The organism is Halorubrum sp. 48-1-W (assembly GCF_003287355.1).
Taxonomy (GTDB): domain Archaea; phylum Halobacteriota; class Halobacteria; order Halobacteriales; family Haloferacaceae; genus Halorubrum.
In genome coordinates, this window is sequence record NZ_QMIM01000014.1 from 1 (window position 1) to 54,617 (window position 54,617).

Annotated in this window: 44 protein-coding genes, 1 tRNA gene and 5 pseudogenes; 17 read left to right on the forward strand and 33 right to left on the reverse strand. The window is 67.5% G+C overall.

From position 1 onward, the window contains the following. The 5 genes and pseudogenes from DQW50_RS18440 to DQW50_RS07405 form a co-directional block, all read right to left on the reverse strand. A pseudogene (locus DQW50_RS18440) lies at nucleotides 1-78 on the reverse strand (DUF5795 family protein); the annotation flags it as partial. 84 nt (nucleotides 79-162) lie between these two features. After that, nucleotides 163-1,134 (reverse strand): dockerin type I domain-containing protein, encoded by a 972-nt coding sequence (locus tag DQW50_RS07390; RefSeq protein ID WP_112078656.1) that lies wholly within the window; start codon nucleotides 1,132-1,134, stop codon nucleotides 163-165. Continuing rightward, nucleotides 1,131-3,599 (reverse strand): FG-GAP repeat protein, encoded by a 2,469-nt coding sequence (locus DQW50_RS07395; protein WP_112078657.1) that lies wholly within the window; start codon nucleotides 3,597-3,599, stop codon nucleotides 1,131-1,133. Before DQW50_RS07395 ends, DQW50_RS07390 begins: the two co-directional genes overlap by 4 nt. Nucleotides 3,600-3,796: 197 nt before the next feature. Further along, a complete protein-coding gene (locus DQW50_RS07400) occupies nucleotides 3,797-4,024 on the reverse strand; it encodes a DUF5795 family protein (RefSeq protein WP_112078658.1) in 228 nt (75 codons plus the stop codon). A gap of 99 nt (nucleotides 4,025-4,123) precedes the next feature. Continuing rightward, nucleotides 4,124-5,128, reverse strand: a complete 1,005-nt coding sequence (locus DQW50_RS07405) for a DUF5794 domain-containing protein (protein WP_112078659.1) — start codon at nucleotides 5,126-5,128, stop codon at nucleotides 4,124-4,126. A gap of 540 nt (nucleotides 5,129-5,668) precedes the next feature. Here DQW50_RS07405 and guaB point away from each other — a divergent pair. From guaB to DQW50_RS07435, 5 genes and pseudogenes are all read left to right on the forward strand, one after another. Further along, complete coding sequence (guaB, locus tag DQW50_RS07415; protein WP_112078661.1) at nucleotides 5,669-7,156, forward strand: IMP dehydrogenase; 1,488 nt, start codon at nucleotides 5,669-5,671, stop codon at nucleotides 7,154-7,156. A 140-nt stretch (nucleotides 7,157-7,296) separates the two neighbouring features. Then, a pseudogene (locus DQW50_RS18845) lies at nucleotides 7,297-7,512 on the forward strand (helix-turn-helix domain-containing protein); the annotation flags it as partial. A 157-nt stretch (nucleotides 7,513-7,669) separates the two neighbouring features. Then, nucleotides 7,670-7,948 (forward strand): TrmB family transcriptional regulator sugar-binding domain-containing protein, encoded by a 279-nt coding sequence (locus tag DQW50_RS17855; protein WP_157964853.1) that lies wholly within the window; start codon nucleotides 7,670-7,672, stop codon nucleotides 7,946-7,948. A gap of 132 nt (nucleotides 7,949-8,080) precedes the next feature. Beyond that, the gene (locus DQW50_RS07430; protein WP_112078663.1) at nucleotides 8,081-8,665 is read left to right on the forward strand and encodes a HalX domain-containing protein; all 585 of its coding nucleotides are present in this window, start codon (nucleotides 8,081-8,083) and stop codon (nucleotides 8,663-8,665) included. 71 nt (nucleotides 8,666-8,736) lie between these two features. Next, nucleotides 8,737-10,710, forward strand: coding sequence for a DEAD/DEAH box helicase (locus DQW50_RS07435; protein ID WP_112078664.1), 1,974 nt, complete (start codon nucleotides 8,737-8,739; stop codon nucleotides 10,708-10,710). A gap of 49 nt (nucleotides 10,711-10,759) precedes the next feature. Here the strand turns inward: DQW50_RS07435 and DQW50_RS07440 are convergent, their stop codons facing one another. From DQW50_RS07440 to DQW50_RS07450, 3 genes are all read right to left on the reverse strand, one after another. Continuing rightward, complete coding sequence (locus DQW50_RS07440) at nucleotides 10,760-11,827, reverse strand: phytoene/squalene synthase family protein (protein ID WP_112078665.1); 1,068 nt, start codon at nucleotides 11,825-11,827, stop codon at nucleotides 10,760-10,762. A gap of 128 nt (nucleotides 11,828-11,955) precedes the next feature. Further along, nucleotides 11,956-13,773, reverse strand: a complete 1,818-nt coding sequence (locus DQW50_RS07445; RefSeq protein WP_112078666.1) for a PH domain-containing protein — start codon at nucleotides 13,771-13,773, stop codon at nucleotides 11,956-11,958. Continuing rightward, nucleotides 13,770-14,234, reverse strand: coding sequence for a PH domain-containing protein (locus DQW50_RS07450; protein ID WP_112078667.1), 465 nt, complete (start codon nucleotides 14,232-14,234; stop codon nucleotides 13,770-13,772). Before DQW50_RS07450 ends, DQW50_RS07445 begins: the two co-directional genes overlap by 4 nt. A 211-nt stretch (nucleotides 14,235-14,445) precedes the next feature. Here DQW50_RS07450 and DQW50_RS07455 point away from each other — a divergent pair, with 211 nt between their 5' ends. Then, entirely contained in the window at nucleotides 14,446-15,738 is a 1,293-nt protein-coding gene (locus tag DQW50_RS07455; RefSeq protein ID WP_112078668.1) for a Glu/Leu/Phe/Val dehydrogenase, read from the forward strand. A 36-nt stretch (nucleotides 15,739-15,774) separates the two neighbouring features. Here DQW50_RS07455 and DQW50_RS07460 read toward each other — a convergent pair whose 3' ends face one another. Together DQW50_RS07460 and DQW50_RS07465 are read right to left on the reverse strand one after the other, a co-directional pair. After that, nucleotides 15,775-16,458, reverse strand: a complete 684-nt coding sequence (locus DQW50_RS07460; protein WP_112078669.1) for a YqjF family protein — start codon at nucleotides 16,456-16,458, stop codon at nucleotides 15,775-15,777. Nucleotides 16,459-16,585: 127 nt separating this feature from the next. Next, nucleotides 16,586-17,512 carry a cation diffusion facilitator family transporter gene (locus DQW50_RS07465; RefSeq protein WP_112078670.1) on the reverse strand — a complete coding sequence of 309 codons (927 nt, stop codon included), beginning with the start codon at nucleotides 17,510-17,512 and terminating at the stop codon, nucleotides 16,586-16,588. A gap of 156 nt (nucleotides 17,513-17,668) precedes the next feature. On the opposite strand from DQW50_RS07465, the gene DQW50_RS07470 reads away from it, so the two are divergent. Continuing rightward, entirely contained in the window at nucleotides 17,669-19,075 is a 1,407-nt protein-coding gene (locus DQW50_RS07470) for an archaellin/type IV pilin N-terminal domain-containing protein (RefSeq protein WP_112078671.1), read from the forward strand. Nucleotides 19,076-19,123: 48 nt separating this feature from the next. Here DQW50_RS07470 and DQW50_RS07475 read toward each other — a convergent pair whose 3' ends face one another. The 7 genes from DQW50_RS07475 to DQW50_RS07505 are packed head-to-tail and all read right to left on the reverse strand — an operon-like array spanning nucleotide 19,124 to nucleotide 28,380. Beyond that, nucleotides 19,124-19,933, reverse strand: coding sequence for a hypothetical protein (locus tag DQW50_RS07475; protein ID WP_112078672.1), 810 nt, complete (start codon nucleotides 19,931-19,933; stop codon nucleotides 19,124-19,126). Beyond that, nucleotides 19,930-20,460, reverse strand: a complete 531-nt coding sequence (locus DQW50_RS07480; RefSeq protein ID WP_241964371.1) for a hypothetical protein — start codon at nucleotides 20,458-20,460, stop codon at nucleotides 19,930-19,932. The genes DQW50_RS07475 and DQW50_RS07480 overlap by 4 nt, the downstream gene beginning before the upstream one ends. Then, on the reverse strand, nucleotides 20,453-21,463 hold the full coding sequence (locus DQW50_RS07485) for a hypothetical protein (RefSeq protein ID WP_112078673.1): 1,011 nt from the start codon (nucleotides 21,461-21,463) through the stop codon (nucleotides 20,453-20,455). Before DQW50_RS07485 ends, DQW50_RS07480 begins: the two co-directional genes overlap by 8 nt. Further along, nucleotides 21,451-22,098 (reverse strand): hypothetical protein, encoded by a 648-nt coding sequence (locus tag DQW50_RS07490; RefSeq protein WP_112078674.1) that lies wholly within the window; start codon nucleotides 22,096-22,098, stop codon nucleotides 21,451-21,453. The genes DQW50_RS07485 and DQW50_RS07490 overlap by 13 nt, the downstream gene beginning before the upstream one ends. Nucleotides 22,099-22,100: 2 nt before the next feature. Further along, entirely contained in the window at nucleotides 22,101-22,733 is a 633-nt protein-coding gene (locus tag DQW50_RS07495; RefSeq protein WP_241964372.1) for a hypothetical protein, read from the reverse strand. Then, the gene (locus DQW50_RS07500) at nucleotides 22,723-24,768 is read right to left on the reverse strand and encodes a type II secretion system F family protein (RefSeq protein ID WP_112078675.1); all 2,046 of its coding nucleotides are present in this window, start codon (nucleotides 24,766-24,768) and stop codon (nucleotides 22,723-22,725) included. The genes DQW50_RS07495 and DQW50_RS07500 overlap by 11 nt, the downstream gene beginning before the upstream one ends. Nucleotides 24,769-24,795: 27 nt before the next feature. Further along, on the reverse strand, nucleotides 24,796-28,380 hold the full coding sequence (locus DQW50_RS07505; RefSeq protein ID WP_112078676.1) for a type II/IV secretion system ATPase subunit: 3,585 nt from the start codon (nucleotides 28,378-28,380) through the stop codon (nucleotides 24,796-24,798). A 125-nt stretch (nucleotides 28,381-28,505) separates the two neighbouring features. Here DQW50_RS07505 and DQW50_RS07510 point away from each other — a divergent pair, with 125 nt between their 5' ends. After that, nucleotides 28,506-29,183: a DUF1405 domain-containing protein gene (locus tag DQW50_RS07510; RefSeq protein ID WP_112078677.1), complete on the forward strand. Its 678-nt coding sequence runs from the start codon at nucleotides 28,506-28,508 to the stop codon at nucleotides 29,181-29,183. A gap of 182 nt (nucleotides 29,184-29,365) precedes the next feature. Here DQW50_RS07510 and DQW50_RS07515 read toward each other — a convergent pair. Next, a tRNA-Arg gene (locus DQW50_RS07515) sits at nucleotides 29,366-29,438 on the reverse strand. Nucleotides 29,439-29,487: 49 nt separating this feature from the next. Next, complete coding sequence (locus tag DQW50_RS07520) at nucleotides 29,488-29,787, reverse strand: twin-arginine translocase TatA/TatE family subunit (protein ID WP_112078678.1); 300 nt, start codon at nucleotides 29,785-29,787, stop codon at nucleotides 29,488-29,490. Between the two features lie 205 nt (nucleotides 29,788-29,992). Here DQW50_RS07520 and DQW50_RS07525 point away from each other — a divergent pair, with 205 nt between their 5' ends. Further along, nucleotides 29,993-30,463 (forward strand): redoxin domain-containing protein, encoded by a 471-nt coding sequence (locus DQW50_RS07525; protein ID WP_112078679.1) that lies wholly within the window; start codon nucleotides 29,993-29,995, stop codon nucleotides 30,461-30,463. A 65-nt stretch (nucleotides 30,464-30,528) separates the two neighbouring features. Here the strand turns inward: DQW50_RS07525 and DQW50_RS07530 are convergent, their stop codons facing one another. The 5 genes and pseudogenes from DQW50_RS07530 to DQW50_RS18725 form a co-directional block, all read right to left on the reverse strand. Beyond that, nucleotides 30,529-32,559, reverse strand: coding sequence for an AMP-binding protein (locus tag DQW50_RS07530; RefSeq protein ID WP_112078680.1), 2,031 nt, complete (start codon nucleotides 32,557-32,559; stop codon nucleotides 30,529-30,531). An 81-nt stretch (nucleotides 32,560-32,640) separates the two neighbouring features. Beyond that, on the reverse strand, nucleotides 32,641-35,181 hold the full coding sequence (gyrA, locus tag DQW50_RS07535; RefSeq protein WP_112078681.1) for a DNA gyrase subunit A: 2,541 nt from the start codon (nucleotides 35,179-35,181) through the stop codon (nucleotides 32,641-32,643). Next, a pseudogene (locus DQW50_RS18715) lies at nucleotides 35,178-35,597 on the reverse strand (DNA topoisomerase IV subunit B); the annotation flags it as partial. The gene gyrA and the pseudogene DQW50_RS18715, both read right to left, overlap by 4 nt. A 6-nt stretch (nucleotides 35,598-35,603) precedes the next feature. Beyond that, a pseudogene (locus DQW50_RS18720) lies at nucleotides 35,604-37,292 on the reverse strand (LAGLIDADG family homing endonuclease); the annotation flags it as partial. Beyond that, nucleotides 37,278-38,786, reverse strand: a pseudogene (locus tag DQW50_RS18725) (DNA gyrase subunit B); the annotation flags it as partial. The pseudogenes DQW50_RS18725 and DQW50_RS18720, both read right to left, overlap by 15 nt. Before the next feature lie 245 nt (nucleotides 38,787-39,031). On the opposite strand from DQW50_RS18725, the gene DQW50_RS07545 reads away from it, so the two are divergent. Next, entirely contained in the window at nucleotides 39,032-39,865 is an 834-nt protein-coding gene (locus DQW50_RS07545; protein WP_112078683.1) for a ZIP family metal transporter, read from the forward strand. 45 nt (nucleotides 39,866-39,910) lie between these two features. Beyond that, nucleotides 39,911-40,120: a hypothetical protein gene (locus DQW50_RS07550; protein WP_112078684.1), complete on the forward strand. Its 210-nt coding sequence runs from the start codon at nucleotides 39,911-39,913 to the stop codon at nucleotides 40,118-40,120. A gap of 54 nt (nucleotides 40,121-40,174) precedes the next feature. On the opposite strand, the gene DQW50_RS07555 is transcribed toward DQW50_RS07550, so the two are convergent. Together DQW50_RS07555 and aroC are read right to left on the reverse strand one after the other, a co-directional pair. Further along, a complete protein-coding gene (locus DQW50_RS07555) occupies nucleotides 40,175-41,641 on the reverse strand; it encodes a PAS domain-containing sensor histidine kinase (protein ID WP_112078685.1) in 1,467 nt (488 codons plus the stop codon). Between the two features lie 86 nt (nucleotides 41,642-41,727). After that, nucleotides 41,728-42,915 (reverse strand): chorismate synthase, encoded by a 1,188-nt coding sequence (gene aroC, locus DQW50_RS07560; RefSeq protein ID WP_112078686.1) that lies wholly within the window; start codon nucleotides 42,913-42,915, stop codon nucleotides 41,728-41,730. 122 nt (nucleotides 42,916-43,037) lie between these two features. Here aroC and DQW50_RS07565 point away from each other — a divergent pair, with 122 nt between their 5' ends. The 5 genes from DQW50_RS07565 (at nucleotide 43,038) to DQW50_RS07585 (ending at nucleotide 48,091) form a co-directional block, all read left to right on the forward strand. Next, entirely contained in the window at nucleotides 43,038-44,447 is a 1,410-nt protein-coding gene (locus DQW50_RS07565; RefSeq protein ID WP_112078687.1) for an NADH:flavin oxidoreductase, read from the forward strand. 39 nt (nucleotides 44,448-44,486) lie between these two features. Next, the gene (locus DQW50_RS07570) at nucleotides 44,487-44,708 is read left to right on the forward strand and encodes a hypothetical protein (protein WP_112078688.1); all 222 of its coding nucleotides are present in this window, start codon (nucleotides 44,487-44,489) and stop codon (nucleotides 44,706-44,708) included. 102 nt (nucleotides 44,709-44,810) lie between these two features. Continuing rightward, entirely contained in the window at nucleotides 44,811-45,380 is a 570-nt protein-coding gene (gene hpt / locus DQW50_RS07575; protein WP_112078689.1) for a hypoxanthine/guanine phosphoribosyltransferase, read from the forward strand. Between the two features lie 76 nt (nucleotides 45,381-45,456). Continuing rightward, entirely contained in the window at nucleotides 45,457-47,361 is a 1,905-nt protein-coding gene (locus DQW50_RS07580; protein ID WP_112078690.1) for an ABC transporter ATP-binding protein, read from the forward strand. A 52-nt stretch (nucleotides 47,362-47,413) separates the two neighbouring features. After that, complete coding sequence (locus tag DQW50_RS07585) at nucleotides 47,414-48,091, forward strand: type 1 glutamine amidotransferase domain-containing protein (protein ID WP_112078691.1); 678 nt, start codon at nucleotides 47,414-47,416, stop codon at nucleotides 48,089-48,091. A gap of 19 nt (nucleotides 48,092-48,110) precedes the next feature. Here the strand turns inward: DQW50_RS07585 and DQW50_RS07590 are convergent, their stop codons facing one another. Next, nucleotides 48,111-48,386: a transcriptional regulator gene (locus tag DQW50_RS07590; protein ID WP_112078692.1), complete on the reverse strand. Its 276-nt coding sequence runs from the start codon at nucleotides 48,384-48,386 to the stop codon at nucleotides 48,111-48,113. Between the two features lie 98 nt (nucleotides 48,387-48,484). On the opposite strand from DQW50_RS07590, the gene DQW50_RS07595 reads away from it, so the two are divergent. After that, nucleotides 48,485-49,459: a sugar phosphate nucleotidyltransferase gene (locus tag DQW50_RS07595; protein ID WP_112078693.1), complete on the forward strand. Its 975-nt coding sequence runs from the start codon at nucleotides 48,485-48,487 to the stop codon at nucleotides 49,457-49,459. Nucleotides 49,460-49,472: 13 nt separating this feature from the next. Here DQW50_RS07595 and DQW50_RS07600 read toward each other — a convergent pair whose 3' ends face one another. The 6 genes from DQW50_RS07600 to DQW50_RS07625 form a co-directional block, all read right to left on the reverse strand. Then, nucleotides 49,473-49,967, reverse strand: coding sequence for a macro domain-containing protein (locus DQW50_RS07600; RefSeq protein ID WP_394338578.1), 495 nt, complete (start codon nucleotides 49,965-49,967; stop codon nucleotides 49,473-49,475). Continuing rightward, nucleotides 49,874-50,134: a hypothetical protein gene (locus DQW50_RS07605; RefSeq protein WP_241964373.1), complete on the reverse strand. Its 261-nt coding sequence runs from the start codon at nucleotides 50,132-50,134 to the stop codon at nucleotides 49,874-49,876. Before DQW50_RS07605 ends, DQW50_RS07600 begins: the two co-directional genes overlap by 94 nt. A gap of 78 nt (nucleotides 50,135-50,212) precedes the next feature. Beyond that, complete coding sequence (locus tag DQW50_RS07610; protein WP_112078695.1) at nucleotides 50,213-51,427, reverse strand: AGE family epimerase/isomerase; 1,215 nt, start codon at nucleotides 51,425-51,427, stop codon at nucleotides 50,213-50,215. Nucleotides 51,428-51,490: 63 nt separating this feature from the next. Next, a complete protein-coding gene (locus DQW50_RS07615; protein ID WP_112078696.1) occupies nucleotides 51,491-53,458 on the reverse strand; it encodes a class I adenylate-forming enzyme family protein in 1,968 nt (655 codons plus the stop codon). A gap of 30 nt (nucleotides 53,459-53,488) precedes the next feature. Continuing rightward, nucleotides 53,489-53,923 carry a universal stress protein gene (locus DQW50_RS07620; protein ID WP_112078697.1) on the reverse strand — a complete coding sequence of 145 codons (435 nt, stop codon included), beginning with the start codon at nucleotides 53,921-53,923 and terminating at the stop codon, nucleotides 53,489-53,491. Between the two features lie 107 nt (nucleotides 53,924-54,030). Next, on the reverse strand, nucleotides 54,031-54,617 hold a 587-nt coding region (locus DQW50_RS07625), incomplete at its 5' end, for a transcription initiation factor IIB family protein (protein ID WP_394338577.1).

The window sequence follows — 54,617 nt, forward strand, 5'->3', positions numbered from 1 at the left end:
CCAGGAGCACTCCTGGCATTTGTACCCGGTGACGAACTCCGTGACGCTCGGCATGTACCCGACGTTGATGACGTCGCCGCTAGCCCCTGCCACTGGTTGCCCGAGAGACAAAGAGTGTATCCTGAGTCAGTCAACGATAGGGTTTGGTTGAGGGGGGCGATTTCAGAGTTGAGTAAATAGCTGTTGGACGTCAACAATGTCAACACTGCCATCACCGTTAAAATCGAAGGCCTCTGGATTGTTCTGGATAGTTTCATCATCGAGATTGGCAAATAGCGCTTGGACGTCAACGAGATCGAACCTGCCGTCACCGTTGATGTCCTCGTACAGACCGTCTCCGTCGGGGTCGGTTGGCGAATTTTCGAAGTTACCGATAGGTGAGAGACGCTCTTCTTGAACCGTGAGGACGACTGTGGCGAGATCCGTTCCTGCGTTGTCCGAATGGACTCGCAGATCGACTGACTGACTGCCGGATCCGTCTCCGACGACGTGGAGGCTGAATTCAACTTTTTCAGAAGCACCCAGCGCGCCAATCGTGTGGCTCTCAGTATCAGGAGTAATCCCATTGGTAGATCCGATCCGTATATCAACACCATCGGCGGTCGCCTCACCCACATTTGTGACCGTCGTCCTGATTGCGGTCTCTTCATCTACAGAGATCGATCGTCGATCGACTGAATCGACAGTAAGACGCACTGACGGCGGGATTTCGGATGTGTCAATCACTTTTTGCGTTGAGGAAGTCTTTTCTACAAGTCGCTTTTCTGCGTCCAACAATTCGTCAATAAGGGCCTGTGCGACATCAGTCACCGCCACAAGTCTCTCTTCAGCTACTAGCTCTTCATGTGTTTCGACTACCGTAGTTACCACTGTTAGCAATAGCGCCCGAAGGAACTGTGTACCACCGCCCAGCCCAGAAAACTCGTTCAGCTTTGAGGCCTCCTCTAACGATACACCCTCCTGTTTGACAGCAAGATACAGCGCCCGTGACTGCTGGATCCGTACGACCTCGTCTCCACGACGAGTTCGATATTTCTCCTCTAGCTCTGTCGCCGTCGAACGAGCCGATTCAAACTCTCCGTTCGACAACTCGGAAGAAAGTGTTTCTAGAAGGGTCTCGGGCGAGGTACTCATGCGAACTCACCCCATCGATCCTCTGTCGGATCAAGACCTTCCAGTACGCTATCAATATCTGGTACGAGAGTATCGATATCCGCAAGCGATATCGGATCTCCGCGTTGGATGCCAGCAATTCCCCAGGCGTGAGTCGTCATCATGAGACGGATCGAGAACTCTCCAACATATTTTCCGATGATCTGAACTGTAGTTATAGCCAAGGACGCTTTTGGCAAGAGACCCAGCGAGACGAGGGTCACGGCATCCACCGTTGAAATGGCATCGCCATTGAGGATTCCATCAATGAGATCGAATACGTTCTCGAGAATTCCAGGAATGTCTATTCTTTCGTTCAGCTCAAAAAGGAACGTATCCGCCGTGGAGGCTATTTGATCAAGTAGCTCCTCGGCGTCGTCGTGTGCGTCCATCATCCCCTGTTTCGTTCCGTCGAGGCCCTGATTAACGAGGGATTCGGCTTTCAGCTCCTTGTTAAGGTAGTCCAAGCTACTTTCGACGTTAGCAAACGAATCAATGAGGGTAAACTCGGGTCCACTGCGGGGGACGAATCCACCTCCCGTTTCAATGGTTTGCATGATGGTGAGGTTTGCTACAGTCGCCGAAACGCTATCCGAGATGAAGACAAAAAAGCTCTCGAAATCGTCGAATTCAGCATCGAGGATCCTGTCGTATCCCTCCTGAACGATAGAGTTGATCTCCGAGAGAGCTTCGCATTGCATCGCCTGGGAAAACGTGTAGCCAATCAGTTCCCCGATCGCCGTATCCAGTTTCTGACGAAGCATATCTGCGTTCGGAATGAGGTAGCCGAATCGGGAGTCCGCGACGACGTCGACGAGTGCGAGTTGGCTCAACGCTAGCGAAACTCCCAGATCGATCGAGAACCGTGTCGTATCGACGGCGATATTCGCCTCTTCTACGCCCTCTATCGCCGTCTCGTCGCTGGTGTTGATCAACAGATTGTGTGAGATCTCTTCGCCAAGCCTGAGTCGTGTGGTGGCATCTTCTGCGACCTCATTGTGGATCTCACCGTCGTAGAGCGACTCCCTGTGTCCCGAAATGACCGATTTCACGTCTTCCAGCTCTGAGAGGTAGATAGCCACCTCATCGATATCCTCTGCCACACCGAGTTTCGACTTCACGGCTGTTTCAAACTCAGTGAAACCCCTGTCAAACACGTATGTCGAACCCACCTCCTCACCACTCGAGTCCGAGTCATCCGGAACCCCTACATAGGCAGCCTTCCCGTCAAGCGCAACCCAAGTGCTTGTCCTTTCGAGATCATCGCTATTGTCGACAACGAGTTTCGCTTGCTGTGTCCAGGTGTCATCTATCCGCCTAAAAACGTACGCTGCGCCCATTGCCTCGCCTCCAATACAGACACTGTCTCCATCCAGCGCAACCGACGCTCCGAATTGGTCACCGGTTACTAAATCGTCGTCGACGAGTTCTGCCTGCTGAGTCCACGTACCGTCTGACCGTCTGAACACGTACGCCGAGCCTGCTTCCGAGTTATACCCCGCGGACCCTACCAGCGCAGTCCCATCGTCAAGAGCGACGGAGCTACCGAAACGGTCAAACCTCCTGTCGAGATAAGCCTCGTCGGTGACGAGTCTTTCCTGCTGTGTCCACACGCCGTCTGCCCGTCTGAATACGTACGCCGAGCCCACTTCGGAATCGTACTCAACCGGAGCTCCGATAAGAGCGGTCTCACCATCTACTGCGACTGAGGTTCCGAACCATTCGGACTGAAAACCCTCTTCGTCGGAGACAAGCTTTGCCTGCCGTGTCCACGTACCATTCGATCGCTCAAACACGTACGCCGACCCCAATTCAGTATCACCCGAAACCGTGTCACGAGACGCTCCTATCAGAGCGATCTCACTATCCAGCGAGACCGAGGTACCAAACTCGTCACCCTCATCACCGTCATCGGCGGTGAGCTTTGTCTGCCGTGTCCAGGTGTCATCCGATCGTCTGAACACATACGCTGAGCCTGTTCCAGCCGGATCTCCAATAAGAGCAAATTCACCGTCCAGTGAGACCGACTCGCCGAACTGGGTACTACCATCGCCGTCGTCACCAATAAGTTTCGCCTGCTGTGTCCAGACGCCATCTGAGCGTCTGAACACGTACGCTGAACCCTCTCCTGGTGCCCCTATCAAAACAGAGTCGGCCGTCAGTGCGACCGACTTTCCGAAAGAGTCACCGCTCTCACCATCATCGGCAAACAGCTTCGTCTGTTGTCTCCAGTCGCTCGTCGTCTGGGATATGATCGACTGCTGTGTGGTGGCTGAGTTCCCGGTTTGGCTAGCTGTACCACCCACACCCTGTGCTGTCGATCCAACTGCACCGATCGTTCCCAGTATTTGGAGAAGGCTACGACGTTGTAGCGCTTCAGACGATGCCCCCGTACTATCCGTTCGTACTTTCCCTGTGTTGATCCCCGAGTTGTCCTGCTCGCTCATACGGAAATTCCGTATCTTTATTCTGTGGATCCTATATTGTTATACGGTCAACATTTTATCAGGACCATCAATATGTGTGTTTAATGATATTATACCAGCCGGTGGGAGCTATTATCATAACTCGGAGTTCGAAGCTAGGTCCGCGTGTAGTACTGTGTTCGCACCAGCAGAGAGCCCAAACCTGTCGGTATGAGGCCCTATTCGTCCCGGTCTGTAGTTTTCCAGGAGCACTCCTGGCATTTGTACCCGGTGACGAACTCCGTGACGCTCGGCATGTACCCGACGCTGATGACGTCGCCGCCGCAGTCGGGACACTCGCGGTCGGCATCGGCGATGTCCTCGGCTTCGAGGACCGACTCCCCTTCGACCAGTTCCGCGAGCGTTTCCGGCGTCACCATCCGACCCTGCACGACGCGATTTGACATACCCGACCTATGCGACGGAGCTACCTAAAACCCGTCAAGCCGGTCGGGACCGCGCGGACGGATCGTGGCGAGACGAACTGCCCGGTGACGCGATCCGTGTCACAGCCACGGCGCGCGGGAGTCGTCCTCGGTGAACGGGGTCGACGGCTCCTCGCCGTCCCCGTCGTCGCCGGTCGCGGTCACCGCCACGTCGTCGACGGGACCCCCGGGAGCGTCCGGCACGTCCAACGGCGGATCGGTCGGTTCCGGCTCCGTCGGATCGACGGCGTCCGCTCCGGAGCCGTCGTCGGGAGTACCCCCGTCGTCGACGTCCGCCGGATCGTCGCCCTCGTCGGTGTCGTCCGACGCGTCCGGAGCCCCGACGCCGTCGGCGTTCGGGTCGTACGCGAACAGCGCGGTGACGCCGAGCACCGCCAGCGCGATGGGCACCTCCGTCTGCATCAGGCCGAACGGCCGCAACAGGATGGGAAGCGCGAGCACGCCGAGCGCGACGGCCGACCCGAACCGGAACCGGTCGATGTCGACGCGGCCGCGCAGGTGCGGGGACATCAGTGCGACCGAGAGCGCGAAGCCGACGCCGATGACAGCGGCGGCGGTGCCGTTCACGACGTACTCCGTCGACGTCTCGATCGCGAAGCCGGTCGGGTCGAAGCTCGCGACGAGCCCCAAGCCGATGATGACCGCGGGGCTCGGGAGGTACTTGCCGAACTCGGCACTGGCGGTCTTCGCGGCGATGGACAGGATGACGAGCCCGGCGAACCGCTCGAAGATGGCGAGTTCCAGGAACCCGCGGAGGGTGGGCGCGAACGCCGCTTCGATGGCTGCGACCGGGACGATCACCGCGCCGATGAGCAGGATCGAGACCACCATCTCCCGGCGGGTGCCGTCCATCTCCGCGAGGATCACGGCGATCATCGCGGAGCCGCCGAAGATGAGGATCCCGGTCTCGACGACGCCCGCCGCCGATCCGAGCACGCCGGCGACGACGAGCGCAGGGAAGATGCCGTCGACGAGCGGCAACGCCATTACCGTCGCGAGTAGCTTCGTCGCGCCACCCACCTGCTGCTCTAAGCGGAGCGCGACGGGGTGACGTGAGACGCTCATTCAGGGATGATGCCCGTGACCGTGGGGCACACGGCGGGAAGCGGGCGACCTCCGATGACCGATCCAGCCATCGGAGTCGGAGCCGACCTCGGTCCGACGAGTCCGTGTAAAGACGGTGTGCGTATTGCCGGCTGTAAAGGGCGTGCCGAGTTCGAGCGTCGGCTGGCCGGCGATACGCACGTTCACGGGACTGTCGGAGTCCATACCCGTAGTACGTGTTGCGCGTGGGTTAAACGTTGTGTGAGGAACGATCGCACGACCCGGTCGTTTTGAAATCTATATTTATATATCCGGGTGAAGGATCGTAGGTGATCTCTCGTACTATTCGAAGATACGCCGGTAAACAGATACTATGAGGAGCGATCCAGATCACGATTATCCGAACGCGGTCATCGACTCCACGGCGACCGCCGGTCGCCACCGGTGTCGCCGAACCGGATCCATCCACGATCCTGATCAACCAGACGCGATCGAATGTGAATTCACAGCACATCCGTGCTGACTCGCAACGTTTTTGATTCCGCTCTCACGACGGTTTACATGGCGACAGATTCCGACCGGTTCTCGGCGAAACTCGACGTACCGGAAGCACTGACGTTCGACGACGTACTGCTCCGTCCCATGGAGAGCCGCGTCGAACCCGACGACGCGGACCTCTCCTCCCGCGTCTCGAAGAACGTCGAACTGAACCTCCCGGTCCTCTCGGCGGCGATGGACACGGTCACCGAGAGCGACCTCGCGATCGCGATGGCCCGCGAGGGCGGTCTCGGCGTGCTCCACCGGAACATGACCGTCGAGGAGACGGCCGCGGAGGTCGAACGCGTCAAACGCGCCCACGAGCTCGTCATCCGCCGCGAGAACGTCGTCACGGTGTCGCCGGACGACACGGTACGGGAGGCCGACCGGCTGATGGAACACGAGGGCGTCTCCGGCGCGCCCGTCGTCGACGACGACGACGTCGTCCTCGGCATCATCTCCGGAACGGACATCCGCCCGTACCTCGAGGTCGGCGAGGAGGACGCGGTCAGGGAGGCGATGACCGACGAGGTGATCACCGCCCCCGAGTCCGTCGACGCCCGCGAGGCGCTCGAGTTGATGTACGACCACAAGATCGAGCGCGTCCCCGTCGTGGACGGCGGCGACCACCTGGTCGGGCTGGTGACGATGCAGGGCGTGCTACAGCGGCGCGAGCACGAACAGGCCACCCGCGACGAGGACGGTCGCCTGCTCGTCGGCGTGGCCGTCGGCCCCTTCGAGGAGGAGCGCGCCGTCGCCGCCGACGAGGCCGAGGCCGACGTGGTCTTCATCGACTGTGCGCACGCACACAACCTCAACGTGCTCGAATCCGCCGAGGCGATACAGGGGACCGTCGAGGCCGACGTCGTCGTCGGAAACGTCGGCACGCGGGAGGCCGCCGAGGCGGCCGTCGACTTCGCGGACGGGCTCAAGGTCGGCATCGGGCCGGGGTCGATCTGTACCACTCGCGTCGTCAGCGGCGCGGGGATGCCACAGATCACCGCCGTCTCCGAGGTCGCGGACGTGGCGAGCGACCACGACGTGCCGGTCATCGCCGACGGTGGGATCCGCTACTCCGGCGACGCGATCAAGGCGATCGCCGCCGGGGCCGACGCGGTCATGCTCGGGTCGTACTTCGCCGGCACCGAGGAGGCCCCGGGACGCGTCATCACCATGCAGGGGAAGAAGTACAAACAGTACCGCGGGATGGGTTCCGTGGGGGCGATGAAGTCCGGCGGCGGCGATCGCTACCTCAAGGACGACGACGGCGACGAGGAGTTCGTCCCCGAGGGCGTCGAGGCGGCGACCCCGTACAAGGGAACCCTCGCCTCGGAGCTCCACCAGCTCACCGGCGGCATGCGCTCCGGGATGGGGTACGTCGGGGCGAACACGATCCCGGAGGTCCACGAGACCGCCCGGTTCGTCCGCGTCTCCAGTGCCGGTCAGACGGAGGGCCACCCACACGACGTGATGATCACCGACGAGGCGCCGAACTACAGCCCCACGGAGTGAGTACTCGGCGGAGTGTGTCCGCTCCCCGCTGACGTGTGGTGTGACCGCTCCCCGTGGACGTGTTGTGTGACCGCTTCCCGCGCGTGTGTGGCGGGATCCCACGCGTTGGACTTAATGCCTACCTACCTCTGTACGGAGACATGGACGCATCCGAGCTGTGTCGGGTGTTGCGTGACGCCGGCCTCTCCAGATACCGATCGCAGGCGTACACCGCGTTGCGCCAGTTCGATACGGCGAGCGCGACTGAGCTCGCGGACGAAAGCGGCGTCCCCGCCGCGCGGATCGACGACGTCCTCCGGGACCTCGAGGAGAAGGGATACGTCGAGACGGACGACGGCGACACGCTTCGGACCCGTGCGTCGGAACCCGACACCATCCTCTCGGAGTTGAGACGGCGCGCGGAGGAGCTCCCCGAGGCCGCCGACGATTTCGAGACGCGCTGGGAGGCCCCGGGGTTAGAGCACCACCGTATCGACATCGTCACCCGGTTCGATACGGTCTTCGAGCACGCGCGTGAGGCCATCACCGGGGGCGAAACGGATACAGGTGGCGGTGACGCCGGAGAACGTCGACGCGCTTCGAGAGTCGTTGGCGACCGCCCACGACGGGGCGATAGTGAAAGCCTCGATCCACACGGCGGACGGCAACGACGAGGCCCCGACGGAGTACGAGGGGGTCGCGACCGAGGTCCGTCACCGGATGCTTCCGACGCCCTTCGTCGCCATCGCGGACCGAACCGTCACGGGATACGACGGACCCGAAGAGACAGTTCTCGGTGGGGTCGACGCGTGACCGGGTCTGAACGTCCGGTACCCGTGCGCGTCCACGGTGGCCACGGTTCTCTGTCGGGATCGAAGAGGTATTTTAATATAGTCCGCGGCGAGACGAAACGTGTGAGCGAACTCGTCGTCGCTCGGGTGACCCATGAGTGAACAACCGCCGCTCGTCCTCATCGTGGAGGACGAACCCGATCTGGCAGACTTGTACGCCGCCTGGCTCGGCGACGAGTACCGGGTTCGGACGGCGTACGGTGGTCACGAGGCGCTCGAAACCGTCGACGAACTCGACGACGACGTCGACGCGATCCTTCTGGACCGGCGGATGCCCGGCCTCTCCGGAGACGAGGTCCTCACAGCGGTCCGGGAACGCGGGATCGACTGCCGTGTCGCGATGGTGACCGCCGTCGAACCCGACTTCGACATCCTCGAGATGGGCTTCGACGACTACCTCGTCAAACCGGTCGCGAGCGAGACCCTCAAAGAGACCGTGGAAGGGCTCCTCCGACGTGGAACGTACGATAGCGGCGTCCAAAACCTGTTCTCGTTGACCTCGAAGAAGGCGATGCTCGAGGCCGAAAAGAGCGCCAGCGAACTCGCCGACAACGAGGAGTACCAGAAGCTGACCGCACGGATCGAGGAACTCCGCGAGGAGGTCGACCGCTCGCTCGAGGCGGTCACGGAGACGGACGACTTCGAGGGGCTCTTCAGGGAGTTCGACACCAAGGAGTGAGCCGTATCGAACCCCGTCCCGTAACCGTCCGCGGCACTATTTAAATACGGTCACGCCGAACCCACGGTCGGATGCGCGTCCGTTCCCTGCCGCTTCCCGATCGGTTCGTCGACCACTTCGCGGATCGAGGGATCCGCGAGCTGTTCCCGCCGCAGGTCGCCGCCGTCGAGGCCGGGGTCTGTGACGGCGCGAACGTCGTCGCAGCGGTTCCGACCGCGTCGGGAAAGACCTTCATCGCGCAGACGGCGCTTTTGACCGCCGACGGGCCGGGATTGTACGTCTGTCCGCTTCGCGCGCTCGCCCGCGAGAAGTACGAGACGTTCGCGGCGTTGCCCGGCGTCGACGTGGCGATCTCGACGGGCGACTTCGACGCGACCGGCGAGGAACTCGCCGGCCACGACGTGGTGGTCGCCACGAGCGAGAAGGTCGACTCCGCGATCCGCAACGGCGCGGAGTGGGTCGACGACCTCGGGTGTGTCGTCGTCGACGAGGTCCACCTGCTCGGCGCGGAGCGGCGCGGCCCGACCCTGGAGGTGACGCTCGCGACGCTCCGCAGGCGAAACCCGGCGATACAGGTCGTCGCGCTCTCGGCGACCGTCGACAACCCCGAGGAGATCGCCGACTGGCTCGACGCGACCCTCGTGGAGTCGACGTGGCGGCCCGTCGACCTCCGCACGGGGGTCTGTGTCGACAGCGAGGTGGCGTTCGACGACGGCACGACACGCCACGTCGAGGTCGACGGCTCGGACGCCGAGCCCGTCCCTGCTGGGGCGGACGACGCCGATGAGGGCCCCGACGCGACGGAGCTCACGGCCGCCCTCGTCGTCGACGCGGTCGCGGGGGGCGGCCAGTGTCTGGCGTTCGTCCGCTCGCGGGCGGAGGCCGCGACGCTCGCCGAGCGGCTCGCCGAGGACGGGCTCGCGGAACGGATGGGGATCGTCGACGCCGCGACGGCGGTCGGCGACGACGTGGCCGACATCGACGGGACGGTGACGGGCCAGGAACTCGCGGAGTGTCTCCGGGCGGGCGTCGCGTTCCACCACGCGGGGCTCCGCGCCGACCACCGTGCTGCGGTCGAGGCGGCGTTCCGCGACCGCGAGGTCGCGTGTATCTGTGCCACGCCGACGCTCGCGGCGGGCGTGAACGTCCCGGCCCGGCGGGTCGTCGTCCGCGACCAGAAACGGTACACCGGCTCGTCGATGGAGTGGTTGCCGACGCTCGAGGTCCACCAGATGTGTGGCCGGGCGGGTCGACCGGGGCTCGACCCACACGGCGAGGCGGTCCTCGTCGGCGAGGCGTCGACCCGGGAGGAGTTGGTGGAGCGATACGTCGAGGGGGAGCCCGAGGCCGTCGAGTCCACGCTCGCAGACCCCGCCTCGCTCCGGACGCACGTCCTCTCGGCGATCGCGACGGGGTTCGCGGAGACGGAAGCGGAGATCCTCGACGTCTTCGACGGGACGTTCTACGCGCGCGAGACGGGCGCCGGCGGGCTGGCCGACGCCGTCGCCGTCGCCGTCGACGACCTCGTCGACGCGGGGATGGTCCGGCGGCGGGGGGACGCCGAGACCTACCGGATCGTCGCGACACCGGTCGGAGAGACCACCTCGAGACAGTACGTCCGCCCCGAGACCGGCGCGCGGATCGTCGAGGGACTCCGGACCGCAGTCGGGATGGAACACGCCACGACGCTCACCGTCCTCGAGGTGATCTGTGACACGCCGGACATGCAGGACACCTACCTTGGGAACCGCGAGCGCGCGGAGATGTACCGGTTCGCCCGGGCGAACGCCGCACGGTTGACGACCGGAATGGGCGAGCCGGCCGACTTCGAGGGATGGCTGGAGTCGGTGAAGACCGCGCGGATCCTCGACGAGTGGATCGGCGGCGCGACGGTCGAGGAACTGGTGGAGGCGTACCGGATCGGTCCGGGCGACCTCGATTCGCGTGTCGAGCGCGCGGAGTGGCTGTTGAGCACAGCGGAGGCGCTCGCGGAGACGATCGGCGTCTCGGTGCCGGCGGTGACGCGGGCCCGGAGTCGGATCTGAGTCGTGGACGGCGTGAAACGTGTCGGGGGGGGTGAGCCGACCGGCCGTCTCAGTCCGCGGGCTCGACCGCCCGGTGGTACGGCGTGTTCGCGATGGTCTCTCTGAGCTCCGCGAGCGAGTCGCGGCCGGCCTCGCCTGCGACGGCCATCACCGCGAACACCTCCTGTCTGGACACCTTCACTCCGCGCTCGGTCAGCGCGTCCTCGGGTCGCGAGCGGAGCTCCCGGAGGGTCCCGACCGCGAGCAGGTACGGGACCGTCCACGCCTCCATCGTGTTACCGTGGGAAAGCGGCATGGTCTCGAGGTACGCCTGGGCGTCGTCGAGGAACGACCGGGCGTACTCGGCGGTTCTGCCGACGACGCGGGCGGACGACTCGCGGTTCTCGGGGTCGATCACCGCGTCCTGGTCGACGCCCTCGTCCTCGAGCCACTTCGCGGGGAGGTAGACGTTGTTCTCCTCGGTGAAGTCGTCGTAGACGTCCTTCGAGACGTTCACGAGTTGCAAGAGGAGGCCGAACTCCTCGGCGGTCTCGCGGAGTCGACGCGCGCGCGTCTCGCCGACCTCGCCGCGCGTGAGGAGGTTCGTGATGAGGTTCCCGACCGTCCCGGCGGCGTAGTAACAGTACTGTTCGAGCTCGTCGCGGTCGCCGATCCGGAGCCCGCCCTCCTCGGCGTGGCGGTCGACGAACATCGCCATCCCGTCGACCATCTCCAGGACCGGCGGGACGATCGCCTCGCGCGCTTCGGGCTCCAAGTCCTCGAAGGTCGCGACGATCGTCGGCGACCGGGCAACGACCTCCCAGTCCGCGTTCCGCTCCTCCGGGGCGGGGAGCCACTCGTCGACGGTCGCCCGGAAGTCCCCGATGTCGGTCCCCGCGTCGGGATCGATCGCCGCCCGGTAGGTCTCGAGGACCGCGATCTGTCGCTCCGGCGGGATGTGGCCCGCGTCCTCGACGGTGTCGGCGACTCGACAGAGGAGGTAGCCGAGACAGATCTGCGAGGCCATCGGCTCCTCCAACACGTCCACGGTCAACGCGAAGGTACGGGACACGCCTTGAACCGCCCCGTGACACCACTGGAGGTCGGGCTCGGCCGTGTCGTGTTCTCGTCCGCTCATTCAGTTACCCGTCCTTACGGCACGACCCATAAAAAAGCCTCGCGGGACGCCTCGAAGGCGGACCGACCGACGTCGACACCCGTGGTCGATGGGACGATCGGGCTCGTTCGGCCGGCGTGAACTCCCTCTCAGCGTTCCGAGCCGTCGTCCGCGTCATCTCCGCCCTCCGAGTCCTCGGTGTCGTCTCCGTCCTCGGTGTCGTCTCCGTCCTCGGTGTCGTCTCCGTCCTCCGAGTTTTCGGTGTCCTCTCCGTCCTCGGTGTCGTCTCTCCCCATCTCGGATCGGTGGGGTACCGGCGCGTCCGAGGGGAACCGGTCGACCGCGTACTCGCCGGTGTCGACGCGCTCGGCAGGCTCAGAGTAGTCGCGTCCCGTCGTCGAGAGGTCGGGCCGGACCACGCCGTCGTCGGGGACGTCGACGCGCTTCTCGTCGGTTTTGCCGTGATCACCCTCACGGTCCGCGTCGCGGCTGTCGTCGAACCACTCGAAGGACGTCGTCGACTCCCGACGATCGCGGATCGCCTGCTGGAGCCGGTCGCCGAGCGCTGCCTCGAGTTCCACGACCTCGTCGACGTCGAAGTCGACCGCCGCGGCGTCGCTACCGACGAGCGAGCCGGTTCCGGCGGTGTCCGCGATCACTGTCGCCACACTCCACCGTCGCTGGAAGACCGTCCGGCTGTCGATCACGTTCTGGATCCGGTAGTACGGCACCACCCGCACGCTGCGACTCCAGAATCCGTTTCGCGTCGCGAGGTGGTCCTCCCCGAGCCAGTAGCCGCGGTGTTTCCACTTCAGGTGTGCGGCCGGCGGCACCGCGAGAAGCAGCGCTGTGGGCGCGTACCACGGGAGGTCGGCTGTCACGTACCAGTCGATCGCGAAGGCGACCCCGACGAGGACGGCGACGACGAGGGCGTACCGGACCGCGTACCGCCAGCGGATCCGCCGTGGGGGCCGCCGGAACGACGGCTCGCCGAACGACTCGATCTCGTGTGCGAGTTCGTACACACGACCGACCCTCGCGATGGGGACCGCCGCCTCGCTCCCGTACTCGCCGCCCTGTCCGGGCGCGTAACCGGCGGTCTCGATCGAGAGGGTCGCGTACCCGAGCGCGCGCTTCGCCGGGTTGTCGGAGACGGTCAGCGTCTGGACCTTCTCGGTCGGGATCGAGCCGCTGTACCGGCGGAACAGCCCGCGTTCGTACCGGAGTTCGTCGCCGGCACGTGAGAGCCGGAAGCCGTAGTAGTTCGAGAACGACACCGCCGCACCGATCGCCCACGAGACGAGGAACAGGGCCCCGACGGCGACGACCGCGACCGCACTGAGCGCGAGCGCCGAGGCGTCCGGGAGGAACCCGGACAACACGGGAACGGAGCCCGACCCCGCGAACACGAGGAGCCCGATGAGCCGGCCGTCGAACGACAGCGCCCCGACCAACGCGAGCTCGCGCGGCGAGATGGCGAACAGGTCCTCCTCGACCGGCCCCGTCGAGCCGGCGGGGGCGTCGCTCCCCTCGGCCGGCGAACTCGCCGACTTTCGCCGTTGAACCTCCCGCTGGAGCCGCGTGGCCTGCTCGGGAGTCACGAAGCGGATCGACCCCTCGGTACTCGATCCGCCCGCGGTCTCTAAGTCGACGGCGGCGACGCCGATCGCGCGCTGGATCACGCTCCGGCTCACGTCGACGTTCTGGATCCGGCGGTAGGGGATCTCCCGTTCGCGCCGCGATATCACGCCCGACCGGATGTCGAGGGTGTCATCGGTGAGTTCGTACTCGAACCGTCGGTAGTACGCCAGTTCGTACGCGCCGGCGACGAGGAGGATCGCGCCGACGGCGCCGGCGGCCGCCGGGAACCCCCAGCCGCTGTCGTTCACGACGAAGAAGAGGACGACCACGATCCCGGCGACCTTCTGGAGCGCGCGGTACGGGATCGACTGGGGCGCGAGCTTCACACCGCGTCCTCCCCGTCGGCCCGGATCGCCAGTCGCTTCAGCTCCTCGCGGAGGCCGCTCGCTCCGTCGGGCGTCAGCCCGGGGATGCGGACGTCGGCCCCGCGGGAGCCGGCGGTGTACACCACACACGAGGCCAGCCCGACCCCCCGCTCTACGGGGCCGCGTCGCGAGTCGACGTGCTGGATGCGCACGAGCGGGACCGTCGTTTTGACCTGTGTGATCACGCCGCGATCGAGGTAGAGGGCGTCCTCGCGTATCTCGTAGCTCCAGCGCCGGTAGCGGAGGAACGCGTGGGTGACGCCGAGAGCGAGGAGGGTCGCCCCGACGGCGACCGGCGCCCACTCCGGGAGGTACCCGAAGTAGAACCCGCCGGCGACGGGGGCGGTGAGTATCGCGGCTGCGAGGACGGCACGGAGGATCCAGACGACCCGGACGCGTGGATGGAGTCGCGCTGCCGTCATCGGTTCTCCTCCGTCGCGTGTCGAGCGCTCATGGTCAACCGTTGTCGACGACCGCTTATAAGATCCGGCGGAACGGAGGATGGCCAGGACTCGAGCAGTGCTCGAGCGGCGAGTCGGGATCGCCGGAGGTGATCCCGCCCATGCGTGTTATTTACACGCTCTCGCAATATTTGCGAAAGGAATATAATCGATCATGGAGGAATCTCGGACGATGGCCGACGACCCGTTCGAGAACATGCTGGCACAGATGGACCGCGCCGAGGAGTACGCGGACGTCGACCACGACGTCTTCGAGCGACTCAAACACCCCGAGCGAACGCTGAAGGTCACGCTCCCCGTGGAGCTGGAGTCGGGCGAGGTGGAGGTGTTCGAGGGGTTCCGGTGTCAGTTCGACGGCGCGCGCGGGCCGTTCAAGGGCGGCGTCCGGTATCACCCCACGGTCTCCCAGCGCGAGGTCGAGGCGCTCGCGGGGTGGATGACATGGAAGTCGGCGCTCGTCGACCTCCCGTACGGCGGCGCGAAGGGCGGGGTCATCTGTGAGCCGAAGGACCTCACCGAGCGCGACCTCGAACGGCTCACCCGGCGATACACCGAGGGCATCCGTCGCATGATCGGCCCCGAGGTCGACGTTCCCGCCCCGGACATGAACACGAACCCGCAGACGATGGCGTGGATGATGGACACCTACTCCATGTACGAGGGGTACACGGTCCCCAAGGTCGTCACCGGCAAGCCCCTCGAGATCGGCGGAACGCCCGGTCGCGTCGAGGCGACGGGTCGCGGCGTCTCGATCGTCACCGAGAAGCTCTTCGAGTACCTCGATCGGGACCTGAGCGACGCGACCATCGCCATCCAGGGATTCGGCAACGTCGGCTCGAACGCGGCCCGCCTGCTCGACGACGCGGGCGCGCGGGTCGTCGCCACCTCCGACGTGACCGGCGCCGTCTACGACCACGACGGGCTGGACGTGGGCGCGCTGGGCGCACACGTCGAGGCCGGCGGCATGATCGAGGAGTACGTCGACGGCGACCTCCGCGGTACGGCGGCCGGCAGCCCCACCGAGGACGACCCCGACCTCGTCTCGAACGCGGAGCTTCTGGCGCTCGACGTCGACGTCCTCATTCCCGCGGCCGTCGAGGGCGTGATCACCGCGGACAACGTCGACGACCTCCGTGCGAGCGCGATCGTCGAGGCCGCCAACGGCCCGACGACGGTGACAGCCGACGAGGTGCTCACCGACCGTGACGTTCCCGTGGTGCCGGATATCCTCGCGAACGCCGGCGGGATCATCGTCTCGTACCTCGAGTGGGTCCAGAACTCCCAGGAGTTCTCCTGGCCGCTCGAGACGGTCAACGTCGAGCTGGAGCGCCGCATCGGCTCCGCGTTCGACGAGACCATCGAGCGCTACGACGAGGGGGCGGTCCCCGACCTCCGGACCGCCGCGTACACGCTCGCGCTCGAGCGCACCGCGAGCGCCCACGAGTACCGCGGGCTGTTCCCGTAAGGGATCGGGTTCGGCCCGGGGACGACGAACGGGTGGTCAGGCCCGCCGGATCCGGTCCGCGGTCACCGTGAGCGGCTCCGCGGCGTGGACGAGCGGGTCCCCGCTCGGCCGGTCGAAGCCGTTCGCGTCGAACAGCGTGTTCGTCCGGAGGTCGACGGTCGCCTCCCGCAGCGTCCACGGCTCGTGGGCTATCTCGCCGCAGTAGAGCCGTCGTCCGTCCGCGTAGAACCGGTAGTTCTCGACCAGGAACGCCGCGAGCGTGCCGGACTCCGGCGTGAACGGTTCGCCCGCAGTCTCGTAGGTCGCGTCGAACGTCGCGGCCGGAGCGCCCCTGTGGGTTCGGTCGCTCGCGAAGCGGACCTCCTCGCCGTCGCGGTCGACGGCCATCCGGGCACGGTAGTACGGGAGTGCGAACAGCCGCCTGGCGACCGCGACGCCGACCGGGTCGGCGGCGTCGAGATTGAAGAAGTAGACGCCCCGACCCTTCGGCCCGTCGACGTACGTCCGGAGGTTGAGTTCCGGAAACGAGCGCCCGATCGGGAAGCCGCGCGGACGGATGTCGGCCATCACGAACGGCACGATCCCGAGGTACGCGTCGCCGTCGTGAGTGGCGACCGAGAGGGCCTCCGGAAGCGATCCGGCGACGACGTCCGGATCGACCGCCCAGTGAACGAACAGCCCGTCGCGCCACGTCATCTCCAGCCAGCGACGACCGAACATGGTGATCCTACGCGCGCGATCGGCATAACCCACACGACGGACGGCGTCTGGGCCTCGAAGACGCCGGGTCGTTCGCCGGCTCACGCCACCGGGGCCAGGGGTCCGTCGCCGGCTCACGCCACCGGGGTTAGGGGTCGTTCGCCCGGGTTTCGTCGTCCGCCTCCTTCCACTCGCCGACGCCGGAGGGGTCGAGGTGGACGTGGACGTCCCCGACGTCCGTCAGGTCGCGTAGCCGCGTGACGAGCTCCGTCTCGATCTCGTGGGCTCGGCGGAGTGCCATCTCTCCGTCGACCTCGACGTGGACCTCCACCTCCAGGTCGGTCCCGTCGTAGAACACGCGGAGGTCGTGGACGCCGACGACCTCGGGGTGCTCGCGGAGCGTCTCGGTTATCCGCTCGCGGTCGCCCTCGGGCGGGGCCGCACCGACGATGTACGTGACGTTCTCCCTGCCGATGTCGACGCCCTGGTAGACGACGAGCAGGCTCACGATCGCCCCCGCGATCGGGTCGAGGATCGGGACGTCGAGGAAGACGCCGAACACCCCTATCACCGCGGCGACGGTGGTGTAGATGTCGTTGAGGCAGTCGACCGCGAGCGCGGAGAGTGCCGTCGACCCCAGCTCCGCGTTCACCCGCATCGTGTACCAGTAGAGGACGTACATGTCGACCAGCGCGAACGCCAACGCGGCGAGCAGTAGTCGATTGAACCGGACGTCGGTCCCGAACCGGATCCCCTCGATCGAGCTCCACAGGAGGTTGAGCCCGAGGATGACGATCACCGCGCCGACGAAGAGCGCGGTCAGCGGCTCGATCCGCTGGTGGCCGTGGGGGTGTTCCGCGTCGGCAGCGTCGTACCGCGACCCACCCCAGACGAACACGACCGCGCTGGCGACGAGGTCCGCGACCGAGTGGGCCGCGTCGGCCAGAAGCGCCACGCTACCGAACGCGAGCCCCGCAGCCCCCTCGACGAGGATCTTCGCGGCGTTGCCGAGGACGTTCACCCCGGCTGCCCGCCTGAACCGACGCTTCTCCTCGCCGAAGGGGGGAGCAGTCATGTGGGAACGTCGCTCGTCGCCGGTGTTAAGTGGTGCGTCACGACCCGGAGCCCGGTCGGGACCGACGGCGGTCGGCCACCGGAGTCGACAGCGGTCGGCTATCGGATCCGATACTCGGCGGGCTGTGTTTAACCGTCTGGAGCGTCGAGGGCCGGCATGTACCGTAGCGAGCGCGCCCAGAGCGAGCTGATCGGGACCGTGCTCCTCTTGGGGATCACGATCGCCGCCGTGACGGTCACGGTGACGACGGGGAGCGTCGCGCTCGGGGCCGTCACCGACGACGCGCAGTCAGCGGGCGTCGAGAACGGGATGTCCCAGTTCACCTCGCAGGCCAGCCTGGTCGCGCTCGGGGAGACGAACGCCAGGCGGTTCGACCTGGGCTCCGTCGACGGCGGCGACCTCCGGCTCGACGAGGACGCCGGCCACGTCACGGTCCGGATCGAACGACCCGACGGGAACGTGACGAACGAATCGTACCGGCTCGGCACGCTCGTCTACACGGGCGACGGACGGGAGATCGCGGTCCAGGGTGGCGGCGTCTGGTCGACGGACGGCACCCGCGGTCGGATGGTGTCGCCGCCGGAGTACCACTACCGCGGGGAGACGCTCACGTTCCCCATCGTCCAGTTGACGGGGGACGGGTCCGACCCCTCGCGAGGGAGCGGGGTCGTCCGTCGGACCGGCGCCGGCGAGGACGTCTTCGCGAACGTGTCGAACCCGCTCGAGAACGGGACGGTCGTCGTCGAGGTCGAGAGCGACTACTACGAGGGGTGGTACGACTTCTTCAGCCAGCGGGCGGAAGGCGAGGTGACGAAGGACGACGCGAACAGGACGGCCACCGCACGGCTCGTGGTCCCCGGCGAGGTCGACCTGGACAAGCCGCTCTCGCTCGGTAGCGAGGACACGAGCACGGACGTCCCGCTCCACGAGGATGAGTACGAACTCGGCGCCTCTCACCCGTCGCCGTCCGCGATCATCGACGAGCGGATCGAGAACGCCTCGACGAACGGAGAGAACGTCAGCGACTGTTTCGACAACAGCTCGTGTTCCTCGGGGATCTACCACGCCGACGGCGACGTGACGTTGAGCGACGACGTCGAGTTCGACACGACGGGCGGCGACGTCGTCATCGCGATCGACGGCGACTTCGATATCGGCGGCAACGACCTCCAGATCACCGACGGGACCGACAACGAGGTCCGGTACTACGTCAACGGCAGTCTCGAACTCAACAACCCGACGATCGGGACGACCGTGTCGACGGTGGACGCGAAACGGACCCAGTTCTACGTGAACGGCGGGGTCGCGGAGAACACGAACGGGATCGGGAACGCGGAGATCGACGCGGTCATCTACGCGCCGAACGCGGACGTGGAGGCGAACGGCAACCCCACGCTCAGGGGGGCGTTCGTGTTCGAACGGCTCGACCTCGGCGGTTCCTCGGAGATGGAGTACGACACGGACCTGAGCGGCCTCGACCTGACGATCACGGGCGGCCCGGGACAGAGCCCGATCACGTACCTCCACGTGAGCCGGAACGAGGTCGAAGTCCGGTTCGACTAGGGAGGAGGCCGGACCCCCTCGGCGCGGGGGACCGGCGCCGTCGACCGTTCACCGCCGGTAGGACACGTCGACGACGGTTACGCGGACGTAGACGACCTCGTCGCGATCGATCTCCGCGACCACCTCCCCGTCCGTCGTCGCCGACTCGTCGACGGTGAAGCCGTCAGCCTCGTCCAGGTATCGCTCCCACGCGTCCGCCCGCGGGGACTCGACGCGGATCCGAACGGCGTCCGGATCAGCGCCTGCCTCCGGGTACTCGAAGCGGCGCAGTACGCCGGCGGAGGCCGATATCTGAACCGTCCCGTCGCCTTCCGCCGCCGTGGGGCCGTCGCCCGGACGGGTCCGGAGGAGGGGGATCACCGTCCGGTTCGGCTCGCCTTCCGTGGAGACGAACCCGGGCGTCGATCGGAACAGCGTCGTGTCCCCGTCCGTCCGGAACCGCGCGCCCGCGTCGTAACCCACGGTGGTCTCCCCCCGGGTGTACGTCACCGCGTGGACCGTCCGAGTCGTGTGGTTCCCGACCCGTGTTCCGTTCTTGACCTGTTCTATCGTGACGTTCGTCGTCGACGACAACGAGAGCTCGCCGCCGCTGAGCCGGACCTCGGTCGCGCGGCTCGGGTCGCCGTGCCGCGCGACGTCCCGGAGGTTGTCGTCGAGGACGTCGAACGCGCGCTCAACGTTCTCGATCCGCTCGGCGTCGCGCCGGTCCTCGAGCCCGCCCATCCCGACGGCGAACACCGACGTGATCGTCGCCGTGACGAGCGCGAACACGAGCACGTAGCCCACGACGTCGCTGACCGCCCGCCCGTCCGGGGCACGGAACCGCGACTCCGAGGCCCCCCGACGGCCGCGGGTCATCGCTCGGACACCTCCAGGACGCCCGCGTTCGGATCGGCGTCGTCGGCGACGTAGGCGATCCGCACCGGCCCGCCGCGGAGCGTCGTCGGCTCGACCGTGACCCTGGAGCGGTGGGGGACTTGGATGCTCGCGCTCGGACGCTCCGTCCGGAGGCGGACGGCGTCGGCGGTGACCTCGATCGTGTACGGGACCCCGGCCATCCGCGTCGGGAGGTCGACGTCGACGGCGGCGGTCACGTTCGCCTCGCCGGCGTCGAGGTCGGGGTCGGTCCGTCCCGCCTCCGCCAGCCGGGCGAGCCGGTCCGCGCCCTCGAGTTCCGCCGTCAGCTTCTCGCCGGTAACCGTCAGGTCACCACGGACCGCGCGGTCGGTCTGGGAGTCGACGACGCCGCCGACGCCGATGACGATCCCCGAGAGCAACGCGGCCCCGATCGCGAGCGTCAACACGTACCCGACGGTCGTGCTCACCGCCCGCTCGTCGCCGCGGAGGGGGCCGGTCGGACCGTCCGGACGGGCGGGCTCACGCACGCGGCTCACCCGGGGCGACCCGGACCGTGGTCTCGAACCGGAGGTCCGCCGTTCGGTAGCGGAGGTCGACCGTCGCGTCGTAGACGGCGGGCGAGGTCCCGTCGTGGTCGGCGTCGGGGTCCGCCCCCGTCGGCCGCGGTCGGACGGTCGCGGTCGCGGTCCCATCCGCCGCGTCGGCGTTCGCGAGGCGGATCGCGTAGGAGTCGGCGGGCGTGACCAGTTCCGTCGGCCAGACGCCGACACAGCGGTTCCCCTCGAGGCGTTCGTCGGCGAGGCCGAAGCGTTCGCCGGTGAGGTCGAGTCGGACCGCGTCGCCGGGGTCGACCGCGACCGAACAGCGAACCGTCGGCGTCCCCCCGTCGCTCCCCGTCGCGACGACGACGTCGCCCGACCCGTTCCGGTAGACGTACACCTCCCGGCCGTTCGGGAGCGCGGACCCGTCGAACCCGACGTGGAACGCGTCGTCGGACGCGTTGCTCGCGGTCGTAGTGGCCAGTTCGTCGGCCTCGAGCTCCAGGGTGAACCCCCGCGTCCGGTTGATCCCACCGGCGAAGGTGTACGCCGTCGCGTTCGTGTCGTTCGAAAGCGACGTGGCGTTGCCGTCGGTCGTGACGTACGTCCCCCGCGTGAGCTGTGAGCCGTCGGTGGCGAGATGGACCGTCCCGCCGCGATCGGCGTCGCTCCGCGCCATCCGTCGGTCGAGGTCGGCGACGCCCGCGACGACGGTGTCGTTCGCGACGGTGTGGTTCCTCGGTTCCGCCCGGTTCGTCGCGTCGATCAGTTCCCCGACGCCGCCGACCGCGGTCGCCCTGACGTCCGCCGCCTCGCGGTCGGCCCCCTCGACGCCGCGCGTGGCGAGGTTCTCGCCGTAGATCGTGGCGTTCAACAGGACGACGAGCGCGACGAGCGAGACCGCCATCACGAGCCCGGCGACGATGAGTAGCTGGCCGCGGTCGGCGTCGCGGAACCCCCCGTCGGGGCCGCGGGGGATCACATCCGCCATGTGGTGATGCGCACCTCCAGGTGGTTGTAGGTCGGCCCGTCGTCGACGGGCGGCGCGTAGAACGCCTCGTCGGGGTCCGACGCGACCGCCGACAGCGTCCGGTCCTCGAAACCCGACGCGGACAGGGTGGTGTCGTTCGACACCGTCACCGTCCGTCTCGCCGTCACCGCGTTGTCGCTCGGGGTTCCCATGTACACCATGTCCTGTCGTTTCACCGGGGCGTCGTCGTAGCCCGTCGAGTCGACGTGATAGTACACGTGGACGTTGAAGGCGATCCGCCGCTCGAGGAACGCCCGGTCGAGGGCGTCGCCGAAGGCGTTCGGCGGCCCCCCCTCGGAGTAGTACGTCCGCTCCTCGCTCCGCGGGTCGAACCCGGGCGGGTCGGTCGTCGCGTTGCCCGGGTGCCAGTCGAGGACGGCCTCGCGGAGGTCGCCGTTGGCGGCGCTCGTCTCGAGGAGGTCGGTCGCGGCCGCCCGCTGTTGGTTCTCGATGTGTTGGTTCGACGTGCTCGCGGACAGCGGCGTCACGGCCGTCGCCTGGAGCGCGAACGTGAGCCCCGCGACGAGCAGCATCGCCGCCACGAACGCCTCCAGGGTGTGTGCCTGTCCGCGGTCGTCACGTCGTGGTATCCACATCGTCACCACACCCGCACCGTGAGCCGGTACTGCGTTCCCTGGAGCGAGACGACGCGTCCGGAGACGGCCACCCCGTCGGTCGCCGTGCTGGCGTCGGCGCTCGACCTGCGCAACTCTCCCGCGACGACCCCGTGTCGCGTCTCGAGGTCGACTGTGACCGGGTTCGTCGCCGGCTCGGTCTCGTTCAGCTCGTGGACGACGACCTGGACGTCGCCGTCGATCCCGAACAGCTCGTCGGGGTCCGTCTCGGCGTCGAACGGACACCCCGCGTCGTCCTCGAGCGTCGCGTTCGCCGTGAAGAACGCGACGGTACACGCCGGCGAGAGCACGCCCGGTTCGGTCGGCGCGTGGAGGGCTGCCGACCCGGAGGCGTTCGCGGGGACGCCGAACAGGTCGACCGCCCCGTCGGCGACCCGGTCGGAAACGAGCGGCGAGGCGGAGTCGGCGACGGCGAACGGCTCGAAGAGCGTCGGGACGAACGCGACGACGAAGGCGAGCGCGAGCAGGAACACGCCCGCGCCCACGGCGAAGTCGATCTGGGTCTGCCCCCGGCGGTCCCGGCGGCTCCCGTCCACACCGGTAGCCTGGCGGCTCCCGTCTACGCCGGCGACCCGGCGGGGTCGCTCACCCGACATAGATCCACACCCCCAGCGCGAGCGTCATCAGCGTCACGGCGAACTTCACCCCGGAGAGGAGCTCCGCGTTCCGGATGTAGCCGGCGATGAACCCGGAGAGCACGGCCTGGATCGTCACCGCGTGGAAGAACAGCATCGAGAGCACGTCGGGGTCGACGCCGCCGCCGCCACCGAACCCGGCCCCGCCCGCCGCGCCGCTGCCGGAGGCGGCCTCCGCACCCTGGGAGAGCCCGCCCATCACGTCGATGAACTGCGTCTGGAGGATCGCCATCACCCCGAGTAAGGTGACGTAGGTCATGACGATGATCGCCACCTGCATCCGGGTCCGCGACCGACGCTCGCGCTCGATGTCGTCCTGGTTCTCGGAGGCCTGCGCCGCGGTGGTCAACACGTCCGTGATCTGTGAGGAGGCCTCCTGCGCCTCGACGATCAGCTTCACCGTCCGCGCGATCCGTGGGACCGCGTACTTGTTGTTGAACTCGACGAGGGCGTCGCGCAGGCTCATCCCGTAGTTCACCTTGGCGTGGATCACCTCGAACTCCTCCGCGAGGGTTCCCGAGGAGGTATCCGCGACGGTCCGGACCGACTCGAGGAGCGTCTGTCCCGTGTCGTTGGCCGACGAGAGCTTCCGGAGGTTCTCCGAGAGCTTCCCCGTGACCGTCCGCTTGGCGCGCTGGTCCCACTCGTAGAACGTCGCGAGCGGGATCAACGTCAGATAGCTCGGGACGTACACCCAGATAAACGCCGACCAGACCGGGCGGGCGATCCAGCCGTCGACGGTGGTCGGCGCGGACCCCGAGACGACCGCGACGGCGAGCAGCGCCAGCGAGGCCGGGATCGTCATCGCGAGGGTGTAAAGCGGGTTATCCCGCAGGAAGTGGTGTGGGGCTGCGAGGATCCGTTTCGTCTTGTAGGTTCCCTCGCGGTCGCGGATCCGGTCGAAGACCCCCGCCCGCCCGACGAACGCTTCGATCAACCCGAAGTGGAGCAGTCCCTCGCGGCTCGTCTGTCGGAGCCGATCGCTGCCGCCGTCGGGTCGGAGGACACCGTCGCCCGGCTCGTCCTGTTTGACGGTCGAGACCAACACGAGGAACCCGGCCCCGGTCAGCGGGATGAGGGCGTACACCGTCGCGTACAGCACGAAGTCGTCGGACTCCCCCATCATCCCCATGATCACGAGGATGATGATGAGGAGCAGGGGGAACAACGAGAGCGTCATGTACATCTCCCCGAACAGCTCCAACGTCTCGAGAGTCATCTCGCGCTCCTGTTTGGACGTCCGGAGGTGTTTCTCCTTTTTGTCCTTCAGGAAGGGCTCCATCTCGCCGCCGGAGTTGATGATGGAGAGCATGTCCGCGAGGAACTGTGACAGCTCGTCGGAGGGCGTCTCCATCGACTGCTTCCGGATGGCGTTCCGGTAGTCGGTCCCGAAGTACTCCGTCTCGTTGATGACGTTTTGGAACTCCCGTGAGACCTCGCCGTAGGTGTCCTCCGCGATCGCCATCGCCCGCAGGATCTCGAGTTGGTTGAGCCCGCCGACCGACAGCGCGTACATGAAGGAGATGGAGTCGGCGAGGAGCATGTTGATCTCACGCTCCCGACTCGACGACCGCGAGTACGGCACCGCGAGGAGCCCCCCGAACCCCGTCGCGAACCCGATCGACCCGAAGACGGCGCCGCTGCCGACGACCGCCACCGGGACCACGAGTGCCCGCATCGCTTCCCGGGTCGCCGGGTTCGGCACGGGGATCCCGAGCGAGAGCGCCTCCGGCGAGAGCAATCCGGTCGCGAACACGCCGTACCCCAGAACCGTCCCGACGACGGCGAGGGCGACGCCGACCAGCACGCCCACGCCGAGCGCCCGGGAGACGTACATCTCGACCTGATCGGACATCCGCGCTTCCGCGAGCTTGCGCTCGACGTCGCCGACGAGGTCGCCGTCCGGATCGAAGAGCAGGCCGAAGATCGGGTAGAACAGCTGCCCGAGGAGGTCCCCGTCGACCGAGTCGCCGCCGACGCCCGCGTCGAGGCTCATCGAAGCTCCCGGCGGGAGATCACGGCGTTACCCCCCCTCCTCGGTCGGCTCGACGGTGTCGAACCCCCACCCGTCGTCGACCGGCTCGGTGTCGTCCGCGGTCGCTTCACGTTCCGCGTCGTCCCCTCCCGGGTCGTGTCCGTCGCCCGGGACCGGTTCCTCCTCATCGCCCTCCTCCTCATCGACGCCCTCGTCGACCTCCTCAGCAAATTCCTCATCGACGCCTTCGTCGTCTTCCCACGTCCGGTCGTCTTCCCACGTCCGGTCGTCGTCCTCCCGCGTGTGTTCGTGTTCGTCCCACTGGCGATCGATCGACTCGGTCGGCGTCCCCTCGCCCGAGTCGAGGTCCCCGGCGGGATCGTCGGTCCCGTCCTCGGCGTCCGACAACGGTCCGCCGACGTCGATCCCGTCGTCGAACGACCGGGCGAAGTCGACCCCGCCGGCAACGTCCGCGTCCGCGTCCCTCGGAACCGCCGTGAGCCCGTCTCCCGGGCCGTCTTCGGGACTGTCGTCCGCGTGGTCGTCCCCCCCACCGGGCGGTTCGGCCGACTCCGCCTCGAACGCGGCGGCGTCCGCCGCGATCGCCGTGAGGGCCTCGCGATCGCTGTCGGGCCGGGCTTCGACGCCGGAGGCTGGCTCGATCGCGAGCAGCGCGTCGGTGACCGAGTCGGGGACGGTGCCACGGTAGGTCTCGAACAGGTCCTCGGCGTCCGCGAGGATCGCCGCCACCTCCTCGCGACCCGCCTCGTCGGGGTCCGGCCGCGGGATCATCTCCTCTTTGTCCCGATCGACGTCGATCAGGACCGACTCCATCTCCCGGAGGTCCTCGAGGGACCGCTCCAACTCGTCGTTGGCCATCAACGCGAGGACCGTCTCGGGGTCGTTGATGAACGCCTGGAACGTCGCGGCCACCTGCGCGTAGCTGTTGAGCCCGCGGTCGATGAGGTACGCCAACACGAGACGTCGCTTCCGTAGCTCGTCGTCCAGCGTGGCTCTGCTCCACCCGCGGTCGAACATGATCTCCTCGAGGACGTTCGAGTCGCCCATCCGGAGGAAATCGTCGGTCTCGGCCTGCCACTGGAAGACGTCCTGAACGTTTATCTCGTCGTTTTCGGCGTCGTAGTGGTTGATCTCGGTGAGCGACTTGTTCCGGCGGACCTTCCGTCCCTGGACCCGCGTCGACGTCTGGATGGAGACAAGATCGAGGGCGGTGAACATCGTCTTCGAGACGTTGATCGGGTCGGTGGTGAACCGTTTCAGCACCTCGCCGACGGAGTCGGCGTGGAACGTCGTGTAGGTGGTGTGACCCGTCGACATCACCTGGAAGGCGGTCCGACCCTCCTCGCCGCGTATCTCGCCCATCACGATGTAGTCCGGGCGCTGGCGGAGCGCGGCCTCGAGGAGGTCGAACTCGTCGACGTCGCCCTTGTCGTCGTCGGAGAAGGAGGGTCGCGTCACCGACGCGATCCAGTTGCGCTGGGGGAGTTCGACCTCCCGAGTGTCCTCGATGGAGACGATCTTCGCGTTCGAGGGGATGAAAAGCGAGACCGCGTTCAGGCTCGTCGTCTTCCCGGAGGCGGTCCCGCCGGCGAAGATCAGGTTCTTGTTGTTCTCGATACACAGCCAGAGGAACGCCATCTGGTCGATCGAGAACGTCTTCCAGTTGATCAGGTCGATCGGCGTGAACGGGATGTCGTTGAACTGCCTGATGGTGTAGTTGGTCCCGTGATCGGAGACCTCCCTGCCGAGCGTGAGCTGTGCCCGCGAACCGTCCGCCAGGGTCGCGTCCACCTGCGGCCGGCGCTTCGAGATGCCCTTCCCGGACCGCTGGGCGAGTTTCACGACGAAGTCGTCGAGCTCGTCGGTCCCGTGGTGAACGTTGGTGATGATCTGCTCGTAGTCGGCGTGATAGACGAAGACCGGCGACTCGTACCCGTCACAGGAGATGTCCTCCACGTTGATGTCGTGTTTGATCGGGTCGATCCGCTCGTACCCGATGAAGTCGCGTTTGAGGTAGTACAACAGCTTCTCCACCTGGTACGCGGAGAGGGTCCGTGAGTCCTCCTCGAGCACCGCCGGCTCCGGCCGCGCGTTGATCTTCACGGGAGCGTCGTCGCCTACGGCGTCCCCGTCGTCCGCCGGACGGTAGCCGATAGCCTCGGCGATTCGACCCGCGAACCCCTCCGTCGGGTCGATCCCCAGCCGGTCGAAGTCGACCCGGTCGAGCATATCGGTCACGAACTCGTCCGTGCCGGCAGTCTCATCGTAGAGGCCGTATCGGTCGAGAAGCGTCCTGGTCTCCTCGACGATGACGCCCTCGCGAAACGTCTCGTCGCCGCCCGCGATCGACTCGTCGGCGTACTTGATCGACGTGCGGAGCTTCCCCGTGAGGAACTCGGTCAGGTCCGACTCGATCCGCGTCATGTACGGCTGGATCGCGTAGTACTTTCGCTCGTTCTCCTTCGTCGAGCGGAACACGATAACGAACGCGTACGGCTCGTTCACCCAGTAGCGCTCCACCTCCCGGAAGTGCCGCTTCTTCGGCATCGGGACCGCCTTCTCGAGGTCGTAACGGTTCACCAGGGTGGGCGACCCGTCGTCCGTCGAGAAGAACGCGTCCTCGTCGAGCTCGGGGTCGACGTTGACCGTCCGCTCGTCGACCAGCTCCGCGAGTTCCGCGGCGGCGTCCCCGCCCGACGAGAGCGCCTCGTCGATCCGGTCCGGGTCGAACCCCAGCGCCTCGGCCTTGTCCGCGTGGGTGAACGACAGCGGCTCCCCCTCGTCGTCGAGCGGGGGGTTCCCCTCCTCGTCGTAGAAGTACTCGTCGGCGTAGTCGTCCCAGGTGTAGTACCCCTTGAGTACCGGCACTTCATAGAGGTTATACCGGGCGTGACACCGGTCCCACAGCACCTCCGCGACGGCCGCGCCCGCCCCGAGTCGGTCCGCCGTTTCGGTCGGACCGAATCCGAGGAACGCCGCCGGGTCGAACGCGACCCGCTCCCAGTCGAGGTCCGTCGGTGGACCTACCGGTACGGGTTCGACGTCCGTGCCCGAGACGACGACCGACCCCGGCACCCCGTCCTCGCCGACCGGCGCACCGTCGACCGTGGTGACGTGGCGGTCCGCGTCGCCCGCGTGGTCCACCCCGGTATCCGGGTCGTCGAGGTCGTCCCCGTCGAGGTCGTCGGAGCCGTCGGACACCGCACGGCTCTCGGCTCCCCAGGACGCCCCGATCGGCCCGTCGTCGAGGACGGCACCCCCGTCGAGGACGACGTCCCGGTCCCCGACGACGAGCGTCCCGGCCTCGGGAGTGCCGTGGCCGTCGACGGCGGTCCGCCCGTCCGCCAGGAAGGGTTCCACGACGTCGACACCCCGGACGACCGACCCGTCGACGTCGTCGAATCGTCCCTTGACCGCGCTCGCCGGCACCGACGGGACGTACGGGACCCACTCGTAGAGCACGGACGCGACGTCTCCCTGGCCGCGCTCCGCGAGGAAGTCCCGCCAGGTGTACCGACCGACCCTGACGGCGTCGCCGGACGAGAGCGTCGCTCTCGCTCCGCGGTCGCCGTCCCCCGTGGCGACCGAACGCTCCGTGCCCCCTCCGTTCATAAACCGGACCACTCCTCGCACGTTGAAAAAGGTGTCTCGTAAATACCCGGGATTGATAACCACGGTGCCGGGAGCGTGAGGTTTTAAGCGTGAGGTTTTAACAGCGTCCGCGCGCACTCGCGGACGTGACGCGTCTCCGTCGGCTCTCGAACCGGGCGGTCCGTCGACGAGTCCGCGACGCGGTCGCCGAGGAACTGCTCGGAACGCCCCGGAGCCTCGGCGTCGTGTTCGGGCTGACGGCGTTCATGTTCCTCGTCGGCGTCGACTACTACGCAGTCACCCTCGAGGAGGTTCCGACGGTCCTGTGGCCGCTGTACGCCGACTCCGCGGTGGCGGTCGCGCTCGGCGCGCTTTCGCTGGCGACGCTGTTGCCGACCGTCGGTTCCGGCGATCCGGTGACCGAGACGCCGGCGAACCGTCCGCTCGCGTACCTCCACACCGTCTCGTTCGTCTGGCTCGTCCAGTTCGGGCTCTGGCCGGTCGTCTCCCTGAACCTCGCGTTCGAGTCGTACGTGACCGCTCCAGACGCGTGGATTTACTACTGGGGCGTGCTCGGGACACACCTCTGTTTCGTCGGGCTCGCGCTACTGTTCCCGGCGTTCGGGCGGACCACACGTGGGGCGTTGGCGCTCGCGGGCGCGCTCGGCGTCGGAAACGTCGTCGTCGACTACGCGTTCGGGTACTACCCGCCGTTGCTGTACGAACCCGGAGCCGGGTTGGCGATCGCTACCCTCGAGATCGCCGGGGGCTCCGTGTGGCTCGCGAGCCGGTCCTTCCGTCGACTGGACGCCGACGAGGGATAACCGACCGAGTCGACCTCGTTTCGGTCGCCGCGAGCGGACGCGGCGGGATCCACGCGAGCGTCGGCGAGCGTGGGTCAGTCGCGCCTGTGAACGAACGAAGTGGGTGAACGGGTGCGACGGGATCCACGCGAGCGTCAGCGAGCGTGGGTCAGTCGCGTCCGTGAACGAACGGAGTGAGTGAACGGGCGCGACGGGATTCGAACCCGCGATCGAGGGGTTAGGAACCCCTCGCCCTATCCGCTAGGCCACGCGCCCGAGATGGAAAAGAGGGTGATCGAACGGGGACCCGGAGGGACGTCGTCGGTTACGCGTTCGCTTCCTTTTCCGTCTCCGTGTCGGTCTCCGTGTCGGTCTCGACCTCGTCGGGCGTCGTGTCGGCCGTCGTGTCGGCCGTCGTCTCCGTGTCGACGTCGCCCTCCTGCATCTTCTGGAGCTCCTCTTCGACCTCCTCGCGGCCCTTCTTGAACTCCCCCATCGCTTGGCCCGTCGACCGGGCGAGCTTCGGGATCTTGTTCGCGCCGAACAGGAGGACCAACACGAGCAGGATGATGAGGAGCTCGGGGCCCGCCGGGATACCGCCGATCAGTGGAATCGCGCTTGTCATTTCTATACGTGGGTAGCCCTGTGGCGATTATAGTCTTTTTGGACGAGCCACCCGGCGCTGAATCGCCGCGAGACTGTCGATAATCCGCGATCGATCCGATCTGTCGTCCTCACCGTACGCCCCACGATGGGGAGTACAGCGACCGGGCACTCCCTTTCATCGCGGCGGTCGAAACGGTGATACGCCCGGCCGTCGAGGCGTTCGTATGGTCGACGTAGGCGACGACGCACCCGATTTCACCGCTTCGCTCGTGACCGACGGGATGGAGCCGTTCCGGCTCTCGGACCACCTCGGCGACGAACCCGTGGTGTTGGCGTTCTTCCCGGCGGCGTTCTCGAACACGTGTACCGACGAGATGGAGGCGTTTCGGGACGGGTTCGACCGCGACGGCTGTACCCTCCTCGGCGTGAGCACCGACCTCCCGCACGCGCTCGCCGCGTACCGGGCCCAGTACGACCTCCCGTTCGGGCTCGTCGGCGACCCCGACCAGCACGCGATCGAGGCGTACGACGCCGTCGAGGACTTCGAACACTACGGAGTCGAGACGGTCGCACGGCGCGCCGTCTTCGTGATCGACGCGGACGGGACCGTGACCTACCGCTGGCTCGCGGAGCATGCGGGCCAGGAGCCCGACTACGACGCCCTCGCCGAGGCGGTCTCGGACGCAGCGGTCTGAGGAAGCCGGCCGTCCCGACGACCCGGCGCACCTGACCGGATGGACGCTTGGTGACCAACCGGCCCTCAGGCCGGATCGCGAAGCCCCTCGAGCGCCTCCGGGTTCTCCATCGAGGAGAGGTCTCCGGGGTCTTCCCCCCGGTAGACGGACTCGATCGCCCGCCGGATGATCTTCCCGGACTGGGTCTTGGGGAACGCGTCGACGAACAGCAACTCGCGCGGACGGAACGGCTTGCCGTGTTCGTCGCCGACGAGTTCGCGAAGCTCCTCGCGGAGGTCGTCGCTCGCGTCGACGCCCGGCTCGAGCACGACGTAGGCGACGACGGCGGTCCCCGTCGTCTCGTCGGGGACCCCGACGGCGGCGGCCTGATTGACGGCGTCGTGGTCGATCAACACCCCCTCGATCTCGGCGGGGCCGACCTTTCTGCCGGCGACGTTGAGGGCGTCGTCGGCGCGACCGTGGAGGAACCAGAAGCCGTCCTCGTCCTTCTGAGCGAAGTCGCCGTGGTTCCAGAGGTCGGGCCACGCCGACCAGTACTCCTCCAGGTAGCGCTCGTCACCCGACCAGAGGCTCTTCGTCATCGAGGGACACGAGTCGCGCGCGACGAGGTAGCCCCGTTCGTGATCCTCACGAACCGACTCGCCCGTCTCGTCGACGATGTCGATAGCCATCCCAAGGCCCGGGCCGCCGAGGGTACACGGCTTCAACGGCTGGTTCGGCATCGGCATCAGGAAACAGCCACAGATCTCCGTCCCGCCGGAGATGTTGATGATCGGACACTCGCCACTGCCGACGGTCTCGTGGAACCAGTTCCACGACTCGGGGTCCCACGGCTCGCCGGTGGAGCCCAAGATCCGGAGCGAGGAGAGGTCGTGACCGTCAACCCACTCGTCGCCGTGTTTTCGCAGGGCGCGGATCGCCGTCGGCGAGATGCCGAACTGCGTTATCCCGTGACGGTCGATCAGTTCCCAGAACCGATCGGGTTCGGGATGATCCGGCGCGCCCTCGTACATCACCACCGTCCCGCCGAAGGCGTGGTTGCCGATCAGCGTCCACGGGCCCATCATCCAGCCGATGTCCGAGACCCAGAAGAACCGGTCTGCGGGCTTCTGATCGAAGCCGAAGTGGATCTCCTTGGCACACTGCGTGAGAACCCCGGCATGGGTGTGGACGATCCCCTTCGGCGTTCCCGTCGTCCCCGACGAGTAGAGGAGCATCGACTCCCGGTCGCTGGCCAGGTGCTTGGTTTCGTACGACGACGGTTGCGATCCGACCGCCTCCGCCCAGGTGACGTCGCGGTCGTCGTCCCATGGAACCGGGTCGGTCGATCCGGACCCGGGACCTGAACCGCTTCCGGGTGTCGCGCCGAGCCGATCGTAGACGACGGTGTGTTCGACGTATCCGGCGTCGTCGATCGCGGCGTCCGCCGTCGCCTTCAGCCGGATCTCCTTCCCGCGGCGATAGAACCCGTCGCCGGTGAAGAGCACCGTCGGCTCGGCGTCGTCGATCCGGGTCGCCGTCGCCTCCCGGCCGAACCCGGAGAAGATCGGCACCGCGATGGCGCCGACCTTCAGACAGCCGTAGAGGATCGAGACCACCTCGGGCACCATCGGCATGTACAACCCGACGGTGTCGCCGGTGTCGACGCCGATCGACTCCAAGTAGTTCGCGACCCGGTCGCTCTGTCGACGGAGCTCGTGGAAGGTTATCTCCCGGACGTCGCCGGGTTCGCCCTCCCAGATCAGCGCGACGTGATTCCGGTTCGGCGAGTCGACGGCGGCGTGGCGGTCGACGACGTTGTGTGCGACGTTGATCTCGCCGCCGGGATACCAGTCGGAGAACTGCGGCCCCTCGCTGTCGTCGCGTACCGTGTCGTAGTCGGCGTAGAAGTCGATCCCGAGGTAGTCGACGAGCTCGTCCCAGAACCAGTCGACGCCGGAGGCCGGCTCCCCGTCGATCGACGAGGTGGTACGCGCGATCAGCTCCTCGTAGTCGTCGATCCCGTACTCCCGCATGAACGCGGCGACGTTCGTCGACTCTGCGAACTCGTGGTCAGGCTCGTGGACCACCTCGGATATCCCCTCGTACTCGTCCATCTCGACGGGCCGTTCCCACGGGGACAGTAAGTAACTTTCCTGACCGTCCTCGTCTTCGAGCGGAATCCGGACCGATCGGGCCTACCGGTCCCGGTCGTCCCGGTCCTCGCGGTCGATCCCGTCGTCCCCGTCTTCCCCGTCGCCCCCGTCTTCCCCGTCGTCCCCGCCCGAGTACGCCGTCTCGGGGACGATGTCCACCGACGCGACCTCGTCGTCGGGGTCGAGGTTCATCACGATGACCCCCATCGTGTTCCGGCTTACCGTCGAGATCTCCTCGACGCGGGTCCGCATGATCTGTCCGTCCGCGCTCATCGCGATCAGGTGATCGCCGTAGGTCACCGCCTCGATGGCGACGACCTCGCCGTTCCGGCTTCCGGTCTTGATGTCGACGAGGCCCATCCCGTTTCGGGACTGCGGCCGATACTCCGAGAGGTCCGACCGCTTCCCGTAGCCGTTCTCGGTCACCGTCAACACCCAGTTGTGGTAGTCGGCGTCGACCGCGGCCACGCCGGCGACGCGGTCGCCCGCCCGTAAGTCGATCCCGATCACGCCGCGGGCCGTCCGGCCCATCGCACGGACCTCGTCCTCGTCGAACCGGATCGCCATCCCGTCGCGGCTCCCGATGACGATGTCGGTCCCGCCGTCGGTCACCTCGACGTCGACGAGCTCGTCGCCGTCCTCCAGCCGGATCGCCCGGATACCGGTCGATCGGATGTTGTCGAACTCGTCGACGGCGGTCCGTTTGATATACCCGTCCCGGGTGACCATCGTGAGGAACTCGTCGTCGGCGAGGTCGTCGGTGTTCACGACCGCCTCGATCTCCTCGCCGTCGTCGAGATCGAGCAGGTTCACGGCCGACTTCCCCCGAGCGGTACGGGACATCTCCGGTATCTCGTAGGTCTTCAGCCGATAGATCTGTCCGCGGTTCGTGAACACGAGGAGGTAGTCGTGGGAGTTGGCCGCGAACACCGAGGAGACGCGGTCTCCCTCCTTGAGGTCCGCCCCGATGATCCCCTTGCCACCCCGGTTCTGTGCCCGGAACGTCCCGAGCGACATCCGTTTGATGTAGTCGTCCTCGCTCATGACGACGATACACTCCGCTTCGGGGATCAGGTCCTCGTGGGTGACCGACCCCGTGTCCTCGATGAAGCTCGTCCGGCGTTCGTCGCCGTACTCACTCTTCATCCCGTTCAACTCTTTGACGATGACCGAATCCAGCTCGTCGGGGTCCTCGAGGATCGTCTCCAGCCGCTCGATCCGGGCCGTGACCTCCTCGTACTCCGACTCGATCTCCCGTGTCTCCAGGGAGGTAAGCGACCCGAGCTGCATCCGAACGATGTGTTCGGCCTGTGGCTCCGAGAACTCGAAGTTCGCCTCCAGTGCCGTCCTCGCAGCGTCACGGTCGTCGGAGTCCTGGATCGTCTCCACCACGTCGTCGACGTTCTCGAGCGCCTTCAGCCGCCCCTCGAGGATGTGTGCGCGGTCCTCGCGTTCGGCGAGTTCGTGGGCCGACCGCCGCCGGACCACGTCCCTGCGGTGCCCGACGTAGTGTTCGAGCGTCTCCTTCAGGTCGAGCACCTGCGGCGAGCCGTCGACCAACGCGAGGTTGATCACGCCGAAGGTCCGCTCGAGGTGGCTCTCCAACAGCTGGTTCTTTACCACCTCGGCCATCGCATCGCGTTTGAGGTCGACGACGACGCGGATCCCGTCGCGGTCGGACTCGTCACGGAGGTCGCGGATCCCCTCGATGGCTCCCTCGTTCACGTCGTCGGCGATCCGCTCGACGAGCCGGGACTTGTTCTGCTGGAAGGGGAGTTCCGTGATCACGATCCGACCCTCCTCCTCGTCGACGTCGAACTCCGCGCGGACCCGGATCCGCCCGCGACCCGTCTTGTACGCCTTGTGGACCGCGTTGCGCCCGACGATGTTCGCGCCGGTCGGGAAGTCCGGCCCCTTCACGTGTTCCATCAGGTCCTCGACGGTGGCGTCGGGGTTCTCGATCAGCTCGACGGTCGCGTCTATCACCTCGCCGAGGTTGTGTGGCGGGACGTTCGTCGACATCCCGACGGCGATGCCCGACGAGCCGTTGACGAGCAGGTTCGGCACCGCCGAGGGCAACACCTCCGGCTCCTCGAGGCGGTCGTCGTAGTTGGACGTGAAATCGACCGTGTCGCGCTCGATGTCGGCGAGCAACTCCTCGGCGATGGGCGCCATGCGCGCCTCCGTGTACCGCATCGCCGCCGGCGGGTCGCCGTCGACGGAGCCGAAGTTCCCCTGCCCGTCGACGAGGGGATACCGCATCGAGAAGTCCTGGGCCATCCGCGCGAGCGTGTCGTAGATGGCGCTGTCGCCGTGCGGGTGGTAATCACCCATCGTCTCGCCGACGATGGAGGAGGACTTGCGGTGTGCGGAGTTGCTCGTCACGCCCGCCTCGTGCATCGCGTAGAGGATGCGCCGGTGGACGGGTTTGAGCCCGTCGCGAACGTCGGGGAGCGCGCGCCCCGCGATGACCGACATCGCGTAGTCGATGTACGACTGCTCCATCTCGTCCTCGATGCGGGCGTTCGTCACTTGGGCGGCGCGAACGTCCGCGGGGTCGACGTCGGGGACGTCGGAGCTCATATGTCCACCCACTCCGCCTCGGTCGCGTGCTCCTTGATGAACTGCTTTCGCGGCTCGACGGCGTCACCCATCAACACGTTGAACATCCGGTCCGCGGCGGCCGCGTCGTCGATCGTGATCCGCTTGAGCCGGCGGTTCTCCGGGTCCATCGTCGTGTCCCACAGTTGGTCGGGGTTCATCTCGCCGAGCCCCTTGAACCGCTGGACCTGCGTCGGGTTCCCGTCGCACTCCTCCTCGATTATTCGGTCGCGTTCGGCTTCGGTCATCGCGTCGTACGTCTCGCCGCGGTACCGAACGCGGTACAGCGGTGGTTGGGCCGCGTAGACGTAGCCGGCCTCTAAGAGCGGCTTCATGTGGCGGTAGAGGAGCGTGAGAAGGAGGGTTCTGATGTGGGCTCCGTCGACGTCGGCGTCGGTATTGTGGGCGCACAGTCCGCCCATCCCCGCAATGAAGTTCTCGTCGGTTTCGACGGAGAAGTCGTACACGTACCGTCCGGACGGTTCCACTTCTTCGATCCGCCTCACCTCCAGTCCGACGAGGTCCTCGGATATGCCACGGTACTTCCGCGTTCCGTGGTTGTCCCACCCGCTCTCGACCTTCGAGCGCAGACGGTCGCCGTTTCGGTGCGGCTCCCAGACGTCTCGTATCTTCGCGAGATCGGACCGTGCCGACACGGTGACGGTGTGGCTGTCGGCGTTCGTCCGATATCCACCATCGAGGTCATCGACGTCCGTCTTCGAGTGGGACGCTATCACGCCCTGTGCGGAGAGCAGGTACATCACTCCGCTGGCGAGGTGACGCGAGGTCGTCGACCACGCGATCCGCTCTTCGTTAACCGTCCCGTCTCCGTGGAGATAGCCGCGGAGGAACGCCTGCTGGCAGTCCGACGAAACGTCGAAGACGAGGTCTGGGATCGTTTTCTCGCTCGCTTGGGAGCCGTCAAATCCGAACACGTGTTCCCAGACGACGGCCGCAACGCGATTGACGAGTTTTACCTCGTCGACGCGATCGCGGTTCCGAATCCGCTTCGCCGAGATACCGAACACGTGGTCGAACGCGTCCTGATACCTCTCGGCCAGCGACTCGTTGTTCGCACCTATCGCGAGTCGGACGCCGTTCCGCGGTGAACTCGACCCGTCCGCCGCGTAGATACCGAGCAACTCGAAGAGGGTCTCGTCGAGTCGGACGTACCGGTCGACACCGTGATCCGCGTGGTGTCGCGGCGTCAGTCGTACGGTCGCGTCGTCGGGTATCTCGTCGAGGTCGTCCACGGTGAGGTCGCTCACTCGGACGTAATCGCGGACGCGATTCGCTTGTGCGCCCTCGTACTGGTCGTTCCAGCGCTGATCGAGGAGCGAGTCCGTGACGGACACGTTTTCCATCACGGCGGATGCCGACACGCCGACGGCGTCACAGTACGCCTGGAAGTTCGAGACGGTCGGACGCGAGTTACCCCGCTCCCACTGCGACACCGTGATCGGCTGGGAGATCCCGATCGCGTCACAGACGTCCTGTTGAGTGAGGCCGGTCTCCTCCCGCCGTTCGCGAAGGGTCGTTCGAACCGGTTCGGGAGCCTCGACTCGCGGTTCGGCCCTGGCCACGGCTCCGCCGTCCGTCGCGTACTCCTCCCGAACGCGCCGTTTGAACAGTTCCTCGATCCCGGGACCGCGCGCGAACAGTTCGGAGTCGAACTCGTCGGATCGTTCGACGAGCTCCGCGAGAAGATCGATCTCCTCTCCGTCACGGTCACCGGAAAGCGGAACGGACCGGGGTGCGACTACCCGGTCGCCGACGCCGATCTCGTCGCCTCTCGCGAGTTCGATCCCGTCGTCCCGGTGGACGAACACGCTGTGTGAGGCGGTGACTTTCAGGTTCCGTCCGTAGGCGGTCTCGATCTCGTACAGCGGCTCGTCGATCTCGTGCCGGATGACCTGATCGATCGGTCGGAATTTCGTCCGATCGTCGTCCCTCCCGAAACAGAGGACCTCGTAGCCCTCGTAGCCGCTTCCGTCGGCCGCAACCACGCGATCGACGAACTCTCCGATCTCCACGAACCGTGTGTTTCCGTCAGCGTCGCGAACGAATCCGTGTTCTTCGCCGTCGACGCTCATCAGGATGATCTTGTTGTACCGGACGTCCTCGATGTCGAACTCCTCGCCGATCCCCGCGCCGATCGCGGTGATCAGCGCGCGGATCTCGTCGTTCTCGAGGATGCGGTCGAGGCGGTGTTTCTCGACGTTGAGGATCTTCCCCTTGAGCGGGAGGATCGCCTGGTTCTCGCGGTTTCGGCCCTGTTTTGCACTTCCGCCGGCGCTGTCGCCTTCCACCACGAACAGCTCCGCCTCCGCGGGGTCGCGGGTCTGACAGTCGGCGAGCTTGCCGGGCAGGGCGGTCGACTCGAGCGCCGACTTCCGGCGCGTCAACTCCTCGGCCTTCTTCGCGGCCTTCCGCGCCCGAGCGGCCTCCGCGGCCTTGTGGACGATCTTCCGGGCGGTGTCGGGGTTCTCCTCGAGGAAGGTTCCGAGCTTCGCGTGGGTCGCCGACTCGACGACGCCGCGGACCTCGCTGTTGCCGAGTTTCGTCTTCGTCTGCCCCTCGAACTGCGGGTCGGGGTGTTTGATCGAGATGACCGCCGTCAACCCCTCGCGGACGTCCTCGCCCTTGAGGTTGGCGTCGAGGTCGTCGACGAGCCCGTGTTCGTTCGCGTAGTCGTTGACGACGCGGGTGAGCGCCGTCTTGAACCCCGTGAGGTGGGTACCGCCCTCGCGGGTGTTGATGTTGTTCGCGAACGCGTGGACGGAGCCCTGAAGCTCCTCGGTCGCCTGCATCGCGACCTCGACGTGGACGCCGTCGTCCTCGTCCTCGAAGTAGATCACGTCGTCGTGGATCGGCGTGCGCGTCTCGTTGAGGTACGCGACGAACTCGCGGATCCCGCCGTCGTATCGGAACGTCTCGCGGTTCCCGTCGCGTGCGTCCGCCAGCGTGATCGCCACGCCGGAGTTGAGGAAGGCGAGTTCGCGGAGTCGACTGGAGAGCGTCGAGAACTGGAAGTCTGTCGTCTCGAAGATCTCGTCGTCGGGCCAAAAGCGGACGTACGTCCCGGTCCCCTCGTCGGGGGCGAGATCGCGGACGCGCTCGAACCCGTCGGGGGCGGGCTCGCCCCGCTCGAACTCGTGTCGGTAGACGCCCCCGTCGCGTTTCACTTCGACCTCCAGCCGCTCTGAGAGCGCGTTGACGACGCTGACGCCGACGCCGTGGAGGCCGCCCGACACCTGATAGGACTTCGAATCGAACTTCCCCCCTGCGTGGAGGACGGTCATGATGACCTCCAGTGCCGGCCGGTCGTACTTCTCGTGGGTGTCGACGGGGATCCCCCGTCCGTCGTCGCGCACGCTCACGGAGGCATCCTCGTGAACCGTGACGTCGATCTCCTCACAGTATCCCGCGAGTGCCTCGTCGATAGCGTTGTCGACGACCTCGTAGACGAGATGGTGGAGCCCGCGCCCGTCCGTGGACCCGATGTACATCGCCGGACGCTTTCGGACGGCCTGAAGGCCCTCGAGGACCTGTATTTGGCCCGCTCCGTATTCGGTCTCCTCTGGCATAGAACTTGTCGAACCTAGTCCGGGATGGGTTATAAACCCGGCGCACGCGCGCGGGCGTGAGCGAAGGAACAATCATATTCAGTACTATCATATTCTGTACTATCATATTCTGTACTTATGCTGTGAGGGCGACTCACTATACCGGCGAGATCGACGGACGACGCCAACGAGATCGACGACCCCGATCGGCCGGAACCGGTGTCCAGCCGGACGGTTTTATCTCCCCCTCGTCGGTACGCCTTCCCATGACGACACTGCCGACCGTGATCGGTATCGCCGGCGCGACCGGGCTCGTGACCGGTCTCGGGGCGCTCCCCGTGTTCGTTCGGGCCGGCGTGAGCCACCGGACGTACGACGCCGCCCTCGGTCTGGCCGCGGGCCTGATGGTCGCCGCCAGCGTGTTCGGGCTGATCCTTCCCGGCACCGAGGAAGGCACCCTCGAGGCGGTGCTCTTCGGACTGCTCGTCGGGGGGATCGGGCTGCTCGTCGGCAACCGGCTGATCCCACACCTCCACGCTCGCTACCGCGGGTGGCGCGCGGAGGGCGGCGCCACCGACGACGACGCCTCGGGGATGGCGGGGCGGAACGGTTCCGACGGGGTCGACGGTACAGCTGCGACCGTCGACGCCGCGCTCCGCCGCGCGTTGCTCGTCGGCGGGGCGATCACCCTCCACAACGCGCCGGAGGGGCTCGCGATCGGCGTCGCGTTCGCCTCCGGGCTCGAGGAGGTCGCGCTGGTGCTGGCCGTCGTGATCGGCCTCCAGAACGTCCCCGACGGCTTCGCGTTCGCGATCCCGATGGCCGAGACGGGGATGGGGAACCTCCGCGTGCTGGTGTACACGGCGCTCTCGGGGACGATACCGCAAGTGCTCGCCGCGACGGTTGGCTTCTCGCTCGTCTCGCTCTCCACCGGGCTCTTCCCCGTCGCCGCCGGGTTCGCCGCGGGCGCGATGCTCGCCGTCGTCTTCCGGGAGATGATCCCCTCCTCACACGGACACGGCCACTCCGACGCGGCGACCGCGGCGTTCCTCGTCGGGTTCGTCCTGCTGGTCGTCGTCGACGCCGCCGTGGTCGCCTGACCCGTCCGCGAAACGCTTTCTACGGAGGGCGTCCCCGTCTCGGATATGTCCACGACCGTCGAGACCCCCGAACCGGACGAGGCGTGTGCGTACTGTGGCTCCCGGATCTTCGACCACGACCCGATCTGCGTGCGCGACTGCGAGGAGGAGTGCGGGTCGCCGACGTACTTCTGTAACTACGCGTGTCTGACCACGTACGTCGACGAACGGGGCCTGACGACGGGAAACGCCTGTGAGTGGTCGCCGGAGGAGTAGCCGGGATCGGTCGTTCGCGGTGTGTGGACGGCCGGAACGGTCGCGACGTGTGGGTCAGTCGCGATCGAGGCCCGTGAATTCGAAGCGCGCGCCGCCCGAATCGGCGTCCGCCACGGCGACGTCCCAGCCGTGTGCCTCGACGATCTCCCGGACGATGGCCAGCCCGAAGCCGGTCCCGGTGTCGGCGGTCGTGTGGCCGGACTCGAAGACGTCGTCGCGGTCGGCCTCCGGGATCCCCGGGCCGTCGTCCGCGACGTAGAACCCGTCGGGGAGGTCGCCCACGGTGACGGTCACGTCCGTACCGCCGTGTTCGACGCTGTTCCGAAAGAGGTTACCGAACAGCTGTCGGAGGCGGGTCGGGTCGGCACACACGTCCCCCGATACCTCGGTTCGGAGCTCCGCCTCCCGGGTGACGACCGTGTCCCAGCAGTCGGAGACGAACGCGTCGAGGTCGATCGACTCCCGTTCGTCGATCAGCTGTCCCTGCTTCGCGAGCGACAGGATGTTCTCGATGAGGTCCTCCATCCGCGCGTGTGCGTTCGCCACCGCCTCCCGGTGGGTGTCGTCCTCCCGTGCCGGCTCTATCAGATCCAGATGACCGATAGCGGTGTTCAGGGGGTTACGCAGGTCGTGGCTCACGACCTCCGCGAACTCCTCGAGCTGACGGTTCTTCCGACGAAGCCGGTCCTCGGCGCGCTTCCGGTCGGTGATGTCGAGGTACGCGCCGAGCGCTTCATCGTGACCGTCCGCCGAGAGATGCGTCGCGACGAGCAGGAACGTACGGCGCTCGCCGGACGCCGTCCGACGGACGACCTCCCGGTGAACGCGTTCGCCCTGCCGGATCCGGTCGTTGATCTCGCCCGCGGCGTCCGCCTCCTCCGCATCGACGATGAAGCCGTCGAGCGACGACCCGACCAAGCGATCCTCCTCGAGGCCGAACTGGTCTCTGAACGCGCGGTTCGTCTGTTCGACGATCGGGTCGCCGTCGCTAAATTCGGAGATCACGATCGGGACCGGCACCGCGTCGAGGAGTTGCTCGAAGCGGTCACGGTCCCGTTCGGCACGCTCCCGAGACGCGCGAAGTTCGGTGATGTCCTCGTTGACGGCGACGAAGCGGACGATGTCCCCCTCCCCGTTCGTTATCGGCGAGATCGTTTGCTTTGCGACGTAGCGCTCGCCGTTTCGCCGCTCGTTTATGATCTCGCCGTGCCAGGTGTCGCCGGAGAGGATCGTGTCCCAGAGCCGCTCGTAGAACTGCTGGTCGTGAACCCCCGACTGGAGGATGTTGGCGTTGCTACCGACGGCCTCCTCCGCGCTGTACCCGCTCTGCTCCTCGAAGGCATCGTTGACGAACTGGATCGTCCCGCCGATGTCGGTCCAGTATATCGAGTGACCCGCGTTACACACGACCTCGCGGAACGTCCGAACGTCCAAGCTGGTCGACCCGCCGTCGGATCCGATCCCGGCCGCGTCGACCGTGTCGCCGTCGGACGGTCCGTCGGAGGAGTGCGAGGGGCCCATCGTACGAGTCTGCCGTTTCCGGCGGACCGATATACAACTGTCGGCTGTTCGCTCGGGGGTATCGTCACTCCGCCCCCGGCGACCGATCACTCGTTTCGGGGACTGCTCGGATGGTAGTCGGTGTCGTACTCGCCCGGGCGGCCGTCGACACGGTCGGGGTTGATCCGGCCACCGAGCAGCATGAAATCGAGGACCGTACAGTACAACATCGCCTCCACGACGGGGACCGCACGCGGCGGGAGCACGGGGTCGTGGCGTCCGACGACCTGGATCTCTTTTTCCTCGCCGGTCTCCCAGTCCGCGGTGCGTTGCTTCTTCGGGATCGAGGTGGGCGCGTGCCACGTCGCCTCGCCGTAGATCGGCTCGCCGGTCGTTATCCCGCCCTGGAGCCCGCCGTGGTCGTTGCCGACGGGGACGGGGTCGCCCTCATCGCTCTCGACGTGTTCGAACGACTCCCCGTCGTCGAACGTCCAGTCCTCGTTGCGGTCGCTACCGGCGACGCCGACCGCGTCCCTCCCGAGGCCGAACTCGACGGCGGTGGTCGCGGGGATGGAGAACATCGCCCGGCCCAGCCTGGCGGGGAAACCGTCGAACCGCGGCGCACCCAGCCCGCGCGGGACCCCTCGACACTCGAAGTAGATGGAGCCGCCGATGGAGTCGCCACGCTCCTGGTACTCCTCGATGAGCTCTTGCATCTCGGCGGCTACCTCGGGGTCGGCACACCGCACGTCGTTCCCCTCGCTCTCCTCGAGGAGCTGTTCGAAGCTCACGTCGTCGGCCTCGACGTCGCCGATCCGGTTCACGTGGGCTTTGATCGTCACGTCGTAGTCGGAAGCGTCGAGCACCTGTTCGGCGACCGCACCCGCTGCGACCCAGTTCACCGTCTCGCGCGCGGAGGAGCGCCCGCCGCCGCCCCAGTTGCGCGTTCCGAACTTCGCGGAGTAGGTGTAGTCGCCGTGTGATGGGCGCGGCGCGGTGACGTACGGCTCGTACTTGCCCGAGCGCGCGTCCTTGTTCTGGATCACCATCCCGATCGGCGTTCCCGTGGTGTAGCCGTCCTGGACGCCGGAGTTGACGACGACCTCGTCCGGCTCGCCCCGCGAGGTGGTGATCATCGACTGGCCCGGCTTGCGCCGGTCGAGCTGTGCCTGGATCGCGTCCTCGTCGAGCTCGACGCCCGCGGGCACGCCCGAGACGGTCACGCCCATCGCGTCGCCGTGGCTCTCGCCGTAGGTGGTCACCTGAAAGAGGCGACCGAACCGGTTCCCGTTCATACCCCCACGTGTGGCCGGGGGCATATAGGGGTTGCAATCCGCGAACGCGCGGAACGGATATCTCACCGAACCGACGCGATCCTCCCGGAACCGTGAAAGCTCGCGGTCACCTACGGAAGCGCATGACCGCGAGCAGCGAGCGGGAGTCGACCGCGTCGGACGGGCCACGGTCACGCCCCCCGGTCCTCGAGGACCCGATAGACCTCGCGGGGCTCCGGCTCCGGAACCGGCTCTACCGCGCCCCGCTCCTCGAGTGTGCCGGCAACGGCCCGGACGCGGTCGACCGCCTGATCGACCACCTCGAACCGGCCGCAGGGTCGGGAGTCGGGCTGATCCACCAGGGTGCGACGGTCGTCCGCAGCGAGGGGGGGTGTGCCGCGCCGGCGATGACCCGCGTCCACGACCCGGAGTTCGTCGCCGGGCTCGGCCGGCTCACCGACGTGATCCACGCCCACGGCGCGCGGATCGCGATCCAGCTCGAACACGGCGGGCTCCGCTCGATGGAGGTCTGGCACGACGGCTACCGCCGAGCCCATCCCGACCTCGACCAGCTCGCCGTCTCGCGACCGCCCCGGGTCCTCCGGGCGCTCGACCGGCTCGGCTTCCTCGAGTTCTCCCCGCGGGTCATGGGGACCGCGGAGGTCGAGGCGCTGGCCGCCGACTTCGGCCGTGCGGCCGCCCGCGCGGTCGACGCCGGCTACGACGCGGTCCACGTCGCCGGCGCGAACATGGGGATCGTCCAGCAGTTCCTCTCGCCGTTCTACAACCGTCGGACGGACCGCTTCGGGGTGGACCCCGCGGTCGGCCCGGACGACACCCCCGGCGTCGGCGTCGCCTTCCTCGAACGCGTCGCCGAGGAGGTCCGCGACCGCGCCGGCGACGTGCCACTGCTCACGAAGGTGCCCTCCGAACAGCCGACCCTCCCCGGGATCGGCCCGCACCTGACCGACGACGACGCGGTCGCCGCCTGCGAGCGGCTCGTCGACGCCGGGTTCGACGCGGTCGTCCCCGTTCGGACGAGCGTCTTCTGGGACATGAGCGTCGTCCGCGGCCGGTTCCCCGCGTCGGCGTGGCGCGACGAGCGGCTCCGCGACGGCTTCCGCGAGGCGTTCGGCTCGCTCCCCCGGACCACAGCCGTCGCGGCCGGCAACTGGCTGGAGTCGTTCGCGTACGACCGCGACCCCGGCTGGAACCGCGACCTCTGTCGCCGGGTTCGTCGGCGGGTCGACGCGCCGGTGTGCTGTGAGGGCGGGCTCCGCGAGCGGGCCGAACTCGACGCGACGCTCGCTCGCGACGCCGACCTCGTGGGGATGGGCCGCCCGTTCTACGCCGAGCCGGAACTGCCCGCGCGGCTACTCGGTGATCGTGCGGGGCCGGACACTCGGGTTGTGTGTCGGGACTGTAACAACTGCGCGGTGGCGCAGGCGGCCGGCGAGTCCGGCGTTTGTCGGACACCGGCCGTGCTCCGGGAGGCGGGCGAACTCCGCCGGCGGGGTGCGTACGACCGTCCGTCGAGTGGGGACCGTGCCTGAACCGACGCCGGTTTATCGATCCTCCCCGTGGGTCGTCCCATGCGCGAGCGACTCACCTCCGACCTCGGCATCTACGCGCTCTCCGGGTTCTTCTCGCTCGTGGTGTTCTTCCTCGCGCTCGGGATCCTCTCCCGGACGCTCCCCGGCGGGCTCAACGCCCGTCGGACCGCGGGACTCGTCGTGGGCTACCTCCTCTTCCTCGGGGCGTACACCGCCGCCTGGTACATCTACACCGGGATCGACACCCACGAGAACGCCTGATCGCGTCCGCTCGGCGTCCCCCACAGCGTCCGAGGAAGGCGTCGATCGATCCGGAGAACGAGTGATCGCCACGCTTTATTAAGCCGCCCGAGTACCGGCGACATGGACCAGTTGCGGCAGTCGCTCCTCGACGCGCCGATCATCGAGAAAGGCGAGTACCAGTACTTCGTCCACCCGATAAGCGACGGCGTCCCGATGCTCGAACCCGAGCTACTTCGGGAGATCGTCATCCGGATCATCCGGAAGGCGGAGTTGGAGAACGTCGACAAGATCGTCACCCCCGCTGCGATGGGGATCCACATCTCCACCGCGCTCTCGCTCATGACCGACATCCCGCTCGTCGTCATCCGCAAGCGCCAGTACGGTCTCGACGGCGAGGTGCCGCTGTTCCAGGAGACGGGCTACTCCGAGTCGGAGATGTACATCAACGACGTCGAGGAGGGCGACCGCGTGCTCGTCTTAGACGACGTGCTCTCGACGGGCGGCACGATGAAGGCGATCCTCGACGCGCTCACCAACGAGGTCGGCGCGGAGGTCGTCGACGTCGTCGCCGTGATCAAGAAGGCGGGCGAGAACGAACTCGACGACACCGACTACGACGTGAAGACGCTGATCAACGTCACCGTCGAGGACGGCGAGGTCGTGATCGTCGACGCTCAGGGCGACGAGTAGGCGGCGAGCAGGCTTTCACCGGGGAACGGTCCGTCCCGGTCCACACCCTGATACCCGTGGCGCCCCGACCTGTCGCATGAGCGACCGGGAGCCGGACGGCGCGCCCCGGACGGGCAACGTCGTCTGGCGGCTGTACACCGACTACGCCGACGGGAGCCGTCGCTACGCCGTCTTGGGAACGGTCGCGACCCTGATCGGGCGGGCGCTGGGGCTGCTGCCGGCGCTGGTGATCGGCCTCGCGGTCGACGCGATCTTCCTCGGCGAACGGGCGTACGCCCTCCCGCTCGTCCCCGCCGGAGTGATTCCGGAGACGCCGACCGGGCAGCTCTACTTCTCGATCGCGGTGCTGCTCGCCGCGACGGGCGGCGGCGCGATCCTCTCGTGGATCGAGGACTGGGGGTGGAGCGTGTTCGCGCAGCGGGTCCAGCGCTCGCTCCGCGTCGACGCCTACGACGCGCTTCAAGACCAGGAGCTAGCGTACTTCACCCGCCGGCGCACGGGCGACCTGATGTCGGTGCTGAACAACGACGTCAACGCCCTCCAGACGTTCTTGGAGGACGGCCTGAGCGCGACGGTGTGGATCCTCGCGACGGTCGGCGGGATCGGTCTCATCCTCGTCGGGCTCAACCCCACGCTGACCGCGGTCGCGCTACTACCGGTCCCCGCGCTGGCGCTGTTCACGCTGTTATTCACCCGAATCATCGAGCCGCGGTACCTCACGGTCCGCGAGGAGATCGGCGACCTGAACGCCCGGCTCGAGAACAGCGTTTCCGGCATCGAGGTGATCAAGACGCAGGGCGCCGAGCGCTTCGAGACGGACCGCGTGCGGGCGGCCTCCGACAGCTACCTCCGCGCCAGCCTCGCCGCGATCCGCGTCCGGATCGCGTACTTCCCCGGGCTGAACCTCATCTCGGGGATCGGCTTCGCGGTGACGTTCCTGCTCGGCGGGCTGTGGGTGCTCGGCGCCGCCCCGCTGGGGCTGGCCGGTTCGCTCACGCCCGGCGCGTTCGTCACGTTCGTCATCTACGCGCAGCAGTTCATTTGGCCGATCATCAGGCTCGGCGACGTCGTCGACGACTACGAGCGCGCGAAGACCGCCGGCCTCCGCGTCGACGAGCTCCTCTCCCGGGAGCCGGCCGTCGGCGACCGCGCCGACGCGACGGCCCTGACCGTCACCGACGGGGCCGTCGCCTTCGACGGCGTCACGTTCGCCTACGACGACGAGGCCGTGATCCGCGGCGTCGACGTCGCGGTCGAGGGGGGTGCGACCGTCGGCGTCGTGGGGCCGACCGGCGCGGGCAAGTCGACGCTGTTGAAGCTGCTCCCGCGGCTGTACGACGCCGACGAGGGCGCGGTCCGCGTCGACGGTCGAGACGTCCGCGACGTGACCCTCCGGAGCCTCCGGAACGCGATCGGGTACGTCAGTCAGGACCCGTTCCTGTTCTACGGGACGGTCGCGGAGAACATCCGCTACGGCACCTTCGACGCCACCGACGCCGAGGTGCGCGCGGCCGCCGAGCGGGCGCAAGCCGGCGAGTTCGTTCGGAACCTCCCGGACGGCTACGACACGCTGGTCGGCGAGCGCGGCGTGAAGCTCTCGGGCGGCCAGCGACAGCGGCTCGCGATCGCCCGCACGATGCTCAAAGACCCCGAGATACTCATCCTCGACGAGGCCACGAGCGCCGTCGACACGGAGACGGAGGCGCTGATACAGGCGAGCCTCCAAGCGTTCGCCGCCGATCGGACCACCTTCGTGATCGCCCACCGGTTGTCGACGATCCGCAACGCCGACCGCGTCCTCGTGCTCGACGACGGTCGAGTCGTGGAGGACGGGACGCACCGAGACCTGCTCGCCGATGACGGCCTCTACGCCAACCTGTGGCGCGTTCAGGTCGGTGACATCGAGTCGCTCCCCGCCGCGTTCCTCGAACGGGCCTTGGAGCGCCAGTCGGTGATCGCCCGGGACGACGAGGAGGCGTAGGCGGTCGGCCGCGGGCGTCTTTTATGTCGTGGACGTGAAGAGAGGGGTACACATGAGTAGCGCGTTATTCGTCGTGAGCGAGGAGGGCTACTGGGCCGAGGAGTGCATCGAACCGCTGACGACGCTCGAGTCGGAGGGCGTCGACGTGACGGTCGCGACGCCGTCCGGCTCGCCGCCCGTCGTCGACGAGCGGTCGCTGGACCCGGACGCTGCCGGCGGCGAGGCCGTCGTCGAGGAGTACCGCGAGATCGACGCGGAACACCCGAAGCTCAACGATCCGGAGCCGATCGCGACGGTCGACGCCGCGGGGTACGACGCGGTCGTCTTCCCCGGCGGCCACGGCACCGTCTGGGACGTGAACCAGGACCGACACGCCCGGCAGCTGTTGCTCGACGCGGTCGCCGGCGACGACGGCGTCGCGCTCGTCGTCTGCCACGCGGTCGGTATCCTGGCGTTCACCCGCGAGGCCGACGGGACGCCCCTCGTCGAGGGCCGCTCCGTCACCGGTTTCCCGAACGAGTGGGAGGAGGGCATCGTCGACGACGAGGACCTGATGCCGGACGGCCGGAAGCTCCCGTACTGGGTCGAAGACGAGGTCCGGCTGGCCGGCGCGGACTGGGACGCCGAGCTCGACGCCGACGAGAGCGTGACCGTCGACGGCGACCTGATCACCGCCCGCGGGCCGGGCTCGTCGTCCGCCGCGGCGGCGACACTGCTCGAAGAGCTGTAACTCGACACCGATCGCACCGCTAGCGGATCACGAACGCGGGCTCCTCGACGCGCTCGCTCTTACACTCCGGACACCGCGAGGGGGCGTTGAGCGGGTCGTCGAAGCCGTCGAACCCGCAGTCGCGACACTCGGGCGGCGAGACGAGGAACCTCTCGTCGTCCGCGACCGACCGGGAGACGTGTTCGAGGTGCTCGTAGACGGTCGGCGTCGGCAACGCGAGGTCGGCCGCGATCTCGCTCGCCGTCGCGGGCTCCTCCCGGAGGCGGTCTGCGATCCGCTGGCGGGTCGTTTCCATACGTCCCGTGGTCGTCGGCGCGGGAGAAAACGGCGACGGAACGTCCCACTGCTGACGGGAGCACAAGAAGTATCACGACGGGGATAGAGGATGCGCTTATGAAAGCTGTGGTACTTGCCGGCGGGTACGCGACGAGGCTCTGGCCGATCACCAAGGACCGACCGAAGATGTTCCTCCCCGTCGGCGAACGGACCGTCATCGACGAGATATTCGCCGACCTCGAGGCCGACGACCGGGTGGACGAGGTGTTCGTCTCGACCAACGAGCGCTTCGCCGACACCTTCGACGAGTACCTGGCGGAGAGCGAGTTCGAGAAGCCGACGCTGTCGATCGAGGAGACGGTCGAGGAGGACGAGAAGTTCGGCGTCGTCGGCGCGCTGGCCCAGCTCGTCGACCGCGAGGGCGTCGAAGACGACCTGATGGTCGTCGCTGGCGACAACCTGATCAGCTTCGATCTGGCCGAGTTCGGCGACTTCTTCGACGAGAAGGGGACGCCGGTGCTCGCAGCCTACGACGTCGGATCGCTGGAGCGCGCGAAGTCGTACGGGCTCGTCGAGCTCGACGGCGATCAGGTCGTCGACTTCCAGGAGAAGCCGGAGAACCCGAAGAGCACGCTCGTCTCCATCGCGTGTTACGCCTTCCCCGCCGAGACGCTACCCGACCTCGCGACGTACCTCGAGGACGGGAAGAACCCCGACGAGCCCGGCTGGTTCCTCCAGTGGCTCCAGTCGCGCGAGCCGGTCCACGCGTTCACCTTCGACGGCGCGTGGTTCGACATCGGCACCGCCGACAGCTACCTCGACACGGTCGAGTACGCGCTCGACGGCGGGAGCCTCGTCGCCGACGGCGCGACGGTCGAGGACTCCGAGATCGGCGACGTGGTCCACGTGATGGACGGCGCCGAAGTCGCCGACAGCTCGCTCGAGCGCGCCGTCGTCTTCCCCGAGGCGACGATCACGGACAGCGACGTCCAGAACACCGTCGTCGACGAACACGCCGTCCTCGAGGAGATCGACCTCACCGGCTCGCTGATCGGGGCGTACACCTCGATCACGAGCGGCGAGGACTTCTGAGCCGGCGTCCGCGTCAGTCCTCACCTTCGTCGCGCACCGCGTCGACGACGCGCCGAACCGTTTCGTACTCCTCGCTCGACTGGGCGATGAAGCGTACGTCTCGCAGGTTCTCCGGGTCGGACGCGCGGATCGTCTCCGCGATGATCCGCGCGCCCGCCTCGAGGTCGAACCCCGCGACGCCACAGCCGAGCGCGGGGATCACGAGCGACTCACAGCCCCGCTCGTCGGCCGCCGTGAGCGCGTTCCGGGTCGCGTCGCGGACGCTCTCGGCCGTCGCACGGCCGTCCCCGTAGTGGGGCATCGCAACGGCGTGGACCACTATTTCGGCATCCAGACCGAACGCGTCGGCCGACGCTTCGGCGATGTCGCCCTGGACCACGGTGAACTCCATGCGCGGGCGCTCGGTCGCCGCGGTTAAGAGCGTTCCGTGGGGCGGACCGGGTCCGGCTCGTCGGATCGGGACCCTTCCGCGGCCCGGTCGACCTGCCCGTGTGCGTGATGGTAACAGTCGAGCGCGGGGTCGCCGGACGCGGTCGTCGCCGGGTGGAAACACACCCGTCGGTACCGTTCGTTGTCGTGGAGGGCGACGACGAACCCGCCCGCGTGCCGCGACACCGACTCGTAGGGTTCACCGCAGGCGGGACAGACGTCGGGCGGGTCCTCCGGGACGTACATCGTGAGTTCCGTCGTGTCCGTCGCTACGGAACGGGAAGGGAAAACGGGTCCGGCGGGGTGAACGGTCGAGGGGAAGGTCTACCGCTCACCCCGATGTTCCTCGATCGACCGGCCCGACCGCCAGCTCTCGAAGGCGGCGCTCGCCGGGTGGTAGTCGGGTTCAACGCCCGGCGGGTCCGCCGGGACGGGGTCGCCGCCGTCGGCGGGTGCGAGCCGTCTCTCGTACCAGACCCCGGCCGGCCCACGGTAGTCGTCCGCGGCCACGAGGAACCGGTCGTGCCACTCCACGTAGCCCGCCCCCTCGATCGCGCCCGCCGCGGTCCGCTCCGCGAGCGCCACGGCGGCACCGATCCCCTCCGCGAGCGCCCAGCCGTAGCGGTCGGGGACGATCGGCTCGCCGTCGGCTTCGACGGTGTACGCGAACCCGCCGTCCGTCCAGCCGAGGTCGATCGCGGCCCCGAAGAGGTCGGCTGCCCGCTCTGCCCACCCGTCCCCGGGTGCGTCGCCGGCGTCGTATCGGTCGAGTAGCGCGAGAAGCTTCGCCCACTCGACGTGGTGGCCGGGTTGGTACCCCGGCGGCCGGAACCGATGGCGCGGCTCGTCGGCGTTGTATCCGAAGTCGTGTCGCCACTCGTCGGTGTAGTGCTCCCACAGCAGGCCGTCGGTCTCGGCCGTGAGATCGACGGCGATCCGCCGAGCGATCCGGCTCGCGCGATCGAGATACTCCGAGTCCTCTGTCGCCTCGTAGGCTGTAAGGTACGCCTCGCAGGCGTGCATGTTGGCGTTCTGCCCGCGATACGGCTCGTGTTCGGTCCAGTCCGGCCCGCAGTCGCTCCGGAGACAGCCCGTCCCGTCGTGGAACCGCGCTTCGAGGAGGTCGGCGGTGGTCTCGAGGCCCGCTTCCGCCCCGTCGATCCCCGCGTGGGTCGCGCGGGCGTACGCGAGCAGGGCGAAGGCGTGGCCGTACGCCGACCGCGTCCGGTCGATCGGGTCCCCGTCGGCGTCGACGACGAGATGGTACCCACCCGTCTCGGCCCGATGCGCCGACTCGAGGAACGCGAGCCCGTGTTCGACGGCGTCGACACACCAGTTCGGCCCGCCCGCGACCGCACCGACCGCGAAGTTGGCGATCGAGCGGCACGTGGCCACGAGGTGGCGTCGGTCGTCGGTATAGAACCGGCCCGTGACCGGGTGGAGCAGGCGGAACCCCGCGTCCGCGAGGACGTCCGGGTACTGGACGCGGAGCACGGCGAGGAGCCGACCCCGGGCGGCCGCGGGCGTGTGTTCGATCATACGTGCGGCTGGAGGGGCCGCGACAAAACGGAACCGGTCGGTCCGGTCTCGCCCACGAAGGGGTTACTCTCCCGGATCCGTCGAGGGATCGCCGTTGGAAGCCTGCGTCTCGGGACCGGCCACCTGGCCGTCGCGCTCATCGATGGTGTCGTCGCGCTCTTCGTCGCGCTCTTCGTCGCGCTCTTCGTCGCGCTCTTCGTCGCGCTCTTCGTCGTCGTCGCGTTCCTCGTCGTCGTCGCGCTCTTCGTCGTCGTCGCGCTCTTCGTCGCGTTCCTCGTCGTCGTCGATCGCGTGATCGTCCCCGAGAGGGCCCCCGCCCGACTCGAGACCGGCCGGCTCCGGATCGGCCGGCTCGAACCCGGCGCTCCCGAACCAGTCGCGCGGGTCGTGGCCCGTCTCGCGGAGCCGTTCGCGGACGGCGTCGCGGTCGATCGTCCCCGAGACGGTTCGGGGGAGCGCGTCGGCGTACGCGACCGTCTTGGGCAGCTTGAATCCGGCGAGCCGTTCGCGGGCGAACGCGAGCAACGAGTCGTCGAGGTGCTCCGTCCTCATGAGACCGGTATCGTCCGCGGTCGTGCGGTGGGCGTCATCTCCGCCATCGACCGCCTCCCGGGTATCGACCTCGCCGTCGGAGCCGACTTCGCCGTCGTCCCCGCCGTCCGGGTCCACGCCCGGTCGGTCCGCGTCCTCCCGGCTCGCGTCGATCCGATCCCCGACCACGACGAGAGCTGCGACGCGTTCGCCCCACTCGTCGTCCGCGAGGCCGACGACGGCGACGTCGTCGACGGCGGGGTGGCCCACCAACACGTCCGACACCTCGCCCGGCTCGACGTTCTCGCCGCCGGTGACGATCCGGTCGTCGAGCCGGTTGAACACGTACAGGTACCCGCCCTCGTCGAGCGTCCCGACGTCGCCGGTATGGAGCCCGTACGGCCCGAACTCCGAGCCGGTCGCGTCCGGCCCGAGGTACCCCGGCGTTACCGTCGGGCCGTCGACGACGATCTCGCCAGCCTCGCCCGCCTCGACGGGGTTCCCGTCCCCGTCCACGACGACCACGTCGGTGCCGAAGATCGGTCGACCGACCGTGTCGGGACGGTCGTGGGTCGCCTTCGGCGTGGCGGTCGCGACCTGCGAGGCGGCCTCGGTCATCCCGTAGGTCGGGTACACCGGGATCGAGTAGTCCCGACACCGATCGATCAGTTCCTCCGGGGCCGGTGCGCCCCCGAGGAGGACGACCCGCAACGTGTCAGCGAGCGTCCCGCGGCGGTCGAGCATCCGCTCGAGCATCGTCGGCACGAGCGAGACGCCGGTCACGTCGTACCGGTCGATGTCGTCGGCGGTCCCGCCGGGGGCGAACCCCTCCCGGAGCACGAGGGTCGTGCCGTAGAGCACCGACCGGTACACCGGTGCGAGCCCGCCCATGTGGTGGAGCGCGAGCGAGACGAGCCAGCGGTCCTCCGGGTCGACGCCGAGACGGAACGCCGAGGCGACCGCCGAGGAGTAGACGTTTCCCACGGTGAGCGGGACGGGCTTCGGCACGCCGGTCGTCCCCGACGTGAAGAGGATACAGAGCCGGTCCTCGAAGGCCCACTCGGCGGGGTCGACCGGGACGGGGTCGACGTCGTGGACGGCGGTAACCGCCGCCTCGGTCGGCTCGTCGACGGAGAGGACGGGGACGTCCTCGACGGCCGAGAGGGCGTCGGACTCGGTCGACTCCGAACAGACGACCGCGTCGAGGTCGGCGTGTTCGATTCGGTCGCTCAGCTCGCGCGGGGTGAAGCCCTCTCCCAGCGGAACGAAGGTCGCGCCCACGCGCATCGTCGCGTGGACGAGCCCGACCGTCCCCACGTACGGCGGCGTGAGCACGCCGAGCCGGTCACCCTCGGATATCCCGTGTACAGCGAGCCGGCCGGCTATCTCCGAGACGAGCCGGTCGAGGTCGGCGTACGTCCAGGCCTCCCCGTCCTCCGCGCGGATCAGTCCGACCTCGTCCGGCGAGGAGACGACACGGTGGGCGAGCCAGTCGCGCATGGTTACCCGAGTGACACGCGGAGGTGCGACTCACTCATCGTTCGGTTGCCGGACGGTCAACACCGGCACGTCGGCGGTCCGAACCACTCGCTCGGTCACGCTCCCGAGCAGGTACCGGTCGAGCCCCTTGCGTCCGTGCGTGCCCATCACGATCATGTCGATCCCGTGTTCGTCGACGTACTCCCGGATCGATCGGTAGGCGGTTCCCGACGCCACCGTCGTCGTCGCCTCGACCCCCGCGTCGGCCGCGGCGTCGGCGACGCGCGCGGTCGCCTCCTCACCCTCCGACTCGAGCGCCTCGACGACGATCTCCGATCCGGCCTCCAGCGTCGAGTACGCCGACCCGTCGACGACGTAGAGGGCGTGGAGGCGGGCTCCGTACTGATCCGCGAGGTCGATCGCGTGTTCGATCGCGGCATCGGAGGCGGGACTCCCGTCGGTCGGCACCAGAATGTCGTCGTACATCTCGTCGGGCGATACGCCGGGTACCGATTAAAAACCCGATCCTCCGGTCGCGATCGCAGGTGGTCGAGTTCGATGCGGATGGTCGAGTTCGATGCGGGCGGTCCGGGCTAGCGGAAGCCCATCGCCTCGATCTGTTCCTGGTACCGGTTGCGGATGGTGACCTCGGTGACCTGGGCGACGTCGGCGACCTCGCGTTGGGTCTTCTTCTCGTTACAGAGAAGCGAGGCGGCGTAGATGGCGGCGGCGGCGAACCCCGTCGGCGACTTCCCCGAAAGCAGCCCCTGTTCGGCGGAGACGTCGATTATTTCCGTCGCCTTCGACTGGACCTCCTCGCTCAGTTCGAGCGAGGAGGCGAACCGCGGGACGAACTGCTTCGGGTCGACCGGCTTGAGCTCGAGTCCGAGTTCCTGGGAGATGTAGCGGTACGTCCGCCCGATCTCCTTTTGTGGTACCCGGGACACCTCCGCGACCTCGTCGAGCGAGCGGGGGATCCCCTCCTGCCGGCAGGCGGCGTAGAGCGCGGCGGTGGAGACGCCCTCGATCGATCGCCCGCGGATGAGGTCCTCCGAGAGCGCGCGCCGGTAGATGACCGAGGCCACTTCCCGGACCGACCGCGGGACGCCCAGCGCCGAGGCCATGCGGTCGATCTCCGAGAGCGCGAACTGGAGGTTCCGCTCGCCCGCGTCCTTCGTGC

Excerpts from the sequence above, each read along its gene's own strand:
- DQW50_RS07490 (WP_112078674.1), bottom strand. The coding sequence starts at position 22,098 with ATGTGGATACCACGACGTGACGACCGCGGACAGGCACACACCCTGGAG.
- DQW50_RS07405 (WP_112078659.1), bottom strand. The coding sequence starts at position 5,128 with ATGAGCGTCTCACGTCACCCCGTCGCGCTCCGCTTAGAGCAGCAGGTG.
- DQW50_RS07400 (WP_112078658.1), bottom strand. The coding sequence starts at position 4,024 with ATGTCAAATCGCGTCGTGCAGGGTCGGATGGTGACGCCGGAAACGCTC.
- DQW50_RS07465 (WP_112078670.1), bottom strand. The coding sequence starts at position 17,512 with ATGACTGCTCCCCCCTTCGGCGAGGAGAAGCGTCGGTTCAGGCGGGCA.
- gyrA (WP_112078681.1), bottom strand. The coding sequence starts at position 35,181 with ATGAGCTCCGACGTCCCCGACGTCGACCCCGCGGACGTTCGCGCCGCC.
- DQW50_RS07610 (WP_112078695.1), bottom strand. The coding sequence starts at position 51,427 with ATGATCGAACACACGCCCGCGGCCGCCCGGGGTCGGCTCCTCGCCGTG.
- DQW50_RS07460 (WP_112078669.1), bottom strand. The coding sequence starts at position 16,458 with ATGTTCGGTCGTCGCTGGCTGGAGATGACGTGGCGCGACGGGCTGTTC.
- aroC (WP_112078686.1), bottom strand. The coding sequence starts at position 42,915 with ATGAACGGGAACCGGTTCGGTCGCCTCTTTCAGGTGACCACCTACGGC.
- DQW50_RS07555 (WP_112078685.1), bottom strand. The coding sequence starts at position 41,641 with ATGGGCCCCTCGCACTCCTCCGACGGACCGTCCGACGGCGACACGGTC.
- DQW50_RS07530 (WP_112078680.1), bottom strand. The coding sequence starts at position 32,559 with ATGGACGAGTACGAGGGGATATCCGAGGTGGTCCACGAGCCTGACCAC.
- DQW50_RS07590 (WP_112078692.1), bottom strand. The coding sequence starts at position 48,386 with ATGGAAACGACCCGCCAGCGGATCGCAGACCGCCTCCGGGAGGAGCCC.
- DQW50_RS07435 (WP_112078664.1), top strand. The coding sequence starts at position 8,737 with ATGCGCGTCCGTTCCCTGCCGCTTCCCGATCGGTTCGTCGACCACTTC.
- guaB (WP_112078661.1), top strand. The coding sequence starts at position 5,669 with ATGGCGACAGATTCCGACCGGTTCTCGGCGAAACTCGACGTACCGGAA.
- DQW50_RS07495 (WP_241964372.1), bottom strand. The coding sequence starts at position 22,733 with ATGTCGGGTGAGCGACCCCGCCGGGTCGCCGGCGTAGACGGGAGCCGC.
- DQW50_RS07455 (WP_112078668.1), top strand. The coding sequence starts at position 14,446 with ATGGCCGACGACCCGTTCGAGAACATGCTGGCACAGATGGACCGCGCC.
- hpt (WP_112078689.1), top strand. The coding sequence starts at position 44,811 with ATGGACCAGTTGCGGCAGTCGCTCCTCGACGCGCCGATCATCGAGAAA.
- DQW50_RS07520 (WP_112078678.1), bottom strand. The coding sequence starts at position 29,787 with ATGACAAGCGCGATTCCACTGATCGGCGGTATCCCGGCGGGCCCCGAG.
- DQW50_RS07395 (WP_112078657.1), bottom strand. The coding sequence starts at position 3,599 with ATGAGCGAGCAGGACAACTCGGGGATCAACACAGGGAAAGTACGAACG.
- DQW50_RS07570 (WP_112078688.1), top strand. The coding sequence starts at position 44,487 with ATGCGCGAGCGACTCACCTCCGACCTCGGCATCTACGCGCTCTCCGGG.
- DQW50_RS07550 (WP_112078684.1), top strand. The coding sequence starts at position 39,911 with ATGTCCACGACCGTCGAGACCCCCGAACCGGACGAGGCGTGTGCGTAC.
- DQW50_RS07475 (WP_112078672.1), bottom strand. The coding sequence starts at position 19,933 with ATGACCCGCGGCCGTCGGGGGGCCTCGGAGTCGCGGTTCCGTGCCCCG.
- DQW50_RS07565 (WP_112078687.1), top strand. The coding sequence starts at position 43,038 with ATGACCGCGAGCAGCGAGCGGGAGTCGACCGCGTCGGACGGGCCACGG.
- DQW50_RS07595 (WP_112078693.1), top strand. The coding sequence starts at position 48,485 with ATGAAAGCTGTGGTACTTGCCGGCGGGTACGCGACGAGGCTCTGGCCG.
- DQW50_RS07440 (WP_112078665.1), bottom strand. The coding sequence starts at position 11,827 with ATGAGCGGACGAGAACACGACACGGCCGAGCCCGACCTCCAGTGGTGT.
- DQW50_RS07485 (WP_112078673.1), bottom strand. The coding sequence starts at position 21,463 with ATGGCGGATGTGATCCCCCGCGGCCCCGACGGGGGGTTCCGCGACGCC.
- DQW50_RS07605 (WP_241964373.1), bottom strand. The coding sequence starts at position 50,134 with ATGTACGTCCCGGAGGACCCGCCCGACGTCTGTCCCGCCTGCGGTGAA.
- DQW50_RS07620 (WP_112078697.1), bottom strand. The coding sequence starts at position 53,923 with ATGTACGACGACATTCTGGTGCCGACCGACGGGAGTCCCGCCTCCGAT.
- DQW50_RS07545 (WP_112078683.1), top strand. The coding sequence starts at position 39,032 with ATGACGACACTGCCGACCGTGATCGGTATCGCCGGCGCGACCGGGCTC.
- DQW50_RS07525 (WP_112078679.1), top strand. The coding sequence starts at position 29,993 with ATGGTCGACGTAGGCGACGACGCACCCGATTTCACCGCTTCGCTCGTG.
- DQW50_RS07450 (WP_112078667.1), bottom strand. The coding sequence starts at position 14,234 with ATGACGGCAGCGCGACTCCATCCACGCGTCCGGGTCGTCTGGATCCTC.
- DQW50_RS07430 (WP_112078663.1), top strand. The coding sequence starts at position 8,081 with ATGAGTGAACAACCGCCGCTCGTCCTCATCGTGGAGGACGAACCCGAT.
- DQW50_RS07585 (WP_112078691.1), top strand. The coding sequence starts at position 47,414 with ATGAGTAGCGCGTTATTCGTCGTGAGCGAGGAGGGCTACTGGGCCGAG.
- DQW50_RS07390 (WP_112078656.1), bottom strand. The coding sequence starts at position 1,134 with ATGAGTACCTCGCCCGAGACCCTTCTAGAAACACTTTCTTCCGAGTTG.
- DQW50_RS07580 (WP_112078690.1), top strand. The coding sequence starts at position 45,457 with ATGAGCGACCGGGAGCCGGACGGCGCGCCCCGGACGGGCAACGTCGTC.
- DQW50_RS07470 (WP_112078671.1), top strand. The coding sequence starts at position 17,669 with ATGTACCGTAGCGAGCGCGCCCAGAGCGAGCTGATCGGGACCGTGCTC.
- DQW50_RS07500 (WP_112078675.1), bottom strand. The coding sequence starts at position 24,768 with ATGAGCCTCGACGCGGGCGTCGGCGGCGACTCGGTCGACGGGGACCTC.
- DQW50_RS07615 (WP_112078696.1), bottom strand. The coding sequence starts at position 53,458 with ATGCGCGACTGGCTCGCCCACCGTGTCGTCTCCTCGCCGGACGAGGTC.
- DQW50_RS07505 (WP_112078676.1), bottom strand. The coding sequence starts at position 28,380 with ATGAACGGAGGGGGCACGGAGCGTTCGGTCGCCACGGGGGACGGCGAC.